The organism is Brevibacterium sp. LAARM3_SD1 (assembly GCF_057364765.1).
The window spans coordinates 1-42330 of sequence record NZ_JBNFOL010000034.1; the positions used below are offsets into that span (position 1 = coordinate 1).

Annotated in this window: 39 protein-coding genes, 1 tRNA gene and 2 pseudogenes; 13 read left to right on the forward strand and 29 right to left on the reverse strand. The window is 65.2% G+C overall.

Annotation, left to right across the window (positions count from 1 at the left end):
* Positions 1-131: 131 nt before the first annotated feature.
* The 3 genes and pseudogenes from AC2W7L_RS15670 to AC2W7L_RS15680 all read left to right on the forward strand — a co-directional run bounded on the left by AC2W7L_RS15670 (position 132) and on the right by AC2W7L_RS15680 (position 2233).
* Positions 132-470: a GntR family transcriptional regulator gene (locus AC2W7L_RS15670; protein WP_486005182.1), complete on the forward strand. Its 339-nt coding sequence runs from the start codon at positions 132-134 to the stop codon at positions 468-470.
* Between the two features lie 77 nt (positions 471-547).
* Positions 548-1466, forward strand: a pseudogene (locus AC2W7L_RS15675) (ABC transporter ATP-binding protein).
* On the forward strand, positions 1463-2233 hold the full coding sequence (locus AC2W7L_RS15680; protein ID WP_486005183.1) for a hypothetical protein: 771 nt from the start codon (positions 1463-1465) through the stop codon (positions 2231-2233). Before AC2W7L_RS15675 ends, AC2W7L_RS15680 begins: the two are co-directional and overlap by 4 nt.
* A 12-nt stretch (positions 2234-2245) precedes the next feature.
* Here the strand turns inward: AC2W7L_RS15680 and AC2W7L_RS15685 are convergent, their stop codons facing one another.
* The 4 genes from AC2W7L_RS15685 to AC2W7L_RS15700 all read right to left on the reverse strand — a co-directional run bounded on the left by AC2W7L_RS15685 (position 2246) and on the right by AC2W7L_RS15700 (position 6521).
* A complete protein-coding gene (locus AC2W7L_RS15685; RefSeq protein WP_486005184.1) occupies positions 2246-3313 on the reverse strand; it encodes a permease in 1068 nt (355 codons plus the stop codon).
* Between the two features lie 70 nt (positions 3314-3383).
* Complete coding sequence (locus AC2W7L_RS15690; RefSeq protein WP_486005211.1) at positions 3384-4427, reverse strand: polyprenyl synthetase family protein; 1044 nt, start codon at positions 4425-4427, stop codon at positions 3384-3386.
* Between the two features lie 61 nt (positions 4428-4488).
* A complete protein-coding gene (locus AC2W7L_RS15695) occupies positions 4489-5790 on the reverse strand; it encodes a geranylgeranyl reductase family protein (RefSeq protein WP_486005185.1) in 1302 nt (433 codons plus the stop codon).
* A 2-nt stretch (positions 5791-5792) separates the two neighbouring features.
* Entirely contained in the window at positions 5793-6521 is a 729-nt protein-coding gene (locus AC2W7L_RS15700; protein ID WP_486005186.1) for a demethylmenaquinone methyltransferase, read from the reverse strand.
* Positions 6522-6603: 82 nt separating this feature from the next.
* On the opposite strand from AC2W7L_RS15700, the gene AC2W7L_RS15705 reads away from it, so the two are divergent.
* On the forward strand, positions 6604-7974 hold the full coding sequence (locus AC2W7L_RS15705; protein ID WP_486005187.1) for an isochorismate synthase: 1371 nt from the start codon (positions 6604-6606) through the stop codon (positions 7972-7974).
* 57 nt (positions 7975-8031) lie between these two features.
* On the opposite strand, the gene AC2W7L_RS15710 is transcribed toward AC2W7L_RS15705, so the two are convergent.
* Both AC2W7L_RS15710 and AC2W7L_RS15715 read right to left on the reverse strand, forming a co-directional pair.
* Positions 8032-9336, reverse strand: a complete 1305-nt coding sequence (locus AC2W7L_RS15710; RefSeq protein ID WP_486005188.1) for a thiamine pyrophosphate-dependent enzyme — start codon at positions 9334-9336, stop codon at positions 8032-8034.
* 182 nt (positions 9337-9518) lie between these two features.
* Positions 9519-9845 (reverse strand): annotated as a pseudogene (locus tag AC2W7L_RS15715) (thiamine pyrophosphate-binding protein); the annotation flags it as partial.
* Positions 9846-9904: 59 nt separating this feature from the next.
* Here AC2W7L_RS15715 and AC2W7L_RS15720 point away from each other — a divergent pair.
* Complete coding sequence (locus tag AC2W7L_RS15720; RefSeq protein ID WP_486005189.1) at positions 9905-11473, forward strand: alpha/beta hydrolase; 1569 nt, start codon at positions 9905-9907, stop codon at positions 11471-11473.
* A 164-nt stretch (positions 11474-11637) separates the two neighbouring features.
* Here the strand turns inward: AC2W7L_RS15720 and AC2W7L_RS15725 are convergent, their stop codons facing one another.
* Entirely contained in the window at positions 11638-13386 is a 1749-nt protein-coding gene (locus AC2W7L_RS15725) for an o-succinylbenzoate synthase (RefSeq protein WP_486005190.1), read from the reverse strand.
* 113 nt (positions 13387-13499) lie between these two features.
* On the opposite strand from AC2W7L_RS15725, the gene AC2W7L_RS15730 reads away from it, so the two are divergent.
* From AC2W7L_RS15730 to AC2W7L_RS15740, 3 genes are all read left to right on the forward strand, one after another.
* The gene (locus AC2W7L_RS15730; protein WP_486005191.1) at positions 13500-14420 is read left to right on the forward strand and encodes a 1,4-dihydroxy-2-naphthoyl-CoA synthase; all 921 of its coding nucleotides are present in this window, start codon (positions 13500-13502) and stop codon (positions 14418-14420) included.
* 321 nt (positions 14421-14741) lie between these two features.
* Positions 14742-15668, forward strand: coding sequence for an AMP-binding protein (locus AC2W7L_RS15735; RefSeq protein ID WP_486005192.1), 927 nt, complete (start codon positions 14742-14744; stop codon positions 15666-15668).
* A 38-nt stretch (positions 15669-15706) separates the two neighbouring features.
* A complete protein-coding gene (locus tag AC2W7L_RS15740; protein ID WP_486005193.1) occupies positions 15707-16639 on the forward strand; it encodes a 1,4-dihydroxy-2-naphthoate polyprenyltransferase in 933 nt (310 codons plus the stop codon).
* Here AC2W7L_RS15740 and AC2W7L_RS15745 read toward each other — a convergent pair.
* On the reverse strand, positions 16575-16946 hold the full coding sequence (locus tag AC2W7L_RS15745; RefSeq protein WP_486005194.1) for a DUF4229 domain-containing protein: 372 nt from the start codon (positions 16944-16946) through the stop codon (positions 16575-16577). The two genes, AC2W7L_RS15740 and AC2W7L_RS15745, sit on opposite strands and share 65 nt — an antisense overlap.
* 84 nt (positions 16947-17030) lie before the next feature.
* Between AC2W7L_RS15745 and AC2W7L_RS15750 the strand changes: the two genes are divergently transcribed.
* Positions 17031-17462 (forward strand): PLD nuclease N-terminal domain-containing protein, encoded by a 432-nt coding sequence (locus AC2W7L_RS15750; RefSeq protein WP_062244566.1) that lies wholly within the window; start codon positions 17031-17033, stop codon positions 17460-17462.
* 473 nt (positions 17463-17935) lie between these two features.
* Here AC2W7L_RS15750 and ccsB read toward each other — a convergent pair whose 3' ends face one another.
* The 14 genes from ccsB to AC2W7L_RS15820 all read right to left on the reverse strand — a co-directional run bounded on the left by ccsB (position 17936) and on the right by AC2W7L_RS15820 (position 32240).
* Complete coding sequence (ccsB, locus tag AC2W7L_RS15755) at positions 17936-18940, reverse strand: c-type cytochrome biogenesis protein CcsB (RefSeq protein WP_062244569.1); 1005 nt, start codon at positions 18938-18940, stop codon at positions 17936-17938.
* 131 nt (positions 18941-19071) lie between these two features.
* Positions 19072-20739, reverse strand: coding sequence for a cytochrome c biogenesis protein ResB (gene resB, locus AC2W7L_RS15760; protein ID WP_486005195.1), 1668 nt, complete (start codon positions 20737-20739; stop codon positions 19072-19074).
* Complete coding sequence (locus AC2W7L_RS15765) at positions 20739-21503, reverse strand: cytochrome c biogenesis CcdA family protein (RefSeq protein WP_062244572.1); 765 nt, start codon at positions 21501-21503, stop codon at positions 20739-20741. The genes resB and AC2W7L_RS15765 overlap by 1 nt, the downstream gene beginning before the upstream one ends.
* Before the next feature lie 34 nt (positions 21504-21537).
* The gene (locus tag AC2W7L_RS15770; protein ID WP_486005196.1) at positions 21538-22098 is read right to left on the reverse strand and encodes a TlpA family protein disulfide reductase; all 561 of its coding nucleotides are present in this window, start codon (positions 22096-22098) and stop codon (positions 21538-21540) included.
* Positions 22095-22736 carry a histidine phosphatase family protein gene (locus AC2W7L_RS15775; protein WP_486005197.1) on the reverse strand — a complete coding sequence of 214 codons (642 nt, stop codon included), beginning with the start codon at positions 22734-22736 and terminating at the stop codon, positions 22095-22097. Before AC2W7L_RS15775 ends, AC2W7L_RS15770 begins: the two co-directional genes overlap by 4 nt.
* A complete protein-coding gene (gene hemL / locus AC2W7L_RS15780; protein WP_167194518.1) occupies positions 22733-24094 on the reverse strand; it encodes a glutamate-1-semialdehyde 2,1-aminomutase in 1362 nt (453 codons plus the stop codon). Before hemL ends, AC2W7L_RS15775 begins: the two co-directional genes overlap by 4 nt.
* 69 nt (positions 24095-24163) lie before the next feature.
* On the reverse strand, positions 24164-24631 hold the full coding sequence (locus tag AC2W7L_RS15785) for a MarR family winged helix-turn-helix transcriptional regulator (protein WP_167194516.1): 468 nt from the start codon (positions 24629-24631) through the stop codon (positions 24164-24166).
* Positions 24631-25659: a porphobilinogen synthase gene (gene hemB, locus AC2W7L_RS15790; protein ID WP_486005198.1), complete on the reverse strand. Its 1029-nt coding sequence runs from the start codon at positions 25657-25659 to the stop codon at positions 24631-24633. Before hemB ends, AC2W7L_RS15785 begins: the two co-directional genes overlap by 1 nt.
* Position 25660: 1 nt before the next feature.
* A complete protein-coding gene (locus AC2W7L_RS15795; protein ID WP_486005199.1) occupies positions 25661-27265 on the reverse strand; it encodes a bifunctional uroporphyrinogen-III C-methyltransferase/uroporphyrinogen-III synthase in 1605 nt (534 codons plus the stop codon).
* Positions 27262-29739, reverse strand: coding sequence for a glutamyl-tRNA reductase (hemA, locus tag AC2W7L_RS15800; protein WP_486005200.1), 2478 nt, complete (start codon positions 29737-29739; stop codon positions 27262-27264). Before hemA ends, AC2W7L_RS15795 begins: the two co-directional genes overlap by 4 nt.
* On the reverse strand, positions 29736-30431 hold the full coding sequence (locus AC2W7L_RS15805) for a redox-sensing transcriptional repressor Rex (protein WP_039206526.1): 696 nt from the start codon (positions 30429-30431) through the stop codon (positions 29736-29738). Before AC2W7L_RS15805 ends, hemA begins: the two co-directional genes overlap by 4 nt.
* Before the next feature lie 27 nt (positions 30432-30458).
* A complete protein-coding gene (locus tag AC2W7L_RS15810; RefSeq protein ID WP_486005201.1) occupies positions 30459-30704 on the reverse strand; it encodes a glutaredoxin family protein in 246 nt (81 codons plus the stop codon).
* Between the two features lie 72 nt (positions 30705-30776).
* Positions 30777-30875, reverse strand: coding sequence for a 30S ribosomal protein bS22 (locus AC2W7L_RS15815; protein ID WP_009882927.1), 99 nt, complete (start codon positions 30873-30875; stop codon positions 30777-30779).
* Positions 30876-31043: 168 nt separating this feature from the next.
* Positions 31044-32240, reverse strand: a complete 1197-nt coding sequence (locus AC2W7L_RS15820; RefSeq protein WP_486005202.1) for an acetoin utilization protein AcuC — start codon at positions 32238-32240, stop codon at positions 31044-31046.
* Between the two features lie 59 nt (positions 32241-32299).
* On the opposite strand from AC2W7L_RS15820, the gene AC2W7L_RS15825 reads away from it, so the two are divergent.
* Complete coding sequence (locus AC2W7L_RS15825; RefSeq protein ID WP_486005212.1) at positions 32300-33718, forward strand: TrkH family potassium uptake protein; 1419 nt, start codon at positions 32300-32302, stop codon at positions 33716-33718.
* Positions 33711-34373 (forward strand): potassium channel family protein, encoded by a 663-nt coding sequence (locus AC2W7L_RS15830; RefSeq protein WP_039206517.1) that lies wholly within the window; start codon positions 33711-33713, stop codon positions 34371-34373. Before AC2W7L_RS15825 ends, AC2W7L_RS15830 begins: the two co-directional genes overlap by 8 nt.
* Before the next feature lie 145 nt (positions 34374-34518).
* On the opposite strand, the gene AC2W7L_RS15835 is transcribed toward AC2W7L_RS15830, so the two are convergent.
* The gene (locus tag AC2W7L_RS15835; protein WP_486005203.1) at positions 34519-35046 is read right to left on the reverse strand and encodes a hypothetical protein; all 528 of its coding nucleotides are present in this window, start codon (positions 35044-35046) and stop codon (positions 34519-34521) included.
* Between AC2W7L_RS15835 and AC2W7L_RS15840 the strand changes: the two genes are divergently transcribed.
* A complete protein-coding gene (locus tag AC2W7L_RS15840) occupies positions 35041-35190 on the forward strand; it encodes a hypothetical protein (RefSeq protein WP_486005204.1) in 150 nt (49 codons plus the stop codon). The two genes, AC2W7L_RS15835 and AC2W7L_RS15840, sit on opposite strands and share 6 nt — an antisense overlap.
* A gap of 302 nt (positions 35191-35492) precedes the next feature.
* Here AC2W7L_RS15840 and AC2W7L_RS15845 read toward each other — a convergent pair.
* From AC2W7L_RS15845 to AC2W7L_RS15860, 4 genes are all read right to left on the reverse strand, one after another.
* Positions 35493-35563, reverse strand: a tRNA-Gly gene (locus AC2W7L_RS15845).
* A gap of 246 nt (positions 35564-35809) precedes the next feature.
* On the reverse strand, positions 35810-36889 hold the full coding sequence (locus tag AC2W7L_RS15850) for a hypothetical protein (protein ID WP_486005205.1): 1080 nt from the start codon (positions 36887-36889) through the stop codon (positions 35810-35812).
* Positions 36890-37234: 345 nt separating this feature from the next.
* Positions 37235-38887: a solute symporter family protein gene (locus AC2W7L_RS15855; RefSeq protein ID WP_486005206.1), complete on the reverse strand. Its 1653-nt coding sequence runs from the start codon at positions 38885-38887 to the stop codon at positions 37235-37237.
* Positions 38884-39225 (reverse strand): DUF485 domain-containing protein, encoded by a 342-nt coding sequence (locus AC2W7L_RS15860; protein WP_486005207.1) that lies wholly within the window; start codon positions 39223-39225, stop codon positions 38884-38886. The genes AC2W7L_RS15855 and AC2W7L_RS15860 overlap by 4 nt, the downstream gene beginning before the upstream one ends.
* A gap of 107 nt (positions 39226-39332) precedes the next feature.
* Between AC2W7L_RS15860 and AC2W7L_RS15865 the strand changes: the two genes are divergently transcribed.
* On the forward strand, positions 39333-40214 hold the full coding sequence (locus AC2W7L_RS15865) for a helix-turn-helix transcriptional regulator (protein ID WP_486005208.1): 882 nt from the start codon (positions 39333-39335) through the stop codon (positions 40212-40214).
* Positions 40215-40229: 15 nt separating this feature from the next.
* Here AC2W7L_RS15865 and proC read toward each other — a convergent pair whose 3' ends face one another.
* Both proC and AC2W7L_RS15875 read right to left on the reverse strand, forming a co-directional pair.
* The gene (gene proC / locus AC2W7L_RS15870) at positions 40230-41066 is read right to left on the reverse strand and encodes a pyrroline-5-carboxylate reductase (RefSeq protein WP_486005209.1); all 837 of its coding nucleotides are present in this window, start codon (positions 41064-41066) and stop codon (positions 40230-40232) included.
* Between the two features lie 114 nt (positions 41067-41180).
* Positions 41181-42182 carry a sugar phosphate isomerase/epimerase family protein gene (locus AC2W7L_RS15875; protein WP_486005210.1) on the reverse strand — a complete coding sequence of 334 codons (1002 nt, stop codon included), beginning with the start codon at positions 42180-42182 and terminating at the stop codon, positions 41181-41183.
* Between the last annotated feature and the right edge of the window lie 148 nt (positions 42183-42330).

The following is a 42330-nucleotide window of genomic DNA, read 5'->3' on the forward strand; positions in this document are numbered from 1 at the left end:
CAGCAACCTCGCGCGAGGTTGCTGAGCCGCCGTCAGGTAGTAATTCAGGGGATTGCCGGCTCGGATTGTCTCCGGGCCTTGACACCGCACCCGGGACCATGGTTCATTAGTTAAGTAACTAACCAACTCACATGGAGCCGACAGTGATCGACGACGCCAAACCCCTGTTCACTCAGATCGCCGAGAAGGTCGAGGACTCGATCCTCAACGGCACCCTGCCCGAGCTCTCCCGAGCACCATCGACGAACGAGCTCGCGTCCTTCTACTCGATCAATCCGGCCACCGCAGCCAAGGGCATCAACCGGCTCGTCGACAAGGGCGTGCTGGAGAAGCGCCGCGGCATCGGGATGTTCGTCACCGAGGCGCCCGCGCTCTGCTCATCAACGAACACCGCACCACGTTCTCCGAGAACTTCATCAGTCCCCTGCTCAACGAGGCCAACCGCCTCGGTCTGGGGTCGAAGGACGTGATCGCGCTCATCGAAGAGCGCTCCCGAGAACTCCATCTGACCACCGCAATCGATCCGACCGCAGCGAAGGGATGACCCATGAACTCCGTCGTCGAGGTCCGCCACCTCACCAAGACGTACAAGACCGCCACCGCTCTCGATGATGTCAGCCTGAGCATCTCCGAGGACTCGATCTACGGCCTGCTCGGACGCAACGGGGCCGGCAAGACCAGCCTCATGTCCATCCTCACAGCACAGAACTTCGCGACCAGCGGCGATGTCGAGGTATTCGGGGAGAATCCCTATGAGAACGCCCGCGTGCTCAATCGCATGTGCTTCGTCCGCGAGAGCCAGAAGTATCCGGATGATTCGAATGCCCGGCATGCCCTGACCAACGCCCGTCTGTTTTTTCCCACACTGGGATCAGGACTTCGCCGACCAACTCGTCGATGACTTCGATCTGCCGCTGAAGACGCCGATCAAGAAGCTCTCCCGCGGTCAGCAATCAGCCGTAGGCGTCATCATCGGACTCGCCTCCCGTGCCGAGATCACATTCTTCGACGAGCCCTACCTCGGCTTCGATGCCGTAGCCCGGCAGATCTTCTACGACCACCTCATCACCGACTACGCCGAGTATCCGCGCACTATCGTGCTCTCAAGCCACCTCATCGACGAAGTCGCCGATCTCATCGAGAAGGTCATCGTCATCGACCGGGGACGGATCATCATGGATGAGACCACCGAGGAGGTCCGCAGTCGCGCAGTCAATATCGTCGGGGCTGCCGACGCGATCAATCGCCTCGTCGCCGGTCGCGAAGTCATCCACCGCGAAGCACTCGGCCGAGTCGCCTCGGTGACGATGCTCGGCCGCCTCAGCAATGCCGATCGGGAACTCATCGCCGACGCCAACCTCGACCTCACTCCGGTCTCCCTGCAGCAGCTCGTCGTCCGCAGCACTCAGGCGGACGCTGCCGAGTCCTCAGCAGCGGAGACCGACTCAAGGAGCCTGCAATCATGACCGCCGTCATCGACCGCCCACCCGAATCCCGAACCGCGCGACCGAAGAGCCGCATCCTCGGCGTCGTCCGCCTGCAGTTCACGAACACGCAGACTTTCGTCTGGGTGCCCGTGCTCATCCTCGTCTCCGCGTGGCTCATCACCCTCGTCATCCACTGGATCATCGCCTCCGCGGGAGTGGACTCCCCCAAGTACAGCGGAGGTTCGCAAGCGCCGCTGTGGTACTTCGCCGTCGTCGGCGCACAGGCGGTCAATCGCACGTTCTACTTCTCCCAGGCGATGAGCCTCACTCGACGCGAGTTCTGTCTCGGGTCCCTGACCGCCGCGGCGATCAGCTCCGCCGGCATCTCCGTCGTGTTCGTCGTCCTGGGACTCATCGAGCAGGCCACCGACGGCTATGGCATCAACGGCTACTTCGCCTACCTGTCATGGGTGTGGGAGCACGGCCCGCTCGGAGCCGGATTCGTCTATTTCGTGCTCACGATGCTGTGCTTCGTCCTCGGTTTCTGGTTTGCGATCGTGTACAAACGCGTCGGCGCTCTCATCCTCACGATCTCCCTCACAGGCATCTCCTTGGTGCTGCTGGCCGCGCGCTTGGATCAACGTCAATCGGGCCTGGCCCGACGTGTGGGCGGCACTCGTCGACGCGCAGGCGGTCGGACTGGGTCTGTGGGCTTTGGGCCTGACAGCGGTCTTCGCCCTAGGGTCGTACCTCACCCTGCGTCGCCTGACGACGTAATCCGCAGTTGCCCTCGCCGAGGCGGCTGAACGGTCCGTGGCTCAGCTGAGCAGGGCCAGCGCTCCCCCGGCGAGCACCGCGGCGACCGCCACTGCCGTGCCCATCGCCGCGGTCGTCTGCCACCCCATGGCTCGCCCGACCATGACCATCGAGGGGATGCTCAGCGCCGGCAGGGCGATGAGCAGAGCACCTGTGACACCGGCTCCGACGCCGAGAGGCACGAGGGTGAGGATGATCGGGATCTCTCCGCCGGTGGGAATGACGAGCAGGGTGGCCACGACCGCCGCAATGAGGACGGCACCGGCTCCCAACTGGGCTTCGAGTCCGAAGACCCCGGTCAGCCAGGGTGCGATGAGTCCGATGACGAAGACGAGCGCAAGGTGTTCGGGAACGAGGATGAGTGTGAACCTGGCCAGGGACCGCAGGTAGCGGGTGGGAAGCGACGACAGGCTCGCCGAGGCGGCCCCGGACTCGGGTGCCGCATCGGCCGGACCGCTCACCCACCTTCCGATGAGAGCAGCGGCGCCGACGGCGATGAGCAGCGCGAAGACGATGCGCACCGCCATGTACTGCCACGGCAGGACGAGAGCCAGAAAGATGAGTACCGCGGGGTTGAGCAGCGGATTGCCCACCCAGTAGGCCAGAGCGGCAGAACGGCGCACACCCGAATCCCGCAGCCCCGCGGCCACCGGGGCCGCACAGCAGGTGCACATCATCGACGGCATCGACAAAGCGGCGCCGACGAGGGACTGGCCGGTGTGGCTGCGCCGGTTGAGCAGCCTCAGCAGCCAGTCACGCGGCACCAGTGCGTCGATGGCCGCCGCGACGAGCAGTGCCACCAGCAGCGCTTTCCACACGGCGGTGAAGTACACGAGCGTGAAGTCCCACGCCCCCGACAGCGACACTTTCTGCCCCGCGGCGTCGAAGAGAGGAGCACCGTCCCACAGCGAGGTCTTGCTCAGCGTCCATGCCTTGTCCCAGTACGGCAGCCATTTCGACCAGCTCAGGCCCACCACGAGCACCAGTGCGAGCACGCCGAGCCCGGTCCAATCGGCGGCACTGAGTCGCTGCGGAGTCCGAACCGGTGCCGAAGCCGAGGTGTGCGTCATCGCGGTATGTCCTTTGTGCGCGTGCCGAAACGGCGGAGAGACAGTGGAGCGGCGGTGAGGGGACGGAGCTTCAGGAAGTGCGGGCGACGACGGAGTCGGCGAAGGCGAACAGCGACTCCCTGACGCGGCCTTCCGGCAATGGGGACAGAGCCGCCTTGGCCTCATCCGCCCAGCGCGAAGCTTCTACTCGGGCCTTCTCCGTCACCGGATGTGCCGCCAACGCCGCACGCGCAGCTTCCAGGGCCTCATCGGAATCGAGGTCGGCGTCGAGCAGTCGGACCACCTCGGCGGCGGACTCATCACCCTCAGCCGCGGCGGCGCGCACATAGAGCACGGGCAGGGTGGGAACGCGTTCGCGCAGATCCGTGCCCGGAGTCTTCCCTGACTCCGATGATGTCGTGGTCAGATCGATGATGTCGTCGGCGAGCTGGAAGGCCACACCGACGCGTTCGCCGAAGACCCGCACGGGTTCGGCCAGCGCCGAATCGGCTCCCGAGAACATGATGCCGAAGCGCGCCGAGGTGGCGATGAGCGAACCCGTCTTGTCGGCGAGCACCTGAATGTAGTGTTCGATTGCGTCGGCGCCCTCGGGAGGACCGGAGAATTCGTTGAGCTGACCGAGGACGAGTCGTTCAAAGGTCTCGGCCTGGATGCGCACGGCCTCGGGTCCGAGCTTCGCGGTCACCCCGGAAGCCTTGGAGAAGAGCAGGTCTCCGGTGAGTATCGCCACCGAATTGCCCCACACCTCGTGGGCGGCCTTCGCACCGCGCCGCACGGGAGCATCATCCATGACATCGTCGTGGTACAGCGATGCGAGGTGGATGAGTTCGACGGCGACGGCAGCATCGACGATGTCCTCGTTGTCCGCATCGCCGAGGCGGGCGGTGAGCAGCACGAGGTTCGGGCGGGCGCGTTTTCCGCCGGCGGCCAGCAGATGCTTCGATGTCTCGTCCGGCAGTCTCCGCGTCTGTTCGGTGACCTCGTAGAGACGAGCCTCCACGGTTTCCAACTGAGTCGAGATCTCTGCCGCGAGCTGGGCGTCGTCACCGGTGAAGGTGGCCGGAGAGGCTGGGTGGCTCATGTCCTCGTCATTCGTCGTAGTCGGTGTCGGCATGCCGTTGTCCTCGTCCTTGCGCTCAGAATTCTTCACTGTGGTCTCAGCGTCTTCCGTTCGCTCAGACATTGCTGGTGGCCGGGACGATTCGGGTCAGGGCCGAAATGATCCTGTCGATGAGATCGGCCTCGGAGACCTTCGGGTCGCGGTAGAGGTTCGCCAACAATTTGACGACGAACTCCATCACAACGTCAACACCCATACCGTACTTGATTCCGAACTGCATGAGCGCAGGATGGCCGATGATCGAGGCGAAAACGCGACCCAGGGTGAAGTAGCCGCCCAGGGAGTCTCCGAGCAGAGCCGGGTACTCCTCCAAGCGACGACGCATCACGGCCTGCGGGTAGCGCGAATAGGTGGAGATCACCTCGGCGGCGATACGCGCGGATTCCAGCGCATAGTCGATGCCTTCGCCGTTGAACGGGTTGACCATTCCGCCGGAATCGCCGACGAGCAGCAGACCGCGGTGGAGGTGCGGTGTGCGGTTGAAGGCCATCGGCAGGGCCGCGGATTTGATCGGGCCCAGAGAGGTGGATTCGTCGATGCCCCACTCATGGCCCATGTCAGCGATCCACTGGTTCATCATTCCGCGCAGATCCACGGACTTGAATTGGGGTGAGGAGTCGAGCAGCCCGGCACCGATATTCACGGTGCCGTCGCCGAGGGGGAAGATCCACCCGTATCCGGGCAGCGTCTCGGATTCCCCGGCCGCGTTCGTCGACCGCATCTCCACCCAGGATTCGATGTAGTCATCGGCATGCCGTGGAGTCGTGTGATAGGCGCGAGCGGCGATTCCCATCGGCCGGTCGTCGCGCTTCTCCAATCCCATGGACACGGCCAGGCGGGAGGAGACCCCGTCGGCGGCGATGACGATCGGGGCCCGGAAGTGGGCTTCGGGTCCCACACGGCGGCCTCGGTGGTCGGTTCCGGAGGCGTGGACGCCGCGGATCCATCCGTCTTCGCCGATGTCCGGGGACATGGCGCGAACCTGCTCGAAGAGCCGGGCCCCGCTGCGTTGAGCGTGGCGAGCAAAAGCTTCGTCCATGCTCATCCGCGGGCGGGTGACCCCGTAGTTCGGAGTGCCGTCGATCTCGGGCCAGTCGAGTTCGAGCCGGTGACCGCCGCCGATGAGGCGCAGCCCCTTGTTCCGGTGCCAGCCGTCGGATTCCGGCAAGTCCATACCGAGGTAGCCGGCCTCCTTGACTGCGCGCGGGGTCAGGGCGTCGCCGCAGATCTTGTCGCGCGGGAATCCTGACTTCTCCAGGATGATGACCTCGTGCCCGGCCTGGGCGAGGTAGGCGCCGATCGCCGAGCCGGCCGGCCCGGCACCGACGACGACGACTTCGGCATCGAACTCATTCATCGTCAAGGCTGGGTCGACTCCGCGGCGTCGGCCGCCTCGGCGGGCTTGAGGGCATGGTGGACGGCGACGATTCCGCCGGTGAGGTTGCGGTACTTCACCTGGTCGAACCCGGCGTCGAGGATCTGGTGGGCGAAGGCGTCCTGGTTCGGCCAGTCACGGATCGACTCGGCCAGATAGACGTAGGCCTCGGGGTTCGAGGACACGGCACGTGCCACGGCCGGCAGCGCCCTCATCAGGTATTCCTTGTAGACGAGGCTGAAAGCGTCGAGCGTCGGAGTGGAGAATTCGCAGATGACGAGGCGCCCACCGGGCTTGAGCACGCGCAGCATCTCGGTGAGCGCCAGATCGACGTCGTGGACGTTGCGGATGCCGAAGGAGATCGTGACGACGTCGAAGCTCGAATCGGCGAAGGGCAGGTCCATCGCATCGGCGTAGATGAAGTCGATCTGCGGGTGCCGACGGCGCCCCTCGGCGAGCATTCCGGTGGAGATGTCCCCGGCCACCACCTCGGCGCCGTGGTGGGTGAACGTCATCGACGAGGTGCCCGTGCCGGCAGCCAAGTCGAGCACGCGTTCGCCGGGCCCCGCGGCCACGGAATGGGCGACGGTGCGCCTCCAGGCGCGGGCAATTCCGAAGGTGAGGACGTCGTTCGTGAGGTCGTAGCGGGAGGCGACATCATCGAACATCGACGCGACGTCGGCGGGCTGTTTGTCCAGCTTGGCACGGTTCATGACCATATTCTCTCAACACCTCATCCGAGAGGGCGAATCCGGATCCCTGGCACTCACGATCCTCGTCTAGAATCGAGGCGACATGACTACGACTTTCGGCACTTCCGACATCCTCTCCGCCCCTCCGCGCCTGCATGTGCGGTCCCGTTTCGTCGACGACGTCGATCCCGGGCCCGGCTTCCCCTTCGAATCGGGTCTGCCCACGACAGTGGAGCAGACGCTCGAGCTGCTGCCGACCGATGGCTTCTCCTGCTGGGTCCGTGACACCTCCGGTCTCATCGGCTTCGGCCGCACCCTGCGCATCCGAGCGCGCGGGCCCGAGCGGTTCACTGAGCTCTCCGATGCGTGGAAGGCCATCACCGAGGTGGCCGAGGTCGAAGATGAGGTCGATCTGCTCGGCTCCGGGCTCGTGTGCTTCGCCACCGTCACGTATTCGGGCGAATCCGCGGTCGATTCGATCATCCACGTCCCCGAGTTCGTCCTCGGTCGCCGAGGTGGCCGCGTGTGGCTGAGCTCGATCTCGACAGCCGAGGTGCCTCCCCTGCCGCCGATCCTCCAGGCAGAACCTCTGCAGCGCGTGCAGACGGCCCGCGCCGAGGCCGGGGATCTCGGTCCGGAGAAGTGGTCGCGGCTCGTCGAGCAGGTCGCTGACATGCTCACCCCGATCGACACCTCGGCGGAGGTGGATGCATTCTCGGATGATCCGACTCTGCGCAAGATCGTCCTCGCCCGCGACGAGGTCGTCACCACCGATGAGGACATCGACGTGCGTGCGGTGCTCGGTGCGCTCAACCGCAGCTACCCGAGCTGCTGGACCTTCGACATCGCCGGTCTCATCGGGTCGACTCCGGAGCTGCTCATCGGGGTCGAGGACAACAAGGTGACCTCACGGGTGCTGGCCGGGACCTACCGGGTGGAGAAGAACCCGATGGAGGAGATGCCGGCGGCACGGAAGTTGCTGAGCGCCCACAAGGACAGCACCGAGCATGCCTTCGCCATCGCCTCGCTGCAGCGCAGTCTGGGTTCGGTCGCCGAGGATGTCACCGTCGATGAGCGCCCCCACCTGCTGCCGCTGGCCAATGTCATCCATTCGGCGTCGGACGCGCAGGCGACCCTGGCCGCCGATTCCGGCCTCAATGCCCTCGATGTCGCCGCTGCCGTCCACCCGACGGCCGCCGTCGGCGGGTACCCGCAGGCGAGCGCAGTGGCACACGTCGATGAGCTCGAACCCCTCGACCGTGGCCGCTACTCCGGTCCCGTCGGATGGATGGACGGCCGCGGCAACGGCCAGTTCGGCATCGCCCTGCGCTGCGGTCAGCTCGAGGATCGCAATCGGATCCGGCTGTACGCCGGTGCTGGCATCATGCCCGATTCGGACCCCGTCACCGAGGTGGCCGAGACGAACGCGAAGCTCGCTCCGATGCGTCGCGCGCTCGGCCTCGACCGCGACTGACTTTTCGCGCTCACCGCACCTCCCCTGCTGTCAGAAGATCGGCGAAAGTTCCGTCGCCTAGTGCGGTGCCGTCACCTCGATGATGCGACGGGCACCGGCGTCTCGCTGTCCGTCGATCGTGCCGAAGGCTGTGGCGAATTCCTCCGCACCGGTCACCCGAGCATGCTCCCACCCGTAGGCTGCGGCGAGCTCGGCGAAGCCGCGGCCGTGCGGGACCGTGAAATAGCGCTCCAGGAATCCTTCGAGGTGGGCTTGCGAGTGTTCGAGTCCGGAGAAGATCGCTCCCCCGTCGTCGTTGAGCACGACGATCGTCACGTCACCGACCTCCTCGGCGTTCGGGGCGAGCAGTCCGCCGATGTCGTGGAGCATGGCGATATCGCCGATGAGCAGGACGACCGGCTCCCCCAACCCCAGAGACAGCCCTGTGGCGGTCGAGATCAGTCCGTCGATTCCCGCCAGACCTCTTGACGCGTGGATGCGAGCGCGGATGTCGGTGGCGTCGCTGAGGTAGCGAACCGAGTTCGAACTGGCGACGAAGAGGGTGATGTCCTGGGCAGCGAGGTGTTCGGTGATCTTTCGTGCCGTCGACTGGAATACCCTCGCCGAGGCGGCTCCCGAGCGCTCGTCCGCGGCTCGTGCCGCGGATCGTTCCGCAGACTGCTCTGCTCGTGCGGCTGCTACGAGGGATGTCCCGGCGTCGATCCATGCGCACACCCAGTCCGACCCGGAGGCGGGGACGCCCTGTGCCTCGTCCACCGCCGTCACATCGTCGGCAGGGGTTCTCGCTACAGTGACGGTCAGATCAAGCGCATCGATGTTGTCGGGGACGTGCTGTACGTTCACCGTTTCGTCGGCGAGCAGTGCGGCGACGGGCCTGGTCAGGGTCGGTTTTCCATGGACGATGACGGTGCGGATCGGCTCTCGCAGCTCGGGGTGATCGCTGAGTACTCGGGCATGGGCGGGCACGACGGTCGTGAGTTCGACGGTGCCAGAGATTGAGGAGCCCGACAGACCGGCAGTGGTGCGGGCCAGCGCACTCGAGGGTTCGGCAAGCACGGGAAGATGATGATCAGCGGCGAGTGCACGCAGAGATTCGGCCGAATACCCGCCGGCGTCTCCGGCGACGATGACCGTCCCTTCTGTGATAGTGACACCGACGGATGCCCGCGAGCCGGTTCCCGCACCGCCGCGATCTGCTTCTCCGAAGCGAGGCCCGGTGCTTGAAGCGCCGGTCTCGGCACCACGATGCTCGACCCCGATTTCAGCCAACTCGCCGATCTCGTCCTTCCATGCGCCCAACTCCTCCGGGGTGGGAACCAAGGGCACGTCGAACTGCACATTGAACTGGACGGGGCCTGCCACCTCGGCGCGGGTTCCATCACTCTGCCCCAACGCTGCACGGCGTCTGACACCGATCGGGCGACCGCCTCGGCGGCATCACCGGCAGGGATATCGAAGCGGGCACGAACGTCGCTGAGCACCTGCGACTGGTCGTCGATGGTCTGGTTGGCCCCCGTGCCGCGCAGCCGGGCGGGGCGGTCCGCGGTGAGCGCGAGCACCGGCAGGTGTCCGTACGAAGCTTCGAGGACGGCCGGGTGGAGATTGGCCACGGCCGATCCGGACGTCGTCACGACCGCCACGGCGGAGTCACTGCCGCGGGCACGCAGGCCGCGGGCCAGGCCGAGGGCGAGGAAGGCGGCATCACGCTCATCGACGCGCACATGAGTGCGGATGAGTCCCGCCTCGGCGAGGGGAGCCAGGGCATAGACCAAGGGAGCCGACCGCGAACCGGGAGCGAAGACGACATCACTGACCCCGGCATGGACCAGGCTTCGGGCAATCTGCTGCGCCACCGCGCTCGAATTCGACATCACCTGATATTCAACCACCTGACCACCTGTGGTTCACCTCTGCCCTCTAACCTCGAAAAATGCGCCGCTCGTTGATCATCGCGATGGGAGCACGGGCCATCCGCACTCTGACCGCGGCCCGCTCCCAGCGCGGACGCTATCCCGCTCGCGACCAGACCACGTCTTTCCTCGGGCCCGAACCCCGCGGAAAGGACGCCCGGACTTGGCATATCCGAGACAAACGGAAACTCTCGCCGAGGCTGCGCGAATTCTTCCTCTACTCCCCCGCACTCGGCCGCACCGTCGGCGTGCGGGTGCTGTTGCCGGGGATTCCCGCCGAGGTCAGCCCCGTCATCCACCTCTTCCACGGAGGCGGCGACGACTTCCGCTCATGGACGGATTTCGGTTCCGCCGAGGAGCTCACCCTCGATTCCCCGTACCTCGTCGTCATGCCCGACGGCGGAGCGGGAACGTATTCGCGTTTGGCCGTCGGCAGCGAGGTCCACGACTGGCCGCGCTTCCACACCGAGGAGATCCCCGCCTTCCTCAAAGCGAACTTCTCCGTCGACTGGGCACCCGGCAGCCAGCTGTTGGCGGGGCTGTCGATGGGCGGCTACGGGGCGATGAAGTACGCGGCCTGGCATCCAGACAGGTACGGATCGGCCGCAGCGTTCTCCTCTCCTCTGGATCCGCTGTCGACGGTGCCGGCATTCGACATCATCGCGATGCGCGAAGGCGCGCGGTCGCTCAGCCTGTTCGGCGATCCCGGGCAGGACCGCAGCGAATGGCTGGCGAATTCGCCCTATGCTCTGGCCGAGAATCTCCGCGGCCTCGACCTGTGGTTCAGTGCCGGATCGGGCAGCCTCGAAGGGGCGAAGGACCGGGACCTGCTGGAGACGATGATCAGCTCCCAGGGCGAGCGCTTCTCCGCCCGTCTCAACGCCCTCGGCATCCGCCATTCCTGGTTTCCGCGCACCAGCGGTCTGCACAATTGGACGAGCTGGGAACGGGAGCTCGGAGCCTGGCTGAAGACGCTCGCCAAACGGCGCGACTATGCGAGCTCGGATCGCGGACACACCGATCGCGTGGCCGACGGCGGAGAGTTCACCTTCCTCACCGGTCATGCCCTCTTCGACATCCACGGGTGGAGGGTGGAGATCTCCCGTCGTCGCGCGCAGGTCGTGCGCTTCGACGCCGTCAGCGCCGCAGGCTTCTCCCTGAGCGGCACCGGCAGCTTCCGTGTCCGCACTCCCGGGCTCTTCGACCCCGGACGACGCTACGACATCAGCGTGTCCGGCCCCAGCGGAGACAACGCCTACCAGCAGAAGGCGGACAAGAAGGGACGACTGACCTTCACCGGTCGGTTGCGCGCCATGCACGATCCGATCATCCCCGGCAAGCGCACCGCGCACTTCGCCACGCTGGGACAGGACGAGGTGACCACGGTCAGGATCGCCTCGGCGCCGGTCGATTCGACAGCCGACCGCGGTCACGGTGCGGCAGCAATCGACGGTGCTGCGGCGGTCGGCGGAGGACGGTCCACAGCCGATGTTCCAGATCCGTCACAGACAGAAACCGCAGACGATCCCACTGGCGTTTATATTGAGAGCGGTCGCGAATCGTCGGCCGCTGATTCTTCAGAACGCTGACTCGAGAGGTCAACCATGAAACGCATACTCCCAGCCATCGCTCTTTTCGCCGGACTCTCACTCGTCGGCTGCACGGGTGGAGGAGACAAACCGGAGCAGACTGACGGCGGCGGTGAGTCACCGGCGGCCGAGGCGCAGCCGGAGGTCAAGAAGCTCGACGAAGCTCAGCTCAAGGAGGTCCTCGAATCGACGCAGGTCGATGGACAGTCGTTCAAGGCCGTCGACGGTGCCGGAGATGCCAATGGTGAGATGGCCAAGGCGCTGGAGAGCTCGGAATTCGAGCCTGCCAAGTGCAAGGACATCACTCTCGACCTGATCAATTCGAATATCGCCTCGGGCGGCACCACTGTGGCCGGAGCCACGAGCGACAATGTCCTGTCCGCCGGCCTGTCCAGCTTCGACAGCGCCGACGACGCACAGTCACAGCTCGACGGCACAGCGAAGATCGCCGAAGAGTGCAGTGACGTGAAGATGACGACCGCGGGCATGGAGATGTCGCTGAAATACTCGACCTTCGACGCTGAGGTCGCCGGGGCCGATGAAACCGCCGGAGTCGTCGCGGCCGTCGAAACCGGAGGACAGACCGCTACGGAGATTCGCATCGTCACCGCCCGGGCCGAAAACAACCTCGTCTCCGTCACCAACCTCGCCGATGTCGAAGAAGCGACCGTGACGAAGGCCGCTGACGCTTTCGTCGAATCCGTGACGAAAGCGGGCTGACCAGGTTCAGCCGCGGGCAGACTGAGCTCAGCCGCGCAGGTTCTCGCCGCGCAGGGCACTCCAACAGCTCTGCACCCGCTGAGCCCACCACTCGAATCTCCCGGATCCACCGCCAGCTGCTGCAGGCGGTCAGGGTCCGGGACGATTCGCGTCACCGGGATGGCCCCGTCGACCGGAGTCAGCGCCTCGTGGTCGGCGACGATATCGGCGGTGAAGAGACGTCCCGTCCCCAGGCCACAGGCCACCCGGTCACCGAGGATGTCCCGACTGCGGTCGGTGCGCGGCAGCTTGGCCGCCAGTTCGGCACCGGCGGCCAGTCCGACGGAAGACTCGAGCGCCGAGGACACGACTGCGGGCAGCCCCGAGGCACTGATGACGTCGAGGGCCGCACCGATTCCACCCAACGGCTGGACTTTGACGATGATGACTTCGGCGGCCCCGAGTTCGGCCACACGCAGCGGGTCCTCGGCTTTGCGGATGGATTCGTCGGCGGCGATGACGATCGGCAGTCCGCGTCGGGCGAGTTCCTCGCGCAGGTCCGCGAGCTGCTCGACTGCCGGCACCGGCTGTTCGAAGTATTGGAGGTCGAAGTCGGCGAAGGCCTCACAGGCCTTGACGGCTTCGGCCTGCGTATAACCGGCGTTTGCGTCCAGGCGCAGCGTCGTGTCGGGGAAGAGTCTGCGGAACTCCCGCAGGCGCGCCAGGTCTTCCTCCAGGGAGGCGAAACCGTGTTCGGCGACCTTCGCTTTGACGGTGCCGACTCGACCGTAACGGGACAGGATCGATTCGACCTGGTCCGGCGGACAGGCGGGCAGCGTGCCGTTGACGGCGACGGTCTCACCATCAGCCACCGCCGCCGGGGCGGAACCGCGCGCGTGGGCATTGGAGGGGGCCGCCTCGGCGAGGGCGGTGGGCTGCGGGATCAGCCCGGAGAATTCGAGGGAGGCGCGCAGCCACCGGCTGGCTTCCTCGGTGCCGTATTCGACGAACGGGGAGAACTCCGCCCACCCTGCAGGACCGGAGAAGAGCGCCACTTCTCGCTCGGTGATCCCTCTGAATCGGGTGACCATCGGCAGTCGCACGACGTGCAGGTCCTCGATGACCTCGTCGAAGCGTGCGGGCAGATCGAGCGGAGCTGAGGAGAGGGACGCAGGTTCGGGTGCACCGGAGTGCGAACGGGCTGTATCGGCCATACGACCAGACTAGCGCTCGCCTCCCCTGCCACGACTTCCTGCCGTTCGGAACTGCACCATCCACCACCCGGGTCCGGCCCGTGCAGGTGGTGCCAAGCGCTAGGCTGGGGGCCATGACGGTTTCAGACATCTTCGACCCCACTGCCTGGCGTGAAGTCTCCGGCTTCGACTTCACCGATATCACCTACCACCGAGCCATCGACCCCGCCACCGGCAACGACATCGGCTGCGTGCGCATCGCCTTCGACCGCCCCGAGGTCCGCAACGCCTTCCGTCCGCACACTGTCGATGAGCTCTACCGCGCCCTCGACCACGCCCGCCAGACCTCCGATGTCGGCGCGGTCCTGCTCACCGGTAACGGCCCGAGCGAGAAGGACTGCGGCTGGGCCTTCTGCTCCGGCGGCGACCAGCGCATCCGCGGCCGCTCGGGCTACCAGTACGCATCCGGTGAGACCCGTGAGAGCGTCGACCCGGCCCGCGCCGGACGCCTCCACATCCTCGAAGTCCAGCGCCTGATCCGCACCATGCCGAAGATCGTCATCGCCGTCGTCCCCGGTTGGGCCGCCGGCGGCGGACACAGCCTCCACGTCGTCTGCGATATGACGATCGCCTCGCGCCAGCATGCGAAGTTCAAGCAGAGCGACGCCGATGTCGGCTCCTACGACGCGGGGTACGGTTCCGCCTATCTGGCGAAGATGGTCGGTCAGAAGAAGGCTCGTGAGATCTTCTTCCTCGGCCGCACCTACTCGGCTCAGGAAATGGCCGATATGGGCGCCGTCAACGAGGTCGTCGACCATGCCGACCTCGAGACCGCCGCCCTGCAGATGGCGCGAGAGATCCTCGGCAAGTCCCCGAACGCGCAGCGCATGCTCAAGTTCGCCTTCAACCTCGTCGACGACGGACTCGTCGGCCAGCAGGTCTTCGCCGGAGAAGCCACCCGACTGGGCTATATGACCGACGAAGCCGTCGAAGGACGCGACGCCTTCCTCGAAAAACGCGACCCCGACTGGTCGCCGTTCCCCTGGTACTACTGAACCGGCTCTGCGCATGACTGCACGCGAACTGCACCCCGCCGAGCTGCCCGAGGCCATCGATCGGGCACTGAACGGGACGTCGATCCTCATCCTCCCGTCCGATCGGGACGGCGCAGTCACCGAGGTGGCTCCCAGCGTGTGGGCCGGTCAGGACCCAGCCCCGGCGCTCATCCTCTTCACCTCCGGGTCGACGGGGACGGCGAAGGCTGTGGCGCTGTCCGCTCATGCGCTGACCACCTCGGCGCGGGCGACCGAACGGTTCCTCTCCGGGCCCGGCGCTGGCACCTGTGCCTGCCGGTCAACCACATCGCCGGCTTCCAAGTGGAGCTGCGCGCCCGCTTGGCGGGCCGTGCCCCGGTCAGGGCCGCCTCGGCGAGGTTCACCGCACAGTCCTTCACCTCCGAGGTCACCCCCCTGGTGGAACGGGCGGGCGACCGACCGACGTACACCTCGATCGTGCCCACCCAACTCCACCGGATCCTCGAGGACAGCGCCGCCACCGAGGCAGCCGGACGGATCTCGCACATCCTCCTCGGCGGAGCGGCGATCTCACCGTCACTGCTCGACCGCGCCGAGGCCGCGGGGCTGGCGATCGTGCGGACCTACGGGATGAGCGAGACGGCGGGCGGCTGCGTTTATGACGGGGTGCCCTTCGACGGGGTCGACGTGACCATCACCGAGGCGGGCACGATCGACCTGACCGGCCCCGTCGTGGCCGACGGCTACGTCGAGATCGCCACCGACGGGACGATCACACCGGTCGACTCCCCCGCTCTCACCGTCGACGAGGCGGGACGGCGGATCATGCACACCAGCGATCTGGGCAGGGTCGATTCCGGCGTGCTCAGTGTCCTCGGTCGGGCCGATGACATCATCGTCTCCGGAGGCACGAACGTCTCTCCGCACGCCCTGGAGACCGGACTGCTGCCGAGCTGGCAGAAAGCGGGAATCGCCGAGATGCTCGTGACCTGGGTACCCGACGAGGAATGGGGCAAACGGATCGTCGCACTCGTCCGGACTGCCGACGGCGGTGGAGTCGGAGCGGAGAATCCGCGAGAATCGGCACAGAGGCTCAATGCCCTCGACCATGGGATGACGGGGCAGCTGCTGCCGCAGCTCGTCTTCCCGGTCGCCGAGATTCCGAACCGGTCGATCGGCAAACCCGATCGCAGGGCTGCGGCCCGGATCGCCGCCGATCTCATGGCGCGTGATGCGAATACCCATACTGGTGAACTACCGGTAATATAAGACGGCTCCACAAACCGACAGGAAGGTGAGCGAGACCTATGGCTGATGCCGCCCAGTGGATTTCTGGAGCTCGACTGCGAACTCTGCCCCTGGCTCTCGCACCCGTCCTCATCGGAACCGGAGCCGCCATCGGTTCCCTCGGCGGATTCACCGCCTTCATCCTCGACGACATCTCCGGCAAGGACGACCACGTCAGCTTCGGACAGATCCTGCTGCGCGGGTTTCTCGCCCTCCTCGTCTCACTCTGCCTGCAGATCGGCTCGAACTACGCCAATGACTACTCCGACGGAATCCGCGGCACCGACGACGAACGCGTCGGCCCCGTCCGTCTGACGGCGACCGGGCTGGCCGAACCTCACGCGGTCAAACGGGCCGCCTTCATCTTCTTCGGCCTGGCCGGGGTCGCCGGCATCGTCCTCGTCCTCATCTCGCAGGCATGGTGGTTTCTCCTCGTCGGAGCCGCCGCAGTCGCCGCCGCCTGGTTCTACACCGGCGGCAGGCGGCCGTATGGCTATATGGGCCTCGGCGAGGTCTTCGTCTTCGTGTTCTTCGGGCTCGTGGCGACTTTGGGCACGATGTGGATGCAGGTCGGTCATCTCACCCTCAGCGGTTGGGCCGGAGCAGTCGCGATCGGATCCCTGGCCTCTGCTGTGCTCATGGTCAACAACCTCCGCGACATCCCCACCGACATCGAAGCCGACAAGATCACCTTGGCTGTGAAGATGGGTGACAATGCCGCACGCATCGCCTATGCGGTGCTCGTGCTGCTGCCGTTCGCGCTGCTGGCGCTGGCGATCCTCGACGGCCATCCCGCCGTGGCCCTGGCGATCCTCGCCCTCGTCCCGGCGCTCAATCCGCTCAAGACGGTGCTCAGCGGCACGACAGGTCCTGGGCTGATTCCGCCGATCAAGTCCACTGGGCTGACCGGTTTGGCCTTCTCCGCGCTGATGGGCCTCGGCCTGGCGCTCTGAAGCGCGTCCGCCTCAGTTCACTTCGACTGGTCGCCGTCTTCTCCGAGACGCTCTTCGACGATCTCGTCCTCAGCCGCTTCGTCGCGCCGACGCGCTTGGGCTTGGACGCCCGCTTGGCGACCTTCGCTTCGATTTCGGTTGCGGCTTTGGCGCGCATCTTGCCCAGGAGCAGGTAGCTCAGCAGTGCACCGATGATGATGGCGGCGATCGCCATGACCAGGTTGAGGCCGAGGAAAGGGAACAGAACGAGGCCGACGGCGATGATGAGGCCGAAGCGAGCGAGTGTGTAGAGCCAGAAGGTGCGCATTGAACTCATTTTAGCCTCCGATCGTGACAGTCTTGTCACCGCCCGCTGGAGGCCGCGCTCAGGTTGGTGGACTATCCTTGATGCATGGCTCGACTACTCATTGCCGCGATCGTCCTAGCGGCTGCGGTGACACTGTACGGACTCTTCGATTGCCTGTTGCGTGATCGGGGTCTGATTCGAGTCCTGCCCAAACCTGCGTGGGCACTCATCATCCTCTTCATCCCCGTCCTCGGGTTCATCCTCTGGTACCTGTTCGGACGCGGTTCCGAAGACAAGCCCACCCGCGGCACACGCCCCCGCGGGCAGGTTGCTCCCGATGACGACCCTGACTATCTGCGTCAGGTCGATCGCGAACTCAAGCTCGGCAAACACGCGCCTCCGGCTCAGGACCACGACGACGAGAACTCCCCGAGCGAAGACACCGCGAAGTCGGATGACGACAGCGGTCCCGCAGACTCCTCTGCCGACTCCGATGACCGGGGAACCAAGGGCGACGGCCGCGGCCGCTCCAACTGACCGCTCTCTCGCGACCCGTCTTCCTGACCAGCTGACTGGTCTCGCCTCTGAGTCGCCAAGCACAATTCGGCTCGCAGCCGTCCGTCCCTCTCTCGCGTAATGCCGCAGCTAGGCAATACCGCCGCTATTCGGCGACATCGTTGACACCGCTGCGGCGTAGCATCGTTGCGATCAAGCGAAGCCGTGGGACACCTCGGCGGCTGTGCAGCGCTGCGAATCGGCGAATTGGTACTCCTTGTTCTGGACTGCTCACCGAAGAACGTGGCGACTTCAGAGAAGACCGCACCACAACACGCTTCCGACGCCTTCTCGCACGGGCCATCACCACATTAAGACAGTACGCAAACGGCACTGTTTGAGGTGGACAGCCCGGTTTCAAAACCGTGCTGCCCACCTGAAACAGTGCCTTAAGCGCGACTGAACTCCCTCAGCGCGGCTGAGCCCGGGCCGCTGCCGCGGGCCGGACATTTGCGTCAGTCGAGGCCGGAGTACGAGTGCAGTCCGTTGAAGTACATGTTGACGACGGTGAAGTTGAAGATCACCGAGGCGATGCCGATGAGGTTGAGCACGGCGACCTTCGTCGGGCCCCAACCGCGGGTCGCACGGGCGTGCAGGTACGCGGCGTAGATGACCCAGACGACGAACGTCCAGATCTCCTTCGAGTCCCAACCCCAGTAGCGGCTCCAGGCAACCTCGGCCCAGATGGCGCCGGCGATGAGGGTGAAGGTCCAGGTGATGAAGCCGACAGCCGCAATCCGGTAGGAGATCCGCTCGAGGTCAGTGCTCGAGGGCAGCCGGTGGAGGAACCGCAGCCACTTCGGGTCCTTGGTCTCATGCACGCTCTTCAGGATCTGGAAGACCGCGAGGATCGCAGAGATGTAGAGCAGAGAGGTCGAGAGGATCGCGATCGGCACGTGGATGGCGATCCAGTACGAATCCAGAGCCGGGATGAGCTTGGCGGCCGGGGTGTAGAAGACGGTGATCGCCAGTCCCAGGCACAGGAGAACTCCGCCGGAGACGAACGTTCCCAGGTACCGCACGTCCTTCTTCATCAGCACGACGAGGTAGACGATGACGGTGATCGCAGTGGCAGACAGGACGTACTCCATCATGTTGCCCCACGGCACACGGGCCACGGACAGCGCACGAGTGAGCACTCCCCCGACGTGGAGGAGCATGGCGAGCACGAGCAGCGAGGTGCCGATGCGGGCACCGCGATGCCGGTTCTTCTTCGACGACTTCACCGTCGCGGAATCGTCGTCGCCCGGCCGGTCGAGAACGGCGGTCGACGCCGTCTTCCGGTTCGTCCGGCGCACGGTGCTGGCCTTGGCGGAGGTGGCGACCTCGGTCTCCGAGGTTTTCAGCTCACGCGCACCGAAGAGGTCGAAGGCGTAGAAGATCATGGCGACGGCGTAGACGATCATCGCCGAGATGATCAACTGGTTCGACCACATTGCGAGGTCTGTGTTGACGTCCATTCATCCTCCGCACCACTGAAGTGCTCTTCTATCGCATGCTGTTCTCTGTCTGCGCGCTCCCTCCGACTCCGTGCGGAGACCGAAGGCGACGCGCACTCCGCGGCTATTCTACTCCGCGTAGTACTTCGGGTTCATCTTTCGTCGTCCTCGTCGTGCTCACCCTCATCGGGGTCCGTGTCGCGCAGGTCTTTGACCAGGTCCTCTACTGCGCGTTCGACCATCGGATCCTCACCACGCGCCAGGGCGGCCACCTCGGCGTCGCCGTTCTTGATCCGCACCCAGACGCGACGGCGCGGAATGAACAGGGACAGGCCGAGCCCTGCCAGAACGAGGATCGCACTGATGAGCATGAGCGCCTGCGTCGGGTCCTGGGAGATGTCGACGGCGATGTACTTCTTGACTCCGTCGAAGGTCACCGAGCCGCCGTTGGGCAGCTTCTGCGTGTCCCCCTCGGCGAGCTGGATGACGAGCGGATTGCCCGACTCGTCGGTCATCTCCGTCATCTTGTCGGCGTCGAGGGAGTACACGGACTGCGGGACTCCGGAGTCGAGGCCGAGGTCGCCGGTGTACCCGCTCATCACGAGGTACGGGTTGCGCAGCTCGGCGAAGCTCGAGATCAGCTCCCCGTCCTGATTCTGTGCAGCGGTGGGCAGGAACACGCCGACGAACCCCATCTGCGTGCCGGCCGAGTCCGGGACCTTGATGACGCCTTCGGAGGTGTATCCGGGGTCTCCGCCGTCCGGGATGAACACCTGCGGACCGGACTGGACGATATCGCCCTTCGCATCACGCACGGTCACCTCGGGGGCGTAGCCGTTTCCGGTCAGATAGACGCCGACGCCGCCCACGCGCACCGGCTCGTTGACCTTGAGCAGGTGCGATTCGGTCTTCCCGTCCGCAGTCGTCGTCACCTTCGCATCGAAGCTGCGCGGCTGACCGAACTGGTTGCCCGCCGCCTGATCGTCGAAGGTGGAGGTGAAGGAATCGAGTTTGAGCCGGAAGTCCGGCAGATTGTCCGCATCGTAGTAGGAGCCGGGTTCGAAGGAGTCATAGGAGACCAGCGAATTCGAGAACGTCTCACCCTCGACGAGGATGCGCTGACCTTCGTAGCCGAACAGCGATCCGATCGCCATCGTCAGGGTCGCCATGAGCAGCGCGATGTGGAAGACGAGGTTGCCGGTCTCGCGGAGATAGCCGCGTTCGGCGGCGATGTGATCGGACTGCCGGTTGATCCGGTACCCGGACTTCTTCAGCCGGGCCTCGGCGGCATCGAGGAACTCCTCGTCCGCGTCCTCACGGGTCTCTGCGTCTCCCTGCGCCGAGGCGAAGGAGGCGTAACCGGGCATCCGGGACAACCGCCTCGGTGCTTTGGGCGGGGACGAGCGCATCGCCTTCCAGTGCTGCTTCGACCGCGGGATGATGCAGCCGATGAGCGAGACCATCAGCAGCAGGTAGATCGCGGAGAACCACACGGAAGAGTACACGTCGAACATCTGGATGGTGTCGAGGAACTGCCCCCAGGCACCGTTGTTGTCCAGGAAGGTGTTGACGCGGCCCGGGTCCTGGATCCTCTGCGGCAGCAGAGACCCGGGGATCGAGGCGAGGGCGAGGATGAGCAGGAGGATCAGGGCCACGCGCATCGTCGTCAGCTGAGTCCAGGCCCACCGGCACATGCCGAGGAACCCGAGCTGGGGCTGCGTCACGGTCGACTTCGCGGCAGGCTTGTCCCCCTGCTTCGCCGTCGATGTCGCACCCGATTTCGGCTGCGTCGTCTCCGAGCCTTCAGTTGAGCCCGCCACTAGATCACCACTTCGAATCCATTGATGAGACCTTGCAGAGAGGTCATCCACATGTTCCATACACCGCTGGCCATGAGCACGCCGAGGATGATGAGCATGATGCCCCCGGCACGCACGATCGCGGTCTGATGTTTCCGCACCCACTCGAGTCGTCCGGCGCCCTTGTGGATCGCCAGCGCCAGGAGGATGAACGGGATGCCCAAGCCCAGACAGTAGACGAAGGCCAGCAGTGCTCCGCGCCAGATCATTCCGTCACCGCCGAAGCTCACCGACATGCTCAGCACGGCCGACAGGGTCGGTCCCACGCAGGGAGCCCAGCCGAGGGCGAAGGTCGCGCCGAGCACCGGTGCGCCCCAGAGTCCGGCCTTCGGTCTGGCGCGGATGCGGTGCTCGTTCTGGAGCAGGCCGAATCCACCCATGAATACGAAACCGGCGAGGATGACGATGACGCCGAGGACGCGGAGGATGATCGACTGCCATTGGGAGAACAGCGCCCCGAGCGCGGAGAAGCTGGTTCCCAACAGCACGAAGACGACCGTGAAGCCGAGGACGAACAGGGTGATGCCCACGACCACTCGCCACGTCTGCTTGTCCTTCAGCGAGGATCCGGAGAGACCCGTGACGTATCCGACGTAGCCGGGTACCAGCGGCAGCACGCAGGGTGAGGCGAACGAGACGAGTCCGGCCAGGGCCGCCGCGCCGGCAGCCAGCAGCAGCGGTCCCGAGAGAACGGTCTGGGCGAAGTCCGCCCCGAGGCCACTCACTCGGACTGCACGTCCTCGATGAGTCCCTTGAGCGTCACGCGTCGACTTCTCCGACCACTCTTGCCGCGGCCCGGCCCTTCGCATCGAGGACCACCGTCGAGGGGGTGGCCTGCGGGGGCAGAACGCCGGAGAGCAGGGAGACCATCTCACCGTTCGAATCGAGCATATTCGGGTACGGCACCTGGTAGTTCTGGATGAACGCGTTGGCCGCAGCCTCTTGATCGCGGACGTTGACGCCGATGAATTGGGCCTTGTCCCCGAATTCCTCGGCCACGGACTTCAGGTCGGGGGCTTCCTTCCGGCACGGCGGGCAGGCCGCGTACCAGAGGTTGATGACGACCGGGGTGGGACGCAGATCCGCCAACGACACCGTCTTCCCGTCGAGGGTCTCGAAGCTCAGGTCGAGCGGTTCGCCGCGATCCTCGGCGGGCACCCGTGAGACGACCCCCGAACCGGAGACGTACCCCTGATCGGATCCGGCCTGATCGGCCAGCTCGTCGTTCTCGCTGCAGGCGCTGAGCGCCAGGGCTGTTCCAGCGGCGAGCGCGGAGGTGAAGAGGGCCCTGCGGTTGAGGGGATGACGTCCGAAACTCATGCTCCCGCCACCGCGGTGCCCGGCTGCAGATCCGCGCAGATGCTCTCGTAACTCACGGACACCAGTGTGGAGGAATCGAATGTGAAACTGGTGATAGAAGCCAGGTCACATTCACGCCTGCGCGGGTCGTGGACGAGCGAGCGCCCCTCCCCCGACAGGCGGGTCATCCAGATCGGCAGCTGGTGGGAGACGATGACTCCCTCGGCGTCCGGACCGTGCTGGTCGAGCTTGGCACGCAGGCTGGCCATCGCGGCCCCCATACGCAGCACGATCTGCCTGTACGGCTCTCCCCAGGACGGGGTGAGCGGGTTGTACAGCCGCACAAAGTTCCTCGGCTCGGCCAGGCGCCTGGCATTGAGCTTCTGTCCTTCGAAGGAGTTCGCCGCTTCGATGACGCGATCGTCATCGAACACCGGCAGCCCGAGGGCCTCGGACAGAGGCGCGATCGTCTGCTGGGTCCGCAGCAGCGGCGAGGCCACGAGCTCGACCGGCCGGTTGGGCGCCGACGCGAAGTGCTCGGCCACGCGGGCGGCCATCTCGTGTCCGCGCTCGGTGAGACCGAAATGCGGCAGACGGCCGTAGAGGATGCCGTCGGGGTTGTCGACTTCGCCGTGTCGGACGAGGTGGAGGGTGGTCATGACTGCGCCTTCCCGGCCTCCGGAACCGCGGCCGCGGCCTTGGCAGCTGCGGGCAGGGCGCTGATGATCCGATCGAGGATCTCATCGGTGTGGGCGTAGGACAGGAACCAAGCTTCGAACGCGCTCGGGGGCATATGGATGCCCTGATCGAGCATGGCGTTGAAGAATGCGGTGTACCGGTCGACATTCTGAGCCCGGGCACAGTCGTAGTTCGTCACCTCGGCGTCGGTGAAGAACACGGAGAACATCGAGTTCGCGGACTGGATGACGTGAGCGATGCCTTCGGCCTCCAACGCAGAGGCGACGGCTGGGCGCAGGATGTCTGCGGCACGGCCGATATGCGAGTACACATCGAGTTCTGTCGTCAGCTTGAGTGTGGCCAGTCCGGCCGCGGTGGCCACAGGATTGCCCGAGAGCGTTCCTGCCTGGTAGACGGGACCGGAGGGAGCGAGGTGGGCCATGATGTCGGCGCGACCGCCGAAGGCCGCTGCCGGGAAGCCTCCGCCCATGACCTTGCCGAAGGTGAACAGGTCGGCCGGGCCCTCGGGGTAGCCGAGGGTCTCGGACTCATAGCCGTACCAACCGGCTGTGGAGACTCGGAAGCCGGTCATCACCTCGTCGCTGATCATCAGCGCACCGTGCGCCTTGGTCAGGCGACGGATCGTGTTCGTGAAGCCGTCGCGGGGAGGCACGACACCCATGTTCCCGGGGCTGGCCTCGGTGATGACGCAGGCGATGTCCTCACCGTGTTCGGCAAACACGGCTTCGAGACCGGCAGCGTCGTTGTAGTCGACGACGATCGTGTCCTGCGCCTGGGCTCCGGTGACTCCGGGGGTGTCGGGCAGGGAGAACGTGGCCAGTCCCGAGCCGGCCTGGGCCAGCAGCGAGTCGACGTGACCGTGGTAGCAGCCGGCGAACTTCACGACCTTGGACCGTCCCGTGTAGCCGCGGGCCAGGCGAATCGCCGACATCGTCGCCTCGGTGCCCGAGGACACGAGGCGCACCTGGTCGACGGGGTCGACGCGGCGCACGATCTCCTCGGCGAGTTCGACCTCACCGGTCGACGGGGTGCCGAAGGAGAATCCCTTGACGGCGGCTTCCTGAACGGCGGCGACGACCTCGGGGCGGGAGTGGCCCATGATCATCGGACCCCAGGATCCGATGAGGTCGATGTAGTCGTTGCCGTCGGCGTCGCGCAGCCACGCACCGGTCGCCTCGGTGATGAAGCGGGGGGTGCCGCCGACGGCCTTGAACGCGCGGACCGGGGAGTTCACTCCGCCGGGGATGACCGCCTCGGCGCGGGTGAAGAGGGCGGCGGACCGATCGGTGGTGTGACCGTTCGTCTCTGCTGTCGTCATGGTTCTCCTCTGATTCTTCGCGGGTCGGGTTTCGTCCCGGGATCGTTCTCAGTTACGCGTGGGTTCGGCTCAGGAGCCGTCGATGTCAGTCATATGGTCGAAGACTTTGGTGAAGATCCGACCCAGGATCTCCATCTCCTCGGGATCGAGAAGATCGACGAGGTGGCTGCGGACTCCGGAGACATGATCGGGGGCGGCCGTCTGCAGCAGCTGCCATCCGGCTTCGGTCATCACGCAGTTGACCCCGCGGCCGTCCTCGGGGATGGCGGAGCGCTCGAGCAGTCCGCGCTTCTCCATTCGGGCGACGCTGTGGGTCAGTCGTGACCGGGACATGGTCGTGTCGGTGGCCAGCAGCGCCATCCGCATGGTCCGCTCCTCATGCTCGGACAGCCGCACGAGGATCTCGTATTCGGGCAGGCCGATGCCGTGCTTCTCGCGCAGCTCCTTGTCCAGCTGCGTGCTGAGCAGCTGAGAGCCGTTGAGGTAGCTGCGCCAGGCCTTCTGATCGACGGCCGACAGCCAGCGGGGCTCGGTCATCACCGGCCTCCGTCTGCGCTGCGGTTCGACAGGTGACCGGCGGCTTCGGCCTGGAGGCGCTGGGCGACCTCGGTGGCCCAATAGGTCAGGATCGCGTCGGAGCCGGCGCGTTTGAAGGCGATGAGGGATTCCTCGATCGCCTTCTCCCGGTCGATTGCTCCGGCGGCGGCCGCGAATTCGATCATCGCGTACTCACCGGACACCTGGTACGTCCACACGGGCACGATGGATTCCTGTGCCACCTCAGCGAGCACATCGAGATACGGCAGTCCCGGCTTGACCATGACGATGTCGGCGCCTTCGGCGAGGTCGAGGCCGAGTTCGCGCAGGGCCTCGCGTCCGTTCGCCGGATCCTGCTGGTAGGTCTTGCGGTCGCCTTTGAGTTCGGAGTCGACGGCTTCGCGGAAGGGACCGTAGAACGCTGAGGCGTACTTAGCGGTGTAGCCCATGATGACGGTGTCGGTGAATCCGGCGGCGTCGAGGGCCTCACGGCAGTAGGCGACCTGGCCGTCCATCATTCCCGACAGCCCCACCACCTCGGCCCCGGCGCGGGCCTGGGCCAGTGCCATCGAGGCGTAGCGATCGAGGGTGGCGTCGTTGTCGACGGCTCCGGCCTGGTCGAGGACTCCGCAGTGGCCGTGGGAGGTGAATTCGTCGAGGCACAGATCCGCCATGATCACGGTGTCATCACCGAGTTCGCGGGCCAGCAGCGACAGCGCCCGGTTGAGGATGCCGTCGGGGTCGTCGGCCTGTGAACCGATCTCGTCCTTGTGTTCGGGGATGCCGAAGAGCATGAGTCCGCCGACTCCGGCCGCTACGGCTTCTCGGGCGGCTTCGAGCAGGGAGTCCAGCGTGTGCTGGACGACTCCGGGCATTCCGCCCAGCGGCAGCGGTTCGCTCAGGCTCTCCTTGACGAACATCGGCAGGATGAGCTCCGAGGGGTGGAGTCGGACTTCGGAGACGAGGCGACGCAGGGCCGGGGTCGACCGCAGCCTGCGGGGACGGACGGTTCCGGGAACCAATGACATGTCAGGCCTTCCTTCTGCGGCGCTTCTGACTCGGACGCTGCGGGGAGATCCCGGCTTCCACGTCTTCGGCGCGCTGGGTGAGTGCGAATTCGACGAGACCGTCGATGAGTGAAGTGAGGTTGGCTTCCTCGGCGAGGACGTCGACGCGCAGTCCGTGTTCGGCTGCGGTGTTCGCCGTCGCCGGTCCGATGCAGCAGATCACCGAGGTGGGGGCGGGCTTGCCGGCGATGCCGACGAGGTTGCGCACCGTCGATGAGGAGGTGAAGAGGAAGGCGTCGAAGTCGCCGGCCTTGATCGATTCGCGGATCGGCGCCGGCGGCGGGGAGGCGCGCACGGTGCGGTAGGCGGTGACGTCGTCGGGGTCCCACCCCTTCTCCAGCAGTCCGGCCACGAGCACCTCGGTGGCGATATCGGCGCGCGGCAGGAGCACCGTGTTCATCGGGTCGATGTCATCGACGAAGTCCGGCCAGGCGGCGGCCAGCCCCCGTGCGGAGTGTTCTCCGTCGGGAACGAGGTCGGGGGTGATTCCCCAGTCGACCAGTGCCGCGGCGGTGCGACCGCCCACGGCTGCGACTTTGACGCCGGCCATCGAGCGGGAGTCGAGTCCGAAGTCTTCGAACCACATGCGCACGGCGCGCACGGCGTTGACCGAGGTGAAGCCGACCCATTCGTAGGATCCGTCGACGAGGCCGCGGATCGCCTTCTCCATCTGGGTCGGAGTGCGCGGCGGCTGAACGGCGATCGTGGGCACGACGGTGCCGACCGCGCCGAGTTCGGCCAGGGCCTCTGCGGTGGAGGTTCCCTGTTCCTTCGTCCGTGGGATGAGGACCTGCCAGCCGAAGAGCGGTTTGGATTCGAACCAGCCGAGTTCTCCTCTGGATTCCACTCCTTGCCCCATGATCACCACCATACGATCGGTTCCTGACTGCGCCATGGACAGCGCCTGCTTCAAGGTCGTCTCCACGCTGGTCTGCTCGATGGTGGAGATGCCCCATCCGAGGAGGACCTTCGTGTCCTCGTCCCAGCCGTCTGCGAGCAGGGCTTCGATGGCCTGTTCGTGGGCGGCGGCGCTGCCGGTGAGCACGTGAGTGGTGTTGCGGTGGCGGGAGACGTCGACATGGGTCTGCGGTCCGGCTTCGATGAAGCGCACGGACCGGACGCGGTTGGTCGTCAGAGCAGTTCCGGTGAAGGCCGCCGTCGAGGCGGAGAGTCCGACTCCTGGCACGATTTCGACCTCGACCTGTTCCTTGCGGCAGACTCCGGCTTCCGCGGTCGTGGTGGTGAAGATGATTCCGTCATCCGAGCTCAGCCGCACCACGGTCTTGTCCGGACGGGCGAGTTCGGCCAGACGGCGGCCGCGGGTCGAGGCGGCGACTCCGAGGTCGGCTGCATCGACGAGAGTCGCGGCCTGCGGCACATAGGCGGTGACGATCTCGGAATGGACATCGGCGTCGTAGACGACGGTCTCGGCGGTGGCGAGGATCTCGGCTCCGCGCATCGTCATCAGACCCGATTCGCCGGGTCCGCTGCCGATGAAGACGACGCGTGGGGCTGCCGGCAGGAGTCGGCGCGGCTGCACCTGGCCCGTTGTCGGTTGGTTGATCATCCCTGCTCCTGAACCTTGACGGGGGTGAGGTGATCGGCGCTGGCGGCCGGGTCGATGCCGAGTCGGCCCAAGAGGTCCTCGGCTGCGGCGGTGCCGAGTTCGTCGGCGACACGAGCCAGCTCCTTCGCGGTCACCGACAGCTGCTGAGCATTGTCGATGCTCCAGTCGACGTCGAGGAGTTCAGGCAGCGCGGTGCTCTGACGGGTGCGGGCGAGCTTGCCGTCGTCATCGGCCATCACGGCGTCGACGATGAATTCGCTGCCTTCGATCTTCGCCAACGCGCCGATGGGTGCCGAGCAGCCGGCTTCGGCGCGCGAGAGGATCGCCCGTTCACAGGTCACGGCGAGGTCGGTGGTCTGATCGTGGATCTGACGCAGAGCGGCCCGCACCTCGGCGTCGCCGTCGAGGATGGCCGCGGTGGTCGCGAAGGCGCTGTCGGCGCTGCGGGTCTCCACCGCCAGGGCTCCCTGGCCCGGTGCCGGGAGCATGACATCGAAGTTGAGCGAATCGGTGGCTTCGGCCAGACGCCCGATGCGACGGACGCCGGCGGCGGCGAGGACGACGGCGTCGAGACGGCCGTCGCGGACGTGGGCGATGCGGGTGTCGACGTTTCCCCGCACTCCGCGGACCTCGATATCGGGACGTGCGGCACGCAGCTGCACGGCACGCCGCGGCGAACCGGTGCCGATGACGGAACCGGCAGGCAGGTCGTTCAGGCTCAGCCCGTCGCGGCCGATGAGGACATCGGCCGGGTCGACGCGCGGCGGGATGGCCGCCATCTGGATTCCCGCCTCGGGGGTGGTGGGCAGGTCCTTGAGCGAGTGCACGGCCAGGTCGATCTTGCCCTGGTGGAGGGCCTGGCGGACCGCGGAGACGAAGACTCCGGTTCCGCCGAATCCGGCCAGCGGCGACATGTTGACGTCGCCTTCGGTGACGACTTCGACGATCTCGACGCGCCAGCCGGTCAGCGCCGCGATCTGGTGAGCGATCGCTGTGGACTGAGAACGGGCCAGCTGGGACCGGCGGGTGCCCAGTCGCACGGTGCGGCCGGTGAAGTGTTCGGGTTCGACGATGTCGAGGGTGTGATCGGCGACCGGACGGACGCCGTCGGCCTCGACATGGTGTGCACTGGCGGCCGTCGCGACCTTCGTCTCCGGCGTGGTCTTGGCATGGGCGACCTTGTTCACGGGCAGGTCGAAGAGCTGCATGAGCGCTTGGGCGTAGTCGACTTCGGATTCGGTCACAGCGAGTTCCTTGACCTTCACGGTCGGGGTGTGGATGAGCTTCTCCGCCACCCGGTGCAGGGACTTTCGGATCTCTGCGAATGACTTCTCGTCGACCGAGTCACCGAGCTTCTTCTCCAGCCGCTGGGTCTCCGCGGCGAGCACGTCTTTGGCGTGGGAGCGCAGCGCGGTCACGGTCGGGGCGACGGAGCGTTCCTTGTTTCCGGTGGCGATGTTCTCCAGTTCGGCGGAGATGATGGTCCGGACTTCGTCGATGGTGGCGACTACCTTCGAATCGCTCTCCCTGTCGGAGCCGCGCAGCAGTTCGCGGATCTCCCCGAGGCCGAAGAGGGCGACATGTTCGAACTCGCGGACGCTGGGGTCGATGTCGTGCGGAAGGGCGAGATCGATGAAGGCCTTGTTCGCGGCACCCTTGGGATTCTGCGCGAGGCCGGCCACGATGTCGTCGCGGCTGACGACGACGCCGCGGGCACCGGTGCAGGAGACGATGAGGTCGGCATCGGCGATCTCTTCGGCCATGATGCGCGGGGTGAGTTCACGGGCGCGTCCGCCCACCTCGGCGACGAGGCGTTCGGCCTTGTCCAGCGTGCGGTTGAGCACGGTGATGTGGGCGACGCCTTCCTTGTGCAGTCCGGACACGACGAGGCCGGACATGGCTCCGGCACCGATGACCAGAGCGTTGGCGGCGCGCAGGGATCCGATATGCGCGGCCGAGGCTTCGATGCCGACTCCGAACAGAGACCGGGCGACGTCGCCGAGGTCGGTCTCCGAATGGGCGCGCTTGCCCACCCGCAGCGCCTGCTGCAGAGCCTGGGAGAGTTCGGACGTCAGGGCTTTGTCCGACTGCGAATCGGTGAAGGCCGATCGGAGCTGGCCCAGGATCTGGGCTTCGCCGATGGCCATCGAATCGAGTCCGCAGGCGACCTTGAGCAGATGCTCCATGGCCTGGTGGTCGAAATGGGCGTAGAAGTGCCCGGCGATATCGGACCACTCTTTGTCGATCGAGGACACGAGCGCGTTGCCGAGGTCGGCCAGTCCGCCGTGGAAGGCCGAGACGTCGGCGATGAGTTCGAGACGATTGCACGTCGAGAGCACCGCGAGTCCCTCGATGTTCTCTCCGGACAGAGCGTCCCGGCGCAGAGTGCCGATTTCACCGGCGCCGAAGGCCATCCGATCCAGCATGTCGATCGGAGCCGACTGATGTGAAATGCCGAGAACCAAGAGAGTCAATTCCTGTGCTCCTCAAAACCAGGGTTGAGCGGTGCCGTGTCCAGCGCCGAATAGTATGCGAGTACTTGCAGCTCACTGGCCAAGTCGACTTGATGGACACGAACGGTATCCGGGGCGTCGAGCACGGTGGGTGAGAAATTGAGAATGCCGCGCACACCAGCTTCGACGGCCTTCTGGGCCGCCGCGGGTGCCGCGGCTGCGGGGACAGCCATGACCACCAGGTCGATATGTTCGGACCAGGCGGGCAGGTCGTCCAGGGAGGAGACGGTCAGAGCACCGATGGAGGTGCCGATCTTCTCCTCGTCGATGTCGAAGACGGCCGTGAGACGCAGGCCGCGGCGTCGGAATCCGGCGTAGTCGGCCAGCGCCGAGCCGAGGCGACCGGCGCCGATGATGGCGACGCGGCGATCTCGGTCGAGGCCGAGGAATGTCCGCAGGGTCGCGGCCAGTTCCGGACAGGAGTAGCCGACCCCGCGGGTTCCCGATCGCCCCAGCTGGGACAGGTCCTTGCGCAGAATCGACGGGGACACACCGCTGCGTGCGGCAAGGTCCTCCGACGACACCGTGTCCTGACCGGTGGCGGCAATGGTCTCGACGGTCTGCAGATAGATCGGGAGTCGGGATATCACGCGCTCGGGTACGTCCTTGCGAACGACACCCTCAATCCTGTTGGCGGACAGAATCTCGCCCACGAATCCGCCTCACTCCTTCAATCGATCTCATGCGCCCAAGGCGTCGAGCGCCTTGGACAGCCGATCCTCATCGACTCGATGAAAACTGTGTTGTCGCCCGTTGAGGAGAACGACCGGAACGTCCCAGCCGTACTGCGCGGCCAGGCCGTCATCGGTGTCGATGTCGATCTCGGTCACGGTCACGTCTCTGCCCGCGGCCACCTCGGTGACGGTCTGCAGCGCTTCAGCGCACAGATGGCAGTCGACACGCGTGAGAAAGGTCAGGTCGACCATGGCTCACTCCTCATCGGGTGCAACAAACCCCGCCGAGAAATCACTCGAGCGGGGGCGTAGGACCGTTGGGTCTTACTTCTTGTTGCGACGCTGGTGACGTGTCTTGCGAAGCTGCTTGCGGTGCTTCTTCTTCGACATACGCTTGCGGCGCTTCTTGATGACTGAGCCCACTCGGGTACCCCTTGTGCTTGTCGGTGGAGGGTGAACATCAGGTGCCCGCCCATTGAACTAACCGTGCAATTCTATCGCTTGGCCGCCTGCTTTCCCAAAACTGTGTCCAGATCCACAACGGCAGCTCCAGACGATCCGCGCGTGCGCGGGGATCGGGTTCGATTCGGGTCAGTCGAAGTAGGGGTCGAGGGCGTAGAAGGGGAAGATGTTCTTCCGGGTGCCCATCACGGCCCGGTCGAGTTCGGCTTCGGGGTCGAACCCCTTCGACCAGGGTTCGAAGGAGCCGTCGAATCCGTCGGTCATCGACAGCGGCGCTTCGCGTCCGGTCTTCGTCTGTGCGTAGGCGGCCCACCGGCCGGGGATCCGAGTGCCGGGGTCGATATCGAGTCCGGCGGCGACGGCCAGCAGGTTCGTCCAGGCGCGGGGCACGACGTCGATGATCGCGTATCCCCCTCCCCCGACGGACAGCCATCGTCCGTCGGCATGCTCGACGGCGAGGTCGCGGATGCGTTCGGATGCGATCCGCATGGCGTCCACGCTCAGACGCATATGGGTCAGCGGGTCCGCGCGGTGTCCGTCGCAGCCGTGCTGGGAGACGATGACCTGAGGTTCGAAGGCGGCGACGACCTGCGGGACCGTCGCGTCGAAGGCGCGCAGCCAGTCCGCGTCCCCCGAGCGCGGGGGCAGGGCGATATTCACCGCCGAAGCGGCCGCCTTGAGTCCCCCGATGTCGGCGGGGAACCCGGTGCCGGGGAAGAGGAACTTCCCCGATTCGTGGATCGAGATCGTGAGCACGCGCGGGTCGTCCCAGAAGAACGTCTCCACACCGTCACCATGGTGGGCGTCCGTGTCGAGGTAGACGATGCGCTCGTATCCGGCGTCGAGGAATTCGGTGATCGCACCGGCGGCGTCGTTGTAGACGCAGAAGCCGCTGGCCTTGCCCGGCATCGCGTGGTGCATTCCGCCGCAGAAGTTCACCGCACGCCGGTAGTCCCCGGAGATGATCGCGTTCGCGGCGTTGACGCTGCCTTGGAACAGCATCGCCGAGGCGGTGTGCATATTCTCGAACCCGGGAACATCCTCGGTGCCGATGCCGTATCGGTTCGCGTCCTCTTCCTCGAGGCCCTCCTCGGTGCCGGCCTGCTTGACCGCGGCGATGTAGTCGGGGTCGTGGAAGCGGGCGAGCTTGGTCTCATCGATTTCACCGATGGCATTGACGTGGACGTTCTCCGCGTCGAAGAGTCCGAAGTCGACGGCGAGCTTCGCTGTCAGGTCGAGCCTGAGGGGGTGCATGGGGTGGCTGGGACCGAAGTTGTAACCGGTCACCTCGTCGTCCCAAACGACATACACATCATTTTCGGCCATGCCCACCATGCTATATGGCACAGCTCACTTGCGCCGATTCCGGGGCCACCGGCTCTACCATGGTGCTTGTGTCCAAGAATTTTTCGCCGCGCTACGACCGGCTGCTGAAGCCTGGCCGGTGGGTCCGCGACTTCGTCGACGACCTCGCCGTGGCGTCTCCGGCACGTCTGGCGATCGGATCCTTCGTCGCCGTGGTCGCGGCGTTCGCGATTCTGCTCATGTTGCCGGCGAGCATGCGCGACCCCGGTTCGGTCGATCAGGCCACGCACATTGCGAACTCCGTGTTCGTGGCGGTCTCGGCGGTGTGCGTGACGGGACTGACTCCCGTCGTCACGGAACAGTACTGGTCGGACTTCGGGATCTCGGTCATCACCGCCGGCATCCAGGTCGGCGGTCTCGGAATCCTCACCCTCGCCTCGGTGCTGGGCATGGCGGTCTCACGGCGGTTAGGAGTGCGGCAGCGCCTGATCGCTCAGCAGGCCACCTCGGCGCTCAATCTGGGTCAGGTCGGCTCTCTGCTCAAGACCGTGGTCATCACCATCTTCACCGCCGAATCGATTCTGGCGGTGCTGCTGTTCCCGCGGTTCCTCATCCGCGGGGAATCGCTCGGCGACTCCGTCTGGTATTCGGTGTTCTACTCGATCTCGGCGTTCAACAATGCCGGGTTCACCATCCACGAGGGCGGGGCTGCGTACTTCGCCTCGGATCCGTGGATTCTGTCCCTGCTCATGGCGGGGGTGTTCGTCGGGTCGCTGGGCTTCCCGGTCGTGCTCATGGTCGCGATGTTCTGGAACCGGCCCAGCCGGTGGGATCTGCACACGAAGCTGACGCTGACGACCACGACGGCGGTCCTGGCCATCGGGCTGCTGCTGTTGGCGCTGTTCGAGTCGGCGAACCCGGCGACCCTGGGCGATAAGAACGCGGGCCACACCTTCGTCGAAGTGCTGTTCATGGCGGTCATGCCCCGTTCCGGCGGATTCTCGACGATGGAGGTCGCGGACATGAGCCAGGCCTCTCACCTGCTCATGGACCTTATGATGTTCATCGGCGGCGGTTCGTCGTCGACGGCTGGCGGAATCAAGGTGACGACGGTGGCCGTGCTCGTCCTCGCCGCGTACGCCGAGGCCAGGGGCCTGCAGGATGTGCACGTGTTCGGTCGGCGGCTGACGTCGTCGACGATCAAGCTGTCGATCTCGATCCTGCTCACCGGTGCGATGATCGTCTTCATCGGCACCCTCACGATGCTGCAGATCAGCGCCGAGCCGCTCGATCGGGTGCTGTTCGAGGTGATCTCGGCCTTCGGCACCGTGGGCCTGAGTTCCGGGGTGTCGGCGACCTCGCCGAACTCGGGGCTCTATGTTCTGTCGGTGATCATGCTCATCGGTCGACTCGGTACGATTACACTGGCGGCTGCACTGTCAATGCAGGATTCGGTGCGCCTGTACCGCTACCCCGAAGAAAGGCCGGTCGTTGGCTAACGAACACTCTTCCATCCTGGTCATCGGACTGGGACGCTTCGGGTCCTCGACGGCGGCGACCCTCGCACGCCTGGGGCGCGAGGTCATGGCCATCGAGCACAATCCCGAGCTCGTCAAGGACTGGAGCGGCAAACTGACACACGTCGTCGAAGCCGACTCGACGAACATCGACGCTCTGCGTCAGGTGGGGGCCGGTGACTTCTCGACCGCCGTCGTCGGCATCGGAACCTCGATCGAAGACAGCGTTCTCACGACCGCCAACCTCGTCGACCTGGGTGTGACGCAGGTGTGGGCGAAGGCAATCTCTCCGTCGCACGGCAAGATTCTCCATCGCATCGGCGCCCACCATGTCCTCTATCCGGAGTCGGATGCGGGCCGTCGCGTCGCCCACCTGGTCAGCTCCCGGATGATGGAGTACATCGAGTTCGACGAAGGCCATTTCGCGGTGGTGAAGATGCGACCCCCGCGGGAGATCCAGGGCTTCACACTCAGCGAGTCCGGCGTCCGCGACAAGTACGGAGTCACGATCGTGGGCATCAAGAGCCCCGGCCGCGACTTCACCTATGCCGATCCGACGACTCGAGTGGGCAAACAGGACCTGCTCATCGTCGCCGGTCACGTCGAGCTGCTCGGCCGCTTCGCCGGCCGCCCATAGGAGGGAAGGCGGCGGGAGCGTCAGTTGCCTGGCGTAAACCGCGGGTCCAGCACCTGCTCGACGACAATCGCGGGTTCAAAGTGTGTACGCAGGGAACTTCATCACCGCATCTGCATTTTGAAGCAGTTGGCGCACCGCTTTGGCGTCACGACTCGCGCCAGATGAGATGCGACGGTGACGGGTCGAGAACTACCTCGGTGGAGCAGTCGGGGCCTGAGAGCAGGCTTGTTCTGGCTTCGGCCAGCATCTCCCTCATCCCAGACTCGAGCGCATTGAGAAATTCGTCGATGGTCTCGTGGTGACTGATCATCTCGATCGCCCGTCCGTTCACCTCGATCCCCTTATATCCGCCCGAGGCGGTCGGTCCGATCCGTCTGATCGCCGGTCCTGCTGACTCAGTTGATGGGCCGGAGGGGATGGAGGAGTTCGATTCTGCCACTCGTTCCGAGTCATGTCCCGGCAGCCCGTGCGACATGTCGAGCAGCGCTTCCGCGACATGGTTCCACTGATTGATCGCCCGCTGGAGTCGGTGTGCATAGGCCTGGGCCACCGTTTCAATTGCATCCAAGCATTTTTCTGCGGTGTCGCCCCACTCGCTCGTGCCGAATTCCTTATCCAAGCGGCCGAATTCGAGTGCGGCGAGGTTGAGGAATGCCGGGAGGAGTCGTTGCACGGCATCTCCCCTGGACTCGAGGAGTTCAGCTTCCCGTTCCGCATAGATTTCCCACTGACCGACTGCGAACGCTACATCTTCCTGCCGGAGTGGAAGGTGCGGATCGAGATTCGCGATCGCCTCGCGCTCCGCACGACGCCTTGATACCTCTATCAGCTCGGAGTCGATCCCGCGGAGCTCACTGCTCAGCTTGACCACACGGAAGAATTCGTCATTATTGTCCACTTTTCCACTCCCCTCGCCCGACCGGATGCCACTATGGCAACCCCTATCGATGGGAGAATACGATGGGCCACTGACACGGCCCGGGCAGGGGAGCTAGCGCACCTGCACCTGGAGAGGTAGCTCAAGGTGACTGGGACAAGTGGTTGGCGGGACTGCCGTCTTGATGTGAGATAGCCGTGTCCTCATCACTGCACAAAGCAGCCTCACCACGACGTTATGAGAGCGGGCGACGGGAATCGAACCCGCGTCATCGGCTTGGGAAGCCGAAGCTTTACCATTAAGCTACGCCCGCATGTCACCGCTGGTCGGCAGGCATCCACCCAGGTAAGACCCGGTGCAGACCTGCCGTCGACGGCGACTCGAACCAGTCTACAGCTTCCCGCCTCAGCCAAAGGCAAATGGGCGGCAGCGTTGAATCCACATCCGCGTGTTCGAAGTGTGTATGCAGTGAACTAGACCAGTGCATCTGCATTTTGAAACAGCCTGTGCAGAGGTCGCGTCGGACAACGCCACTTCGGCACGGCCGTCATATCCGCCACTACCGGGCACCGGATCGCTTCCTTGGGGCAATGAATGCCCTCAGGTTTGGCGCTTGTCCGAACAGTTTGGTTGCACATTCTCCAAGATTGATCACCTCGTTGAAGTTCAGCCGGACGATTCGAAACCCCAGCTCCAACAGCCGGTTGTATTGGCGAACTTCTTTTCGCATCAGTCGGACTCCGTTGTCGGCATATTTTGAGAAGCCGTCGACAAGAACGATCGTCCGCGACTCTTTGTGCAGAAAGTCCACACGGGCGAGGACTGCGCGCCCATCCCAGATCCTTGCCTGTTGGCTGAATCCGGTCAGTCTCACTTGCATGAGGTTGTACACGAAGCGACTCTCTGCATAGCTCTCCGACAGCGGCCCGATCGCTGACAGCAATCGCTGCGCCCTCGACTGACCTTTCGACAGCCGGCGGAGCACGGGCAGGAAGTCTTCGGCAATACTCCGCTCGGCCAAGGCCAGTGTGTCCGGCGGATATCCGAATCGAGCCGCTTCGTCCGCCCCAGCGTCGGAACCGAATACTGACCTGCGCAGACAAGTCTCCAACGCGGCGAAGCCTTCCGGTTCGCCCAGCTGTCCGATGAGATCAAACGCCGTGCGAATCGGCGTTGTCAGCGACATCTTGCCAAGCCTGACGACGTCTTCTTCCGGGACGATCTTCGAGGTCCTCGCCACATCGGCGCTGGAGTGCCGCCTCGTCGGATGAGCGATGAATACCTTTCCACGGGGCGGACGATACAACTGAAAGTCATGAACGAACCCGGCGGAGACTCCCCAGATCACATCGTCGACCCGGTAGTGCGGATACGAAGCCACCCGCAGCTTTTCGAACATGTCGAGGAGTTCGAAACGAAGCTGGCCGGTTTCCTGGTCCGTCTGCTCGGCAACTCTCGTGATCCACGCTTCGTCCGTGACGAATTCCGCAATCGCCGAGTGCCGAGGGTTCGAACAGTGAGCGACGACCGAATACATCCCTTGCGTAAGCGCAAGCAAGCAGCAGCCGATGGCTTCGCGGATGCACCTGCTCTGCACTCCGCGCGCTCTGAGTTCACTGGTGCGGACCACGTTGTACATGCGGCAAGGCTGTCAATGCCCGTGAGCCTACGGCAAGGGCTCCTCTCCAGCCTGTGGACTCGGACTGTGCATCCACACCCTTTCGGAGTTCGAGTCTGTGGACTTTCAACAGTGCACGACGTTCGAGTCATCGACGGCGCCGCACCCGCCTAAAGTTCAGTTAGGACCTGGCCCCGCGGCTCGCATGGCAATGGCACATGGCCGACTTGGCTACACAGCTGCATGGTCAGCAGGGACGTCGACGCGGCCAAAAACACTGTTGAATCCACAACCGCGTGTCCACGGTGCATTCGCGCTGAACCGAATCGGCTCGTCTGCACTGTGAACACGCGGTCGGCAGATGGATCAGTGGTCGACAGCCTCCTCGGCGCCGAATCCGGTGTGAGCGCGGACGTCCATCTCGGCGGCGAGCTCGGGACTCTCCACTGTCTTGTCGGTGATCGAGGCGATCCAGCCGAGGATGAAGCCGAGCGGAATCGAGATGATGCCCGGGTTCGACAGCGGGAAGATCGCGAAGTCAGCACCGGGGATCATGGCGGTCTCGGAACCTGAGACGACCGGCGAGAACGCGATGAGCACCATCGCCGAGATCAGGCCGCCGTAGATCGACCACACGGCACCGCGAGTGGTGAAGCGCTTCCAGAACAGCGAGTACACGATCGTGGGCAGGTTCGCGCTGGCGGCGACGGCGAAGGCCAGTGCCACGAGGAAGGCGATGTTCTGCCCCTGCACACCGATGCCGCCGATGATTGCGACCGCACCGATGACGATCACTGTGCGGCGGGCGATCTTGACCTCCGCCTCGGAGTCCTCGACCTTGCCCTTCTTGATGACGTTGGCGTAGATGTCGTGGGCGAACGAAGCCGCCGCCGTGATCGCCAGGCCCGCCACCACGGCGAGGATCGTGGCGAATGCGACCGCGGAGATGAAGCCCATGAGCAGCGGCCCGCCGAGCTGGAGCGCCAGCAGCGGGGCCGCTGAGTTCACGCCGCCCGGAGCGTTCTTGATCGTATCGGCGCCGACGAGTGCGGCCGCACCGTAGCCGAGCACGAGGGTGAAGAGGTAGAACGCACCGATGAGCCAGATCGCCCACACCACGGAGCGGCGAGCTTCCTTAGCCGTGGGGACGGTGTAGAAGCGCATGAGCACGTGGGGCAGACCCGCCGTGCCCAGCACGAGCGCCAGTGCCAGGGAAATGAAGTCGAGCGGATTCTCGCCGTACTGCAGACCCGGGTTGAGGACGCCTTCCCCGACTCCTTCGGCTGCGTTGTCCACGGCCGAGGCCAGCAGGGTCGAGAGATTGAAGCCGTTGAGTGCGAGCACCCAGACGGTCATCCCGAAGGCACCGGCGATGAGCAGGATCGCCTTGACGATCTGCACCCAGGTGGTGCCCTTCATTCCGCCGACGAGGACGTAGATGATCATCAGCGCGCCGACGACGGCGATGACCAGCGACTGGCCGACTTTGCCGTCGATGCCCATGAGCAGAGACACGAGTCCGCCGGCACCAGCCATCTGCGCGAGCAGATAGAAGAAGCAGACCGCCAGCGTCGACAGGGCTGCAGCCATGCGCACGGGGCGCTGTTTGAGGCGGAAGGACAGCACATCAGCCATGGTGAACTTGCCGGTGTTGCGCATGAGCTCGGCGACGATGAGCAGAGCGACGAGCCAGGCGACGAGGAAGCCGATCGAGTAGAGGAACCCATCGTAGCCGTTGACGGCGATCGCACCGCAGATGCCGAGGAAGGACGCGGCAGACAGGTAGTCACCCGAGATGGCGAAGCCGTTCTGCGGTCCGGTGAACGACCGTCCGCCCGCGTAGTAGTCCGAAGCGGACTTGTTGTTGCGGCTGGCCCGCAGAACGATGAACATCGTGACCGCGACGAATGCGGCGAAGATCGTGATGTTGAGGACCGGGTTGTTCTCGACCTCGGTGGTCGCGGTACTGAGGAGGTCGACTCCCGAAGCGACGAAGTCTCCGATTGCCAATGTGCTCATGAGCGGGTTCCTTCCGTTTCGGCCTGCAGTCGTTCACGGATCGCTTCCGCGGGAGGGTCGAGCTTCTTATTGGCGAACGAGACGTAGAACATCGTGATCGCGAAGGTCGTCACGAACTGCAGCAGCCCGAAGACGAGTCCGACGTTGATCTCCCCCACGACCTTCGTCGACATGAAGTCGTGCGCGTACGTGCTGAGGATGACGTAGAGGAAGTACCAGACGAGGAACGCGATCGACAGCGGGATCACCACCGAGAAGCGTTTGCGTTTGAGGGCCTTGAACTCCGGCTTCTCCTCCTCTGCGAGGAAGTCAACACCGGTGTTGACAGGATCAGTCATTCTTTCTCCTTTGATTGGGCAGAACATCAGTGTCCTGAATCACATGACCCAAAGGTAACGTTCAGCATGCGCTAGGGAATACCACCGAAAGTTGGTAGCTTATTCACATGAATGCGCACGCCAAAGAAGCGCGGGCTCTCAAGGTCGAGACCCGCCGCCTGTTCGTCGAAGCCGTCGACTCCCTGCATCAGAGCGGCACAGGCGACGTCGTCTTCGGAGGCATGGTCGAAGAGGGGTCGGTTGCGGTCGAAGCCGTCGCCGGCGCCGACAAGGACCTGCTCTCGTCCCTCATCGTCAGCACCGGAAGGGGACTCGGCGGTCGGGCCATGACCGAGGGCACTCCGCAGCTCACCCGCGACTACGAGGTCGACCCTCTCATCACTCACCACTACGACGAGGAGGTGCTCGGCGAGGGCATCCGCGTCCTCGTCGCCGTCCCCACCCTGCACGGCGGGGAGGTCACCGGCATGGTCTACTGCGGCCACCGCACGGACTACAACGCCGCCGCCCCGCAGACGGGAGATCTCGTCCGTCGGGTGCGTCAGCTCTCGGTCGATCTCGGTCGACTGGGCTACCGGCAGGTACCGCGCGGCCCGGTCAGAGAGGAACCGATCTACCCGGATCTGGATCCCTCCGGTCGCGAAGCTCTGCGGCACACCTATGCGGAGCTGCGGGCCATCCGCTCCGGTGTCATCGATGAGGAGACCAGGGAGAAGCTCACCGGCGTCGAGGCGCGCCTGGCCGATATCCTCTCCGGACACAATCCGGAGAACTTCCAGACGCCGGTGCCAGCAGTGCGGCTGTCACCGAGGGAGACCGACATCCTCTCGCACGTCGCCTTGGGCTGGCCGAATGCCCGCATCGCCGAGGCGCTGTCGCTGCGCGAGTCGACGGTGAAGTCCTATCTCAACACGGCGATGGTCAAGCTCTCGGCACGGACCCGACACGAGGCCGTGTCGATCGCCCGTTCGTCCCACGTCCTCCCCTGAGCGGGGCGGCACGGCTCAGCCGTTGATGACCTCGGAGTTCTCCCGTTCCATCTCCAGGGAACGGTCCCCCGCCGCCTGCGCGGCCGCCTCGGCGATATCGAAGATCCCGGAGTCGAGGAACTGCTGGAGCCCGGCCAGGGTCGTTCCGCCCTTGCTGCTCACGGCCTGACGCTGAGCGGCGGGATCGGGCTTCTCGGTCAGGAGTCGGCCGGCACCGTCGGCGGTGGCCACAACCATCTGGCGGGCGACGTCCTCGCTCAGGCCCTGTTTGACGCCGGCGGCGATCATGGCTTCGGCGAGGAGGAAGAAGTACGCCACTCCGGACCCGGAGATTCCGGTCATGGCCGGGATCTGGGATTCGTCGAGATCGACGACGAGGCCGGCGCCCGACAGCAGGGACTTCAGTGTGTCCACGCTGGCGGCGGTCACCTCGACGGTGGGGGCCAGTGCAATGACGCCGTGGCCGATGGCACTCGGCGTGTTCGGCATGATCCGCACGATCGGGTTCTCGGGGGCGAGCTTCGCGAGGTCCGCGGCGGCGACACCTGCGGCCATGGACACGAGCACGGAGTTCGGGTCGAGGTCGTCGGCGAGCTCGCGCAGAGTCTCGGCCATCATCCACGGCTTCACGCCGAGGAAGACGAAATCGGCTCCGGACGCGGCTTTCCTGTTCGCGTGGGAATCGTCCTCCACCGAGGTGACTGTGGCGGTGGGCAGAGCCTCGCAGAGTCGCTGCGCCGAGGCGGTCGAATTCGTCGTCGCGCGGACGGTGATGCCCGCGTCGGCAGCGAGGATTCCCTGGATCAGGGCCGTGCCCATGTTGCCGGTTCCGATGGAGGCGATTGTGGTCAAAGCGCGTCAGCCTTTCGATCTGTTGGGTGCGGTGGTCGGTGGGTGTCCGTGCGTTCGGGCGTGCCGGTGCGAGGTCGGACGGATGGAATCGCGACTTCGCTGTCGACTGCGGGGTCAGCTCTCGTCGTCGGCACTGCCGGATCGCGCGGACTTGCTCTCAGAGGTGCGGGTGTGGCTGTGGGCGTTGCGTCGGGGAACATCCTCGTCGAGGCCTAGGTGCTCACGAGCGAAGGCGATGGAGTCGGCGAGCATCTTCTCGCGAGACGACTGTTTGCGGACGAATCGGGTGTTGACCTCGACGACGACGTCGCCCTGCCAGTTGTGTTTGGCCAGGTACTGCAGGGTCTCGGCGACGGGCATGGTGCCTTCGCCGGGAACGAGGTGTTCGTCCTTGAGCGAGCCGGCACCGTCGGTGAGGTGGACGTGACGGAGCTGGTCGAAGATCTCGCCCACCGTCTCCAGGGCGTTCATTCCGGCGGTGGAGGCGTGGGAGAAGTCGAAGGTGAGGTCGTCGTAGTCCTCGTCGAGGGGGTTCCAGTCGGGGTAGTAGACCTGGATCTCGCGCAGGCCGGCCCGCCAAGGGTACATGTTCTCCACGGCCAGTTTCACACCGGTCTCTTGAGCGACCTGTCGGACGCCGTCGACGAAGCCGAGGGCGTATTCACCCTGCCACCGGAACGGCGGGTGGAGAACGACGGTGTCGGCGTTGACTTCTTTGGCGAGATTCGCGGTGATCCGCAGCTTCTCCCAATGGTCTTTGTGCAGGACCCGCGGCAGGAACAGCAGGGTCGGAGCGTGCAGGGAGATGACGTCGAGTCCGGTGTCGCGGGCGAGTCCGTTGATGAGGTCGACGTCGCGGGTCTCGGTGTTGTGGGTGACCATGATCTCGACACCGTCGTAGCCATGCTTGGCCGCCTGGGTGAAGGTCTCCTCGACGGTCATGGGTGAGACGGAGGAGCTGGAGAGTCCGAGTCTGATCCGATTCTCGGAGACGTGATGGGCGTCCTTCTCATAGACGTCGTGTTTGTCGAAGTACTCCTTGTGGCGCTTCGAATTCGAGCGCGCAGAATTCTTGGTGGTCAACACCTTCCGCTGGGACTTCGACTTTTTGCTCATCACGTCCAGTTTAACGCGGACTCCCCGCCCCAGAACTACTGTGAGTATTGATGGTGGCTGGTCTGGGACTGGCTGGCAGAGTAGGAACTGACCGTCCCATTGATCATCATGACCCTCAGAACTACTGACTCGAACGATGTCCTCGTCG

Bases quoted from the DNA above. Each gene is read 5' to 3' on its own strand.
- AC2W7L_RS15670 (WP_486005182.1), top strand. From the start codon at position 132: ATGGAGCCGACAGTGATCGACGACGCCAAACCCCTGTTCACTCAGATC.
- AC2W7L_RS15680 (WP_486005183.1), top strand. From the start codon at position 1,463: ATGACCGCCGTCATCGACCGCCCACCCGAATCCCGAACCGCGCGACCG.
- AC2W7L_RS15685 (WP_486005184.1), bottom strand. From the start codon at position 3,313: ATGACGCACACCTCGGCTTCGGCACCGGTTCGGACTCCGCAGCGACTC.
- AC2W7L_RS15690 (WP_486005211.1), bottom strand. From the start codon at position 4,427: ATGCCGACACCGACTACGACGAATGACGAGGACATGAGCCACCCAGCC.
- AC2W7L_RS15695 (WP_486005185.1), bottom strand. From the start codon at position 5,790: ATGAATGAGTTCGATGCCGAAGTCGTCGTCGTCGGTGCCGGGCCGGCC.
- AC2W7L_RS15700 (WP_486005186.1), bottom strand. From the start codon at position 6,521: ATGAACCGTGCCAAGCTGGACAAACAGCCCGCCGACGTCGCGTCGATG.
- AC2W7L_RS15705 (WP_486005187.1), top strand. From the start codon at position 6,604: ATGACTACGACTTTCGGCACTTCCGACATCCTCTCCGCCCCTCCGCGC.
- AC2W7L_RS15720 (WP_486005189.1), top strand. From the start codon at position 9,905: ATGCGCCGCTCGTTGATCATCGCGATGGGAGCACGGGCCATCCGCACT.
- AC2W7L_RS15725 (WP_486005190.1), bottom strand. From the start codon at position 13,386: ATGGCCGATACAGCCCGTTCGCACTCCGGTGCACCCGAACCTGCGTCC.
- AC2W7L_RS15730 (WP_486005191.1), top strand. From the start codon at position 13,500: ATGACGGTTTCAGACATCTTCGACCCCACTGCCTGGCGTGAAGTCTCC.
- AC2W7L_RS15740 (WP_486005193.1), top strand. From the start codon at position 15,707: ATGGCTGATGCCGCCCAGTGGATTTCTGGAGCTCGACTGCGAACTCTG.
- AC2W7L_RS15745 (WP_486005194.1), bottom strand. From the start codon at position 16,946: ATGCGCACCTTCTGGCTCTACACACTCGCTCGCTTCGGCCTCATCATC.
- AC2W7L_RS15750 (WP_062244566.1), top strand. From the start codon at position 17,031: ATGGCTCGACTACTCATTGCCGCGATCGTCCTAGCGGCTGCGGTGACA.
- ccsB (WP_062244569.1), bottom strand. From the start codon at position 18,940: ATGGACGTCAACACAGACCTCGCAATGTGGTCGAACCAGTTGATCATC.
- AC2W7L_RS15770 (WP_486005196.1), bottom strand. From the start codon at position 22,098: ATGAGTTTCGGACGTCATCCCCTCAACCGCAGGGCCCTCTTCACCTCC.
- AC2W7L_RS15775 (WP_486005197.1), bottom strand. From the start codon at position 22,736: ATGACCACCCTCCACCTCGTCCGACACGGCGAAGTCGACAACCCCGAC.
- hemL (WP_167194518.1), bottom strand. From the start codon at position 24,094: ATGACGACAGCAGAGACGAACGGTCACACCACCGATCGGTCCGCCGCC.
- AC2W7L_RS15785 (WP_167194516.1), bottom strand. From the start codon at position 24,631: ATGACCGAGCCCCGCTGGCTGTCGGCCGTCGATCAGAAGGCCTGGCGC.
- hemB (WP_486005198.1), bottom strand. From the start codon at position 25,659: ATGTCATTGGTTCCCGGAACCGTCCGTCCCCGCAGGCTGCGGTCGACC.
- AC2W7L_RS15795 (WP_486005199.1), bottom strand. From the start codon at position 27,265: ATGATCAACCAACCGACAACGGGCCAGGTGCAGCCGCGCCGACTCCTG.
- AC2W7L_RS15810 (WP_486005201.1), bottom strand. From the start codon at position 30,704: ATGGTCGACCTGACCTTTCTCACGCGTGTCGACTGCCATCTGTGCGCT.
- AC2W7L_RS15820 (WP_486005202.1), bottom strand. From the start codon at position 32,240: ATGGCCGAAAATGATGTGTATGTCGTTTGGGACGACGAGGTGACCGGT.
- AC2W7L_RS15825 (WP_486005212.1), top strand. From the start codon at position 32,300: ATGGTGCTTGTGTCCAAGAATTTTTCGCCGCGCTACGACCGGCTGCTG.
- AC2W7L_RS15850 (WP_486005205.1), bottom strand. From the start codon at position 36,889: ATGTACAACGTGGTCCGCACCAGTGAACTCAGAGCGCGCGGAGTGCAG.
- AC2W7L_RS15855 (WP_486005206.1), bottom strand. From the start codon at position 38,887: ATGAGCACATTGGCAATCGGAGACTTCGTCGCTTCGGGAGTCGACCTC.
- AC2W7L_RS15860 (WP_486005207.1), bottom strand. From the start codon at position 39,225: ATGACTGATCCTGTCAACACCGGTGTTGACTTCCTCGCAGAGGAGGAG.
- AC2W7L_RS15865 (WP_486005208.1), top strand. From the start codon at position 39,333: ATGAATGCGCACGCCAAAGAAGCGCGGGCTCTCAAGGTCGAGACCCGC.
- AC2W7L_RS15875 (WP_486005210.1), bottom strand. From the start codon at position 42,182: ATGAGCAAAAAGTCGAAGTCCCAGCGGAAGGTGTTGACCACCAAGAAT.